37 protein-coding genes are annotated in these 43,189 nt (G+C 66.2%); 24 read left to right on the forward strand and 13 right to left on the reverse strand.

Going from position 1 to position 43,189, the window contains the following annotated elements; translation table 11 throughout:
* Positions 1-1,196: acyl-CoA dehydrogenase (locus tag IQ24_RS19595; protein ID WP_145399125.1), on the forward strand; the 1,196-nt coding region annotated here is incomplete at its 5' end.
* A 179-nt stretch (positions 1,197-1,375) separates the two neighbouring features.
* Here the strand turns inward: IQ24_RS19595 and IQ24_RS19600 are convergent.
* Positions 1,376-1,792: a hypothetical protein gene (locus IQ24_RS19600; RefSeq protein ID WP_145400068.1), complete on the reverse strand. Its 417-nt coding sequence runs from the start codon at positions 1,790-1,792 to the stop codon at positions 1,376-1,378.
* Positions 1,793-2,563: 771 nt separating this feature from the next.
* Here IQ24_RS19600 and nadA point away from each other — a divergent pair.
* The 5 genes from nadA to panC are packed head-to-tail and all read left to right on the forward strand — an operon-like array spanning position 2,564 to position 7,749.
* On the forward strand, positions 2,564-3,616 hold the full coding sequence (gene nadA / locus IQ24_RS19605; protein ID WP_145400069.1) for a quinolinate synthase NadA: 1,053 nt from the start codon (positions 2,564-2,566) through the stop codon (positions 3,614-3,616).
* Between the two features lie 4 nt (positions 3,617-3,620).
* Entirely contained in the window at positions 3,621-5,183 is a 1,563-nt protein-coding gene (locus IQ24_RS19610) for an L-aspartate oxidase (protein WP_145400070.1), read from the forward strand.
* The gene (gene nadC / locus IQ24_RS19615; protein WP_145400071.1) at positions 5,183-6,034 is read left to right on the forward strand and encodes a carboxylating nicotinate-nucleotide diphosphorylase; all 852 of its coding nucleotides are present in this window, start codon (positions 5,183-5,185) and stop codon (positions 6,032-6,034) included. Before IQ24_RS19610 ends, nadC begins: the two co-directional genes overlap by 1 nt.
* A gap of 30 nt (positions 6,035-6,064) precedes the next feature.
* Complete coding sequence (panB, locus tag IQ24_RS19620; protein WP_145400072.1) at positions 6,065-6,910, forward strand: 3-methyl-2-oxobutanoate hydroxymethyltransferase; 846 nt, start codon at positions 6,065-6,067, stop codon at positions 6,908-6,910.
* Complete coding sequence (gene panC, locus IQ24_RS19625) at positions 6,907-7,749, forward strand: pantoate--beta-alanine ligase (RefSeq protein WP_145400073.1); 843 nt, start codon at positions 6,907-6,909, stop codon at positions 7,747-7,749. The genes panB and panC overlap by 4 nt, the downstream gene beginning before the upstream one ends.
* Positions 7,750-7,762: 13 nt before the next feature.
* Here the strand turns inward: panC and IQ24_RS19630 are convergent, their stop codons facing one another.
* Positions 7,763-8,365, reverse strand: coding sequence for a TetR family transcriptional regulator (locus IQ24_RS19630; protein WP_158637588.1), 603 nt, complete (start codon positions 8,363-8,365; stop codon positions 7,763-7,765).
* Between the two features lie 250 nt (positions 8,366-8,615).
* On the opposite strand from IQ24_RS19630, the gene IQ24_RS19635 reads away from it, so the two are divergent.
* From IQ24_RS19635 to IQ24_RS19650, 4 genes are all read left to right on the forward strand, one after another.
* On the forward strand, positions 8,616-9,701 hold the full coding sequence (locus IQ24_RS19635) for an efflux RND transporter periplasmic adaptor subunit (RefSeq protein ID WP_242008364.1): 1,086 nt from the start codon (positions 8,616-8,618) through the stop codon (positions 9,699-9,701).
* 9 nt (positions 9,702-9,710) lie between these two features.
* Complete coding sequence (locus IQ24_RS19640; RefSeq protein ID WP_145400076.1) at positions 9,711-12,866, forward strand: efflux RND transporter permease subunit; 3,156 nt, start codon at positions 9,711-9,713, stop codon at positions 12,864-12,866.
* Between the two features lie 91 nt (positions 12,867-12,957).
* Positions 12,958-14,364, forward strand: a complete 1,407-nt coding sequence (locus tag IQ24_RS19645) for an efflux transporter outer membrane subunit (protein ID WP_145400077.1) — start codon at positions 12,958-12,960, stop codon at positions 14,362-14,364.
* A 134-nt stretch (positions 14,365-14,498) separates the two neighbouring features.
* A complete protein-coding gene (locus IQ24_RS19650; protein ID WP_145400078.1) occupies positions 14,499-16,835 on the forward strand; it encodes a penicillin acylase family protein in 2,337 nt (778 codons plus the stop codon).
* A gap of 6 nt (positions 16,836-16,841) precedes the next feature.
* Here the strand turns inward: IQ24_RS19650 and IQ24_RS19655 are convergent, their stop codons facing one another.
* From IQ24_RS19655 to kynA, 4 genes are read right to left on the reverse strand one after another with little or no spacing between them, the layout of a single operon-like run.
* A complete protein-coding gene (locus IQ24_RS19655) occupies positions 16,842-17,216 on the reverse strand; it encodes a type II toxin-antitoxin system VapC family toxin (RefSeq protein ID WP_145400079.1) in 375 nt (124 codons plus the stop codon).
* Positions 17,213-17,455, reverse strand: coding sequence for a type II toxin-antitoxin system Phd/YefM family antitoxin (locus tag IQ24_RS19660; protein ID WP_145400080.1), 243 nt, complete (start codon positions 17,453-17,455; stop codon positions 17,213-17,215). Before IQ24_RS19660 ends, IQ24_RS19655 begins: the two co-directional genes overlap by 4 nt.
* A 43-nt stretch (positions 17,456-17,498) precedes the next feature.
* Positions 17,499-18,320: an alpha/beta hydrolase gene (locus IQ24_RS19665; protein ID WP_145400081.1), complete on the reverse strand. Its 822-nt coding sequence runs from the start codon at positions 18,318-18,320 to the stop codon at positions 17,499-17,501.
* An 8-nt stretch (positions 18,321-18,328) separates the two neighbouring features.
* A complete protein-coding gene (kynA, locus tag IQ24_RS19670; RefSeq protein WP_145400082.1) occupies positions 18,329-19,162 on the reverse strand; it encodes a tryptophan 2,3-dioxygenase in 834 nt (277 codons plus the stop codon).
* A gap of 430 nt (positions 19,163-19,592) precedes the next feature.
* Between kynA and IQ24_RS19675 the strand changes: the two genes are divergently transcribed.
* Genes IQ24_RS19675 through lpdA form a run of 4 tightly spaced genes read left to right on the forward strand, consistent with a single transcriptional unit; the run spans position 19,593 to position 24,523 of the window.
* Positions 19,593-20,843 (forward strand): 3-methyl-2-oxobutanoate dehydrogenase (2-methylpropanoyl-transferring) subunit alpha, encoded by a 1,251-nt coding sequence (locus IQ24_RS19675; protein ID WP_145400083.1) that lies wholly within the window; start codon positions 19,593-19,595, stop codon positions 20,841-20,843.
* Between the two features lies 1 nt (position 20,844).
* Positions 20,845-21,858: an alpha-ketoacid dehydrogenase subunit beta gene (locus IQ24_RS19680; protein ID WP_145400084.1), complete on the forward strand. Its 1,014-nt coding sequence runs from the start codon at positions 20,845-20,847 to the stop codon at positions 21,856-21,858.
* Between the two features lies 1 nt (position 21,859).
* The gene (locus tag IQ24_RS19685) at positions 21,860-23,131 is read left to right on the forward strand and encodes a dihydrolipoamide acetyltransferase family protein (RefSeq protein ID WP_145400085.1); all 1,272 of its coding nucleotides are present in this window, start codon (positions 21,860-21,862) and stop codon (positions 23,129-23,131) included.
* 3 nt (positions 23,132-23,134) lie between these two features.
* Positions 23,135-24,523, forward strand: coding sequence for a dihydrolipoyl dehydrogenase (gene lpdA / locus IQ24_RS19690; protein ID WP_145400086.1), 1,389 nt, complete (start codon positions 23,135-23,137; stop codon positions 24,521-24,523).
* A gap of 44 nt (positions 24,524-24,567) precedes the next feature.
* Here the strand turns inward: lpdA and IQ24_RS19695 are convergent, their stop codons facing one another.
* Complete coding sequence (locus IQ24_RS19695) at positions 24,568-25,242, reverse strand: DnaA N-terminal domain-containing protein (protein WP_145400087.1); 675 nt, start codon at positions 25,240-25,242, stop codon at positions 24,568-24,570.
* Positions 25,243-25,700: 458 nt separating this feature from the next.
* On the opposite strand from IQ24_RS19695, the gene IQ24_RS19700 reads away from it, so the two are divergent.
* Together IQ24_RS19700 and IQ24_RS19705 are read left to right on the forward strand one after the other, a co-directional pair.
* Positions 25,701-27,005, forward strand: coding sequence for an AAA family ATPase (locus IQ24_RS19700; RefSeq protein WP_145400088.1), 1,305 nt, complete (start codon positions 25,701-25,703; stop codon positions 27,003-27,005).
* Complete coding sequence (locus IQ24_RS19705) at positions 27,002-28,087, forward strand: ParB/RepB/Spo0J family partition protein (RefSeq protein ID WP_145400089.1); 1,086 nt, start codon at positions 27,002-27,004, stop codon at positions 28,085-28,087. The genes IQ24_RS19700 and IQ24_RS19705 overlap by 4 nt, the downstream gene beginning before the upstream one ends.
* 368 nt (positions 28,088-28,455) lie before the next feature.
* Here IQ24_RS19705 and IQ24_RS19710 read toward each other — a convergent pair whose 3' ends face one another.
* The 4 genes from IQ24_RS19710 to IQ24_RS19725 form a co-directional block, all read right to left on the reverse strand.
* Positions 28,456-29,139, reverse strand: coding sequence for a DUF1353 domain-containing protein (locus IQ24_RS19710; protein ID WP_145400090.1), 684 nt, complete (start codon positions 29,137-29,139; stop codon positions 28,456-28,458).
* A 191-nt stretch (positions 29,140-29,330) separates the two neighbouring features.
* Positions 29,331-29,801, reverse strand: a complete 471-nt coding sequence (locus IQ24_RS19715) for a hypothetical protein (RefSeq protein WP_145400091.1) — start codon at positions 29,799-29,801, stop codon at positions 29,331-29,333.
* A gap of 8 nt (positions 29,802-29,809) precedes the next feature.
* Positions 29,810-32,689 carry a LysM peptidoglycan-binding domain-containing protein gene (locus tag IQ24_RS19720; RefSeq protein ID WP_145400092.1) on the reverse strand — a complete coding sequence of 960 codons (2,880 nt, stop codon included), beginning with the start codon at positions 32,687-32,689 and terminating at the stop codon, positions 29,810-29,812.
* A 292-nt stretch (positions 32,690-32,981) separates the two neighbouring features.
* Complete coding sequence (locus tag IQ24_RS19725) at positions 32,982-34,532, reverse strand: phospholipase D family protein (protein WP_145400093.1); 1,551 nt, start codon at positions 34,530-34,532, stop codon at positions 32,982-32,984.
* A gap of 517 nt (positions 34,533-35,049) precedes the next feature.
* Between IQ24_RS19725 and IQ24_RS19730 the strand changes: the two genes are divergently transcribed.
* The 5 genes from IQ24_RS19730 (at position 35,050) to IQ24_RS19750 (ending at position 39,232) form a co-directional block, all read left to right on the forward strand.
* On the forward strand, positions 35,050-36,522 hold the full coding sequence (locus tag IQ24_RS19730) for a nucleobase:cation symporter-2 family protein (protein ID WP_145400094.1): 1,473 nt from the start codon (positions 35,050-35,052) through the stop codon (positions 36,520-36,522).
* A 70-nt stretch (positions 36,523-36,592) separates the two neighbouring features.
* On the forward strand, positions 36,593-37,198 hold the full coding sequence (locus IQ24_RS19735) for a tRNA-specific adenosine deaminase (protein ID WP_145400095.1): 606 nt from the start codon (positions 36,593-36,595) through the stop codon (positions 37,196-37,198).
* A 141-nt stretch (positions 37,199-37,339) separates the two neighbouring features.
* A complete protein-coding gene (locus IQ24_RS19740) occupies positions 37,340-38,065 on the forward strand; it encodes an energy-coupling factor ABC transporter ATP-binding protein (RefSeq protein WP_242008367.1) in 726 nt (241 codons plus the stop codon).
* Positions 38,040-38,660 carry a CbiQ family ECF transporter T component gene (locus tag IQ24_RS19745; RefSeq protein WP_145400097.1) on the forward strand — a complete coding sequence of 207 codons (621 nt, stop codon included), beginning with the start codon at positions 38,040-38,042 and terminating at the stop codon, positions 38,658-38,660. The genes IQ24_RS19740 and IQ24_RS19745 overlap by 26 nt, the downstream gene beginning before the upstream one ends.
* 2 nt (positions 38,661-38,662) lie before the next feature.
* Complete coding sequence (locus tag IQ24_RS19750; RefSeq protein WP_145400098.1) at positions 38,663-39,232, forward strand: biotin transporter BioY; 570 nt, start codon at positions 38,663-38,665, stop codon at positions 39,230-39,232.
* Positions 39,233-39,298: 66 nt separating this feature from the next.
* Here the strand turns inward: IQ24_RS19750 and IQ24_RS19755 are convergent, their stop codons facing one another.
* Positions 39,299-40,969, reverse strand: coding sequence for a formate--tetrahydrofolate ligase (locus IQ24_RS19755; protein ID WP_145400099.1), 1,671 nt, complete (start codon positions 40,967-40,969; stop codon positions 39,299-39,301).
* On the opposite strand from IQ24_RS19755, the gene IQ24_RS19760 reads away from it, so the two are divergent.
* Genes IQ24_RS19760 through IQ24_RS19770 form a run of 3 tightly spaced genes read left to right on the forward strand, consistent with a single transcriptional unit; the run spans position 40,956 to position 41,894 of the window.
* On the forward strand, positions 40,956-41,258 hold the full coding sequence (locus tag IQ24_RS19760; protein ID WP_145400100.1) for a hypothetical protein: 303 nt from the start codon (positions 40,956-40,958) through the stop codon (positions 41,256-41,258). The two genes, IQ24_RS19755 and IQ24_RS19760, sit on opposite strands and share 14 nt — an antisense overlap.
* Positions 41,259-41,286: 28 nt before the next feature.
* Complete coding sequence (locus tag IQ24_RS19765; RefSeq protein WP_145400101.1) at positions 41,287-41,511, forward strand: type II toxin-antitoxin system PrlF family antitoxin; 225 nt, start codon at positions 41,287-41,289, stop codon at positions 41,509-41,511.
* Entirely contained in the window at positions 41,508-41,894 is a 387-nt protein-coding gene (locus IQ24_RS19770; RefSeq protein ID WP_145400102.1) for a PIN domain-containing protein, read from the forward strand. The genes IQ24_RS19765 and IQ24_RS19770 overlap by 4 nt, the downstream gene beginning before the upstream one ends.
* Before the next feature lie 29 nt (positions 41,895-41,923).
* Here the strand turns inward: IQ24_RS19770 and IQ24_RS19775 are convergent.
* Positions 41,924-43,189: NAD-dependent succinate-semialdehyde dehydrogenase (locus IQ24_RS19775; RefSeq protein ID WP_145400103.1), on the reverse strand; the 1,266-nt coding region annotated here is incomplete at its 5' end.

Raw genomic sequence — 43,189 nt, forward strand, 5'->3', positions numbered from 1 at the left:
CGAAAGACGCCCCTGATCTTGGCCGCTTTGACTGGGAGGACCCTTTCCGGCTTTCGGATCAGCTGAGCGAGGAAGAGCGGATGCTGCGGGACGCGGCGCGGTCTTACGCGCAGGACCGGCTGCAGCCGCGCATCATCGACGCCTATCGCGAGGAGCTGACCGACCCGGAAATCTTCCGCGAGATGGGTGCGATGGGCCTGCTGGGCGTCACCGTGCCTGAGGAATACGGCGGCATCGGCGCCTCTTACGTCGCCTACGGCCTGATCGCGCGCGAGGTCGAGCGCGTCGATTCGGGCTATCGCAGCATGATGTCGGTGCAATCCTCGCTGGTGATGTACCCGATCTATGCCTATGGCAGCGAGGAACAGCGGCAGAAATACCTGCCGAAACTGGCCTCGGGCGAGTTCATCGGCTGTTTCGGCCTGACCGAGCCGGACGCGGGCTCGGACCCCGCCGGCATGAAGACCGTGGCGAAGAAGACCGCCGGGGGCTATGTGCTGAACGGCTCGAAGATGTGGATCTCGAACGCGCCGATCGCGGATGTCTTCGTGGTCTGGGCCAAGTCCGAGGCGCATGGCGGCAAGATCCGCGGCTTCGTGCTGGAGAAGGGGCTGAAGGGGCTTTCGGCGCCGAAGATCGGCGGCAAGCTGAGCCTGCGCGCCTCGATCACCGGCGAGATCGTGCTGCAGGATGTCGAGGTTGGCGAGGACGCGCTGCTGCCCGGCGTCGAGGGGCTGAAGGGCCCGTTCGGCTGTCTGAACCGGGCGCGCTACGGCATCAGCTGGGGCGTGCTGGGGGCGGCCGAGTTCTGCCTGCATGCCGCGCGCCAATATGGGCTGGACCGGCACCAGTTCGGGCGGCCGCTGGCCAATACGCAGCTGTTCCAGCTGAAGCTGGCGAATATGGCGACCGAGATCGCGCTTGGCCTTCAGGCCAGCCTGCGGGTGGGTCGGCTTCTGGATGCGGCGGAGGCGGCGCCCGAGATGATCTCGATCATCAAGCGCAACAACTGCGGCAAGGCGCTGGAGATCGCGCGGGTGGCGCGGGACATGCATGGCGGCAACGGGATCTCGGAGGAGTTCCAGGTGATGCGGCATGCGGCGAACCTCGAGACGGTGAACACCTATGAGGGCACGCATGACGTCCATGCGCTGATCCTGGGACGCGCCATCACCGGGCTGCAGGCGTTCTTCTGAGGGAAGGGGCGGGGTCAGAGGTTCCTGGCTCATAGGCCAAAGTATAGCTGCGCCAGACGGCCTTTTCCGTCTGGCACTTCATCCACAAACTTTGGGCAAAACTGACCCATTGTGCCGGATAACGGATCAATGCCCGCTTTGCGGGACATTGCGGCCGTTATGAGGTGCGATCTTAGATTTTAGCGCGCTGCACAGAAAGATCCGTTTGCCAAAGTAGTCTTTCTATTGTCCAAGCAAGCCAGATCAAAAACGATTTCCACCCATGTTTCATAGGCAACACTGTTTTCCGGTTCCAGCTTCATGACGGCAAATAGCTGCGCGACATGGGGTTGACGAAGCACCTCAGGAAACAAAAACTGTTTGCCTTTCGCTGCGGCGATCAACGCATATCGGAAATCCTCCCTCGCGGCTTCTATTTGTCCCAAATCTGAATGGATCTTGCCGCGCGCTAGGAAGAGTGTGGCCCGCCGTGAATTCTCCAAAGACGAGACAGAGAAAACAGCACTAGTGGTGATTGATATGTTACAGTAAAATAGCCTGTCCTGCGCGGTTTTCCGAGTATCCCGACAGGGGCCGTTGGTGAAAGACGTAGTCATACCCATTGTCCACACGGTCATGAAGAGTATGACCCAACAGGTGAAAAACCACCTTTTGTACTTCAAAAACAACGCATAGCCAGCCAGGATAGCCCTGACTTGTATTGGAGGCGGTGTGGAAGGTTGAGCAATCATCTGGCAGGGCTATGTGATGAACTCAACGTCCGCAATGGGCTCTTCGCGTCAATGACGGAACTACCGTAGAAGCGCAATTCGGGTCAGAAATCGGGCAGAAAGTCAGATACGTCAGATACGCGACAAGGGCACAATACGGATGTTCCCGAATCGTGCCGTGTTTCCAACAAATTGGCGAAGGTCGCGTCGGGCGGCCGGACACAACCTCACCGCCGGGTGACCTGACCGCTCCGGCGGGCTTGTCCATCCGACGTCTCAAAATACATCATTGAATTTACACAAAATTCTAGCGACAGCCTCGCAATTTACCACGAACCCTCCAAATCCGGAAAACAACCTGCGATTTAGACAGGTTCACCAATCCTGTACCTGAACCTAGTATGGCCTCAGGTAACCAGTAACCTGTCCTGTGCAACGACGTCCGATCGGAGACACGGTACAACTCCGGTCGGACGCCACGGCGCCCCCCCCCCTTCCAGATTGCATATCGTTCGACTTTCGGTCGCCCTGCGTATTATTATTGCTCTACCGACCCGGTTTCGATAGGGATGCGCGACGCAACGTCACTATGCCGCATCGCAGCACCGCCCTGCGGCCCATGATCGGCGCCCACGCAGACGGACCGGAGGAGCCCAAATGCTGGATCTGACGAACATCCGCGAAGAGCTTCGCGCGCATTACGACCTGTCGCCCTCGATGGAACTGGCCGAAGAGATGTCGGACATCCATGCCCGCATGGACCGCGTCATGCCGATGATCGACTGGGCCATCCATGCGCCCTATGTCCGCGCCATCAACCAGTTGAAGAAACAGCGCAATGCCGTCGTGCTGGCGCATAACTACATGACGCCGCAGATCTATCACGGCATCTCGGATGTGGTGGGCGACAGCCTGCATCTGGCGATCAAGGCGACCGAGGTCGAGGCCGATGTGATCGTGCAATGTGGCGTGCATTTCATGGCCGAGACCTCGAAGATCCTGAACCCCGCCAAGACCGTGCTGATGCCGGATATGGAGGCGGGCTGCTCGCTGGCCGAAAGCATCACGGCAGACGGCATTGCCGAAATGCGCGCCATGTACCCCGGCGCGCCGGTCGTCAGCTACGTCAACACCACCGCCGAGGTGAAGGCCGCGTCCGACATCTGCTGCACCAGCGCCAATGCCGCACAGATCGTCGCGGCGATGGAGGGCGACACCGTCATCATGACGCCCGACAAATGGCTGGCGCAGAACGTCGCCAAGCAGGTGCCGCAAAAGCGCATCGTCTGGTGGGACGGGGCCTGCATCGTGCACGAACAGTTCACCGCTCAGGATCTGCGCGATTTCCGCGACTGGAATCCGGGTCTCAAGATCATTGCGCACCCCGAATGCCCCCCCGATGTGGTGGCCGAGGCGGATTACGCGGGCTCGACCGCGAATATTCAGGATTGGGTCACGCGCGAACATCCCAAGCAGGTGATGCTGGTCACCGAATGCTCGATGGCCGCGAATATCTCGGACGCGAATCCGGGCGTCGAGTTTCTGGGGCCCTGCAACATGTGCCCCTATATGCAGAAGATCACGCTGGAAAAGGTGCTGTGGTCGCTGCATTCGATGACCGGCGCGGTCGAGGTCGACCCGGCCGTGGCCGAACGCGCGCGCCTTGCGGTGCAGCGCATGATCGACCTGTCGCGCCGACTGGCTGCCTGACGCGATGGACGAAGTCTCGACCGGACGCGTCGTCATTCTGGGCGCGGGGCTGGCGGCGCTGACGGCGGCCTTGCGGCTGGCGCCCCGGCCGGTGGTGATGATCTCGCCCGATCCCCTGGGCGCCGGGGCCAGTTCGGCCTGGGCGCAGGGCGGCATCGCGGCGGCCATGGACCCCGCCGATCACCCCGCAAACCACGCCGAGGATACCGTGCGCGCAGGAGCGGGCGTCGTCGACCCCACCGTCGCCGATTTCGTCACCGCCGAGGCCCCCGGCCATATCCACGACCTGACCGGCATCGGCGCACCCTTCGACCGCAGGCCCGACGGCAGCTATGTGCTGTCGCGCGAGGCCGCGCATGGCTTTGCCCGCGTCGTCCGCGTCAAGGGCGATCAGGCCGGGGCCGAGATCACCCGCACCCTGATCGAGGCCGTGCGCCGCACCCCCTCGGTTCAGGTGCTGGACGGGCTGCTGGCCGTGGGTCTGGCGGTCGAGGACGGCCGCGTCACCGGCGTGCGGCTGATGCGATCGGGCCCCGAAGGATCGTCGGTTTTCCTACTGCGCGCGCCTGCAGTGCTGCTGGCGGGCGGCGGCTCGGGCGGGCTTTTCGCGCTGACCACCAACCCGCCCCGCATCCGGGGACAGGCGCTTGGGCTGGCCGCGCGTGCAGGCGCAGAAGTCGCCGACGCCGAATTCGTGCAGTTCCACCCGACCGCGCTGGATTGCGGCGAAGACCCCGCCCCTTTGGTGACCGAGGCGCTGCGGGGCGAAGGCGCGCAACTGGTGAACCGCAACGGCGAGCGTTTCATGCAGGCCATCCACCCCGATGCCGAACTGGCCCCCCGCGACATCGTCGCGCGCGAGATCTATGCCCAGACGCAGGCGGGGCTGCGGCCCATGCTTGATACCCGCGCCTGCCTTGGCGCTCGTATTCTGACCGAATTTCCCGCCGTCGCCGGGGCCTGCGCGCGCAATGGCATCGACCCGGTGGCCCAGCCGATCCCGGTCGCCGCTGCGGCGCATTATCACATGGGCGGGGTCGCGACGGATGCGCAGGGCCGGTCCTCGCTGCCCGGGCTTTGGGTCGCGGGTGAGACCGCCTCGACCGGGCTGCATGGCGCGAACCGTCTGGCCTCGAACGGACTGCTGGAGGCGGTGGTTTTCGGCGCGCGCGCTGCGGGCTCGATCAACGCCGCTTTGACGCGGCCCTGCGATGACGCGCCGGTCGTGCCTCCCGCCCTGCCCTCCGGCGGCAACACCCCCGATCCGCAACTGGTCGCCCGCCTGCGCCGCGCGATGACGGCGGGCGCAGGCGTGATCCGCAACGCCGACGGCCTTGCCGCCTGCCTGCGCGAGATCTCGGATATCGAGGCGCTGCAGCCCGAATGCGAGGCGCTTTTGAACATGACCGCCACCGCCACGCTGATCGCCGCCGCCGCGCTGATGCGGCAGGAAAGCCGGGGCGCGCATTTCCGCAGCGATTTCCCGCAGACTGCCGCCACCGGCCTGCGCAGCCGCCTGACATTGGCGCAGGCCATGCACCTGCGCCCGAACGCATCGAGGACCTGATGACTGCCCAGCCGCCGCTTCCCGACATGATCCTTGAACCTCTGGTCCGCGCCACGCTGGCCGAGGATCTGGGCACCTATGGCGACATCACCACGCGCACGGTGATCCCCTCGGGCACGCGCTATCTGGCGCGCATCGTCGCGCGAGAGGCGGGCGTCGCCTCGGGCATGCAGGTCGCGGCCATCGCCTTCCGGCTGGTCGACCCGGCCCTGACCCTGCGCGTGCTGGTGCCCGATGGCGCCAGCTTTGACGCAGGCGCCGTGCTGGCCGAGGTCGAGGGCGAGGCCGCCTCGATCCTGACGGCGGAACGTGTCGCGCTGAATTTCGCGGGCCGCCTCTCGGGCATCGCCACGCTGACCGCCGCCCATGTGGCGCAGGCGGCGGGCACCCGCGCCCGCATCACCTGCACGCGCAAGACCACGCCCGGGTTGCGCATCGTCGAAAAACAGGCGGTGCTGCATGGCGGCGGCTTCAACCACCGCTTCAGCCTGTCGGACGCGATCCTGATCAAGGACAACCACATCGCGGCGGCAGGCGGCATCCGCGCCGTGCTGAAGCGCGTCAAGGCGCAGGCCTCGCATATGCTGCGCACGGAAATCGAGGTTGACCGGCTGGACCAGCTGGCCGAGGTGCTGGACGAAGGCGGGGCCGATGTGGTGCTGCTGGACAATATGGACACGGCCACGCTGCGCGAAGCGGTGGCGATGAACGCGGGCCGTCTGGTGCTGGAAGCCTCGGGCAATATGCGCCTGCCGCGCATCGCCGAGGTGGCCGCGACCGGCGTCGACTATATCTCGGTCGGCGCGCTGACCCATTCGGCCCGCACGCTGGACCTTGGGCTTGATTTCTGAACCGCATTTCCGACCCCGCAGGAGGATGACATGAGCGCCACCCCTGACCGCAAACCCCGCCTCTCACCCGGCGAGATCCGCGCCCGCAAGGGGGCCGAGCCCGTCGTCGTGCTGACCGCCTATACCACGCCCATGGCGCAGCTGGTCGACGCCTCCTGCGACGTCGTGCTGGTGGGCGACAGCGTCGGCATGGTGCTGCACGGCCTGCCCTCGACCCTGGGCGTGACCATGGAGATGATGATCATGCACGGCCAGGCGGTCGCCCGCGGGCTGGAGCGCGCCTGTCTGGTCATCGACATGCCCTTCGGCAGCTATGAGGAAAGCCCTCAGCAGGCCTTCCGCAATGCCGCGCGGCTGATGGTCGAAACCGGCGCGCAGGCGGTGAAGCTGGAGGGCGGGCAGCACATGGCCGAGACCGTGCGCTTTCTGGTCCAGCGCGGCATTCCGGTCATGGGCCATGTCGGCCTGACGCCGCAATCCGTCAATACGCTGGGCGGCTACAAGGTGCAGGGGCGCGGCGCGGATGGTGAACGGGTGCTGAAGGATGCCGTGGCGGTGGCCGAGGCCGGGGCCTTCTCGGTCGTGCTGGAAAAGCTGCCTGCCGATCTGGGGGCCCGCATCACGCGCGAGATTGCCGTTCCCACCATCGGCATCGGCGCGGGGCTTGATTGCGACGGTCAGGTGCTGGTCATCGACGACGTGCTGGGCATCTTCACCGGCTTTCGCCCGAAATTCGTCAAGCGTTACGCGGAACTGGGCCAGATCTCGGCCGAGGCCATCGCCGCCTATGCCGATGACGTGCGCGCCCGCCGCTTCCCCGGACCCGAGCATCTTTTCGCCTCGGAACTAGCCCCGAAGCCCGAGGGCAAGGCATGAGCGCGCCCATCATCCGCTCACTGGCCGAGCTGCGGGCGCTGACGCGTGCCTGGCGGCAGGCGGGCGAGAGCATCGGCGTCGTGCCGACCATGGGCGCGCTGCATGAGGGGCATCTGAGCCTCGTGCGGGCGGCGAAACAGGGCTGCGACCGGGTGATCGTGACCCTGTTCGTGAACCCGCGCCAGTTCAACAACCCCGAGGATTTCGCCAAATATCCCCGCACCGAGCTGGCCGACGCTGCCATCCTTGGCCCCCTGGCGGTGGATGCGCTTTTCGTCCCCGATGCCGCCGAGGTCTATCCGGCGGGTCACAGCACGGTCGTCTCGGTCGGCGATGTCAGCCAGCCGCTGGAGGGCGCGCACCGGCCCGGCCATTTCGACGGCGTGGCGACGGTGGTAACGCTGCTTTTCAACATGACGCAGGCCGACCGCGCCTATTTCGGCGAAAAGGACTGGCAGCAGTTGCAGGTCGTCAAGCGGCTGGTCGCGGATCTGAACATGCCCATCGAGATCGTGCCCTGCCCCTCGGTCCGTGATGCGGACGGGCTGGCGCTGTCATCGCGCAACCAGCGGCTGTCGCGCAAGGCGCGCGCGCAGGCGGCGGCCCTGCCGAATGCGCTGTTCGACGCGGCCACGGCGATGGCCGAGGGCGCCTATGAGCCCGAGGTACTGGCCGCCGCGCGCGACACGCTGGCCGCCGCAGGCTTTGGCGAGGTGGAATATCTGGCGCGCTGCGACAGCGAAAGCCTTGGCCCGCCGATCCCCGGCAAGCCCTCGCGCCTGCTGGCGGCGGTCTGGCTGGACGGCGTGCGGCTGATCGACAATGTCGCGGTAGGCTGATCGCCGCAGGGCGCTACAGCCCTTCGCGGTCCATCAGCCCGTCGACGAAGGCGCGCAGCCGCTCAAGCGAGGGCTCGCGCTGCGTCACCTGCCGCAGCACATCCAGCCCGAAGGCCGAGACCAGCAGGCGCATCCCCACCGTCTCGACATCCAGATCGGCGGGGAATTCGCCGCTGTCGACGCCGAATTGCAGCGCCTTATTCAGCGAGTTGCGCCAGCGCTCCAGCCCCTCGACGATGGCCTTGTGGGTGTGTTCGGGCGTGGGCGTGACCAGCGCGTCACGCCAGAAGCGTTCGGTGATCAGCGTCAGCATCTCGATGGATTCGCGCACCTCGATGTTCGAGCAGCCCGACAGCAGCACATGCAGCTTTTCGCGCGCGGGCAGCCCCTCCATCGCCTGTTCGATGCAGGGTTCAAGGCGGCGATAGACCTCGCGCACGGCCTCGGCGCGCAGTTCATCGGCAGAATGGAAATGGTGGTGGATCTGGCCGGGTGAGCACTCCATCCGGGCCGCAATGCGGCGCACCGTTGTGGCGTGCAGCCCCTCTTTCAGGACAAGGTCGATGGTCGCGTCAATGATCTGCGCGCGCCGTTCTTCCTTGGACATATAGCTCATACCGACCTCCAGCGAGTGCCCATGGCCCCCCATGTAACACTTGTTTGATCAAAAAGAAATTGGACACCCATCCAACTTGGACATATGACCAGAAGCAAGCTAGTGATATAGGAATATCCTCCCCATGCCGTCCAAAGTGGTCCGCGCGCTGCTGCTTGGTGCAGCCGTTCAAATTTCTTTTCCTTTTGTTATCAATAGCGTCGCACTGGCACAGGAGGGGCAGGAGCAACCGCCCAGTCAGGTCGGCGTGGTGCTGATCGAACCCGAGAATCTGCCCGTCCTGTCCGAGCTTCCGGGCCGAATCACCCCCACCCGCATTGCCGAGGTCCGCCCCCGCGTCAGCGGCATCGTTGAGCGTCGGGTCTTTGATCAGGGCAGCACGGTGAAGGCCGGGGACGTGCTTTTCGAACTGGACAAGGCCGCCTATTCGGTCGCCGTCGAGGCCGCGCGCGCGGGTGTCGCCCGCGCCGAGGCAGGTCTGGTCGAGGCCACCCAGAACGAGGCGCGGCTCTCGACGCTCAGCGACCGCAACATCACCTCGCGCGCGCAATATGACTCGGCCCTGGCCGGGAAACTGCAGGCCGAGGCCGCGCTGGCCGAGGCCAAGGCGCAACTCCGCGCGGCCGAGATCAATCTGGGCTATGCCGATATCACCGCCCCCATCGACGGCCGTGTGGGTGCCGCCCGCGTGACCGAGGGTGCGCTGGTCGATGCGCAGGGCGCGGTGATGACCACCATCCAGAACCTCGATTCCGTCTATGCCGACATCCAGCAGCCGGTGTCCGAGCTTCTGCGCCTGCGCAACGCGCTGGATTCCGGCGCGATCGAGCAGGTCGAGCCCGATGCCGCGAAGGTCACGCTCTATCTGGATGACGGCACCGCCTATGACCAGTCGGGCAAGCTGCTGTTCGCCGAAACCACGGTCGAACGCACCAGCGGGCAGGTCACCCTGCGCGCCGAATTCCCGAACCCGCGCGGCCTTCTGCTGCCCGGCATGTATGTCCGCGTCACCGTCGAACAGGCGACCGAACAGGACGTGCTGGCCATCCCCGATCAGGCGGTGCAGCGCAGCGGCGGCGGCACGACCTCGGTCTATGTCGTCGATGCGGAGAACAAGGCCGAGCTGCGCCCGGTCAAGCTGGGCCGCACCATGGGGCCGCGCGTGACCGTGCATGACGGGCTGAAGCCCGGCGACATGGTGGTCACCGACGGCTTCCAGAAGATCGCCCCCGGCGCGCCGGTCCAGCCCGTCTGCTGGCACCCCGTGACCGAGGACGCCCCGCCCGCCGTCTGCACGCAAAAACTGGGCGAGCCCCAACCCGTCCAGGAAGGCTAAGGCTTACACATGGCACGTTTCTTTATCGACAACCCGGTTCTGGCCTGGGTCATCGCGATTTTCATCACCCTTGCCGGGGTCCTGTCGCTGCCGAACCTTCCGGTCGCGCAATATCCGAACGTCGCGCCCCCGCAGGTGACGGTTTCGACCGTCTTCCCGGGTGCCTCACCCGAGGATCTTTACCAGCAGGTGACCCAGCCCATCGAGGAAGAGCTGAACGGCATTCCGGGGCTTCTCTACTTCGAATCCACATCGGATGCGACGGGGGCGGTGGGCATCACCGTGACCTTCGAATCCGGCACCGATGTGGCGCAGGCCGTGGTCGACACGCAGAACCGTCTGCGCCGGGTCGAGGCCTCGCTGCCCCAGCAGGTCCGCCAGCAGGGCGTGCTTGTGGAAGAGGCGGGCTCGAACTTCCTGATGATGGTCTCGCTGACCGCCGAGGATGGTTCGGGCATCAACCAGGTGGGTCTGGGCGACTATATCTCGCGCAACATCCTCAATGAGGTGCGGCGCGTGCCGGGCGTCGGCAAGGCGCAGCTGTTCGCCACGCAGCGCGCGCTGCGCGTCTGGGTCGACCCGGCGAAGCTCGTCGGGCTTGACCTGTCGATGACCGACATCACCGGCGCCATCGCCGAGCAGAACGCGCAGGTCGCGGCCGGTTCGGTCGGGGCCGATCCCAGCCCGAACGCGCAGCAGACGCAATCGACGCTGCTGGTCACCGGCCAGCTGTCAACGCCCGAGGAATTCGGCCAGATCGTCCTGCGGGCCGAGGACAGCGGCGCGCTGGTGCGCCTGTCGGACGTCGCCCGGATCGAGGTGGACGCCGAATCCTACGCCTTCAGCGCCTATCTGAACGGCAAGCCCACCGCCGCCATCGGCGTGCAGCTGTCGCCGACCGGCAACGCGATGGAGACCGCACAGGGCGTCCGCGACACCATGGAGCGTCTGGCCCCCCTGATGCCGCAGGGTCTGGAATACCAGATCCCCTATGACACCACGCCCTTCGTCTCGGCCTCGATCGAGAAGGTGCTGCACACGCTGGTCGAAGCCGTGGCCCTGGTCTTTGTCGTGATGTTCGTCTTCCTGCAGAACTTCCGCTATACGGTCATCCCGACGCTGGTCGTGCCGATTGCACTGGCGGGCACGCTGGCGGTGATGCTGGCGGCGGGCTTCTCAATCAACGTGTTGACGATGTTTGCGATGATCCTCGCCATCGGCATTCTGGTCGATGACGCCATCGTCGTCGTCGAGAACGTCGAGCGGATCATGTCCGAAGAGGGGCTTTCGCCCTATGCCGCGTCGAAAAAGGCGATGGGGCAGATCTCGGGCGCGATCATCGGCATTACGCTGGCGCTGATGGCGGTGTTCATTCCGCTGGCGTTCTTCCCGGGCGCGGTGGGCGTGATCTATCAGCAGTTCTCGCTGACCATGGTGGTCTCGATCGGCTTCTCGGCGTTTCTGGCGCTGTCGCTGACGCCGGCGCTGTGTGCGACGTTCCTCAAGCCCGTGCCCAAGGGGCACAGCCATGAAAAGCGCGGCTTCTTCGGTTGGTTCAACCGCAAGTTCGACAGCGCGACCCGTGGCTATTCGGGTCTGGTCGGCGGGCTGGTGAAGCGCGCCGGGCGGATGATGGTCATCTATCTGGCGCTGATCGTGGGTCTGGGCTGGTTCTATATCCAAATCCCGTCGGACTTCGTCCCGCAAGAGGATCAGGGCTATCTGATCGCCAACGTGCAGGCGCCTCCGGGCGCGACCTCGCACCGTCTGCGCGAAGTCATGTCGCAGGTGGAACAGGACGCTCTGTCCATTCCGGGCGTCGACAGCATCGTCGCGGTGCAGGGCTTCTCGTTCTCGGGTCAGGGGCCGAACTCGGGTCTGGCCTTCATCACCCTGAAGGACTGGAGCGAGCGCAAGGATCCCTCGCAAAGCGCCGATGCCATCGCAGGCCAGCTTTCGGGCAAGCTTGCGCAGATCCGCGATGCGACCGCCTTTGCGCTGTCGCCGCCGCCGATCTCGGGCATGGGCAACAGCGCGGGCTTCGACTTCCGCCTGCAGGACCGTGCGAACCAGGGCAGCACCGCGCTTCAGGCCGCTGCCGGGCAGATCATGGGCGGGGCCATGCAGGGCGGGAAGATCGCCATGGTCTATCCCAACGGCATGCCCCCCGGCCCGCAGCTGAGCCTGAAGGTCGACCGCGAAAAGGCCAATGCCTTCGGCGTGGGCTTTGGAGAGATCAACCGCACCATCTCGGCCGCTCTTGGGTCCAGCTACATCAACGACTTCCCGAATGAGGGGAAAATGCAGCGCGTCATCGTGCAGGCCGAGGCGGACTCGCGCATGACCGTCGATGAGGTGCTGAAGCTGAACGTGCGCAACGTGGCGGGCGGCATGGTGCCCCTGTCGTCCTTCGCGACCGCCGAATGGGGCTTCGGCCCGACGCAGCTGATTGGCTATAACGGCTATCCGGCGGTGCGTCTCAGCGGCTCGGCCGCGCCCGGCTTCTCCTCGGGCGATGCCATCGCGGAAATGGAGCGGCTGGCGGGCGAACTGCCCCCGGGCTATTCCTTCGAATGGACCGGGCAGTCGTTGCAGGAAATCCAGTCGGGCTCGACCGCGCCCATGCTGATCGGCCTCTCGATCCTCTTCGTCTTCCTGTGCCTTGCCGGGCTTTACGGAAGCTGGGCGATCCCGCTGTCGGTCATGCTGATCGTGCCCATGGGCGCCATCGGGGCGGTTGCAGCGGTGCTGCTGACGGGGCTGACGAACAACGTGTTCTTCACCGTGGGCCTCATCACCATCGTGGGTCTCTCGGCCAAGAACGCCATCCTGATCGTCGAGGTCGCCAAGGACCTCATCGCCGAAGGCCAGGGCCTGATCGAAGCCACGATCACCGCCTGCCGCCTGCGGTTCCGGCCGATCCTGATGACCTCGATGGCCTTCATCATGGGCGTGGTGCCCATGGCGATCGCCACCGGGGCCAGCGCGGCCAGCCAGAACGCCATCGGCATCACCGTGGTTGGCGGCATGCTGTCGGCGACCATTCTGGGGACGATCTTCGTGCCGATCTTCTTCGTCTTCGTGATGAAGCTGACCGGAGCGCACAAACGCCTGGGCCGCCGCCCGGACGACGACCTCCCCAACCAGCCCGTGCCGGCTGAATAGTGAAGGTAGGGTGGGGGCGGCTCATGCCCCCGCCTGCCTTTCCCCACATGTCATGCGGCAGATCTCTGCCGCGCAAGGGACAGAAGTGAACATGACCTCGAACACCCTTTCCGCCCGCGCCCGTCGCGCCGGGCCCCTCACCCCGAATCGCCGCAGCCTGCTGCTTGGCGTGCCCGCGCTTCTGCTGCTGGCCGCCTGTGGCCAGACCAGCTACACCGCGCCCGATGCCGACATCGCGCCCAAATTCGATGCCGCCGCGCCTGCCCGCAGCCAGACCGCCCCGGTCTGGTGGAGCGCCTTCCGCGACAGCCGCCTTGACGGGCTGATCCAGCAGGGCCTGTCGCGCAACCTCTCGATTGCCGAGGCCGCCGCTGTCATCGACGAGGCCGAGGCCGGTGCCCGTCTGGCGCGCGCCGCCGACCTGCCGAATGTCTCGGTTCAAGGCAGCGCCTCGCGCGGGAACCCGGAAGGCGCGCGGGTCGTCGAATCCAGCGCAGGCTCGCTCTCGACCTCGTGGATGATCGACCTTTTCGGCGGCAATCAGGCCGCCCGCGCCGCCGCGATTGCCGAACTGGATGCCGCGCGTCTGTCAGCCGATGCCGCGAAGCTTTCGGTCACCAGCGCCATTGCGCTGGCCTATATCGACCTGCGTTACTATCAGGAAAGCATCTCGCTGACCCGGCGCAGCATCGAAAGCCGCCGCCAGACCCTGTCGATGACCCGCACCATGGTCGAGGCCGGACAGGCCGGACGGCTGGAGGTGCTGCAGGCCGAACAGGCCGTGGCCCAGGCCGAAGCCGGGCTGCCCGCGCTGGAGGTGGGCTTCGATCAGGCGATCAACCGGCTGGCGACGCTGACCGCCTCGCGCAGCGGCACGCTGCGTCCGAACCTGACCAAGGGCGGCGGCCAGCCGCATGCGCGCTTCCGCCCGAATGTGGGCGTCCCCGCCGATGTGATCCGCGCCCGCCCCGATGTCCGCATGGCCGAGCGTCGCTTCGCCGCCGCGACCGCCCGCGTGGGCGTGGCCGAGGCCGCCTTCTACCCCTCGATCCAGCTGACCGGGAACATCACGCCGACGAACCTCCGGCGCGGCGGCAATGTCACCACCTGGGGGTTCGGCCCGCAGATCAACCTGCCGATCTTTTCGGGCGGGGCCAATCAGGCCAATCTGAAGGGCGCCGAGGCCCGCGCCGCGCAGGCGCATGTGCAATGGCGCGCCTCGGTCCTGAATGCGGTCGAAGAGGTCGAGAACGGCCTTGTCTCCTACAACCGGGGCAGCGTGAACGTCGCCGCCCAGCAGCGCCTTGTCGACAGCACCAACCAGACCCTGTCGCTGTCGCGCACCTCCTATGAGGCGGGCGAGGTCGACCTCTTCCGCATCCTCGACGCCGAGCGTGACCTGTTGTCCGCGCGTCAGGCGCTGGCCACCGCGAACCGCACGCTGGCCAGCGATTTCGTCCGCCTCAGCATCGCGGCCGCTGCCAATCCCGGCGGCTGAACCATCGCCGCGCACAGTTGCTCCGCCGAACGGCCCCGGATTTCCGGGGCCGTTTTGGTCTGGCCAAGCTTGCCAATCCCCGGATTTTGCGTTTGTGATTCAACGGTTCGAAGCACAAGGCAGGGGCAGGCAAGATGGCACAGGAACAGGTAACCTTCCGGCTGGAGGGGCTGACCCATCCGGTCGAGATCGTGATCGACCAGCAGGGCGTCGCCCATATTCGTGCTGAAACCGCCGATGACCTGTTCTTTGCCCAAGGCTGGAACGCCGCCCGCGACCGGCTGTGGCAGATCGACCTGTGGCGCAAGCGCGGGCTGGGCCTGCTCTCGGCCGATTTCGGCCCCGGCTATCTGGAGCAGGACCGCGCCGCGCGGCTGTTCCTGTACCATGGCGACATGCAGCCCGAATGGGACGCCTATGGCCCGGACGCGCAGGCGATTTGCCTGGCCTTCACCCGTGGCATCAACGCCCGCATCGACCAGATCCGCGCGGGCGACGCGCCGCTGCCGCCGGAATTCGGCCTGATGGACACGCAGCCCGCGCATTGGCAACCCGCCGATGTGGTCCGCATCCGCAGCCATTGCCTGACCCGCAATGCGCTGTCCGAGGTGATCCGCGCCCGCGTCATGGCCGCAGGCGGCGAACGGCTGGATGCGCTGCGCAAACAACTCGAACCGCCCGTCACACCGACGCAGATCGAGGGGCTGGATCTGGCCTCGATCCCGCTCGCCGTGCTGGACAGCTTCATGCTGGCGACCGCGCCCGTGACCTTCGACCGCGAGCGGCTGGAGGCCTCCATCGCCGATGCCCCGCGCTGGCGCCGCGTCACCCCCTTGGGCGATGTGGTCCGGGCGGGGGAATCCGAGGGCTCGAACAACTGGGTGATCTCGCCCCGGCTGACGACCACCGGGCGGCCGATCATGGCCAGCGACCCGCATCGCACCCATTCGCTGCCCGCGCTGCGCTATATGGTGCATCTGACCATGCCCGGTCTGGACGTCATCGGCATGGGCGAGCCCTGCGTGCCCGGCGTCTCGCTGGGGCACAACCAGCACATCGCCTATGCGCTGACGATCTTCGGCGGCGATCAGGAAGACGTCATGGTCCATGACACCGACCCGACGAACCCGCTGCGCTATCGCTATCGTGACGGCTGGGAGGACATCCGCGAACAGGTCGAGACCTTCGCGGTGCGCGGCCATGACCCCGTTCAGATGCCGCTGCATTTCTCTCGGCTCGGGCCGATCCTGCATCGCGACCCGCAGATGAACCGCGCCTATGCCCTGCGCACCTGCTGGAGCGACCCCGGCATGGCCCCCTATATGGCCAGCCTGAAGGTGATGCGCGCGACCAATCACGCCGAATATGTCGCGGCGCTGGAAAGCTGGGGCACGCCCTCGGTCAACCATATCTTCGCCGATACGCAGGGCAATATCGCCTGGCATCCCTCGGGGGCGACGCCGATCCGGCCGAACTGGAACGGGCTTCTGCCGGTGCCGGGCGACGGACGTTTCGAATGGGCGGGCTATGTTCCGGCCAGCCGGATGCCGCGCAGCGTGAACCCCGACAAGGGCTTCATCGCCACCGCCAATGAGATGAACCTGCCCGAGGGCTGGGAGCAGACCGGCGATCCCATCGGTTACGAATGGCTGGACCGCAGCCGCTCGCAGCGCATCCATGCGGTGCTGGGCGCCAGCGGCGGGCATGATCTGGCGGGCCAGTGCCGGTTGCAGAACGACACCCACAGCCAGATCGGCGCGCGCATCGCCCGCGTGCTGGCGGGCCTGCCGCCGCTGGCGGGCAAGGCGCAGGCCATGCTGGCCGCATGGGACGGAAACGCCACGCGGGACAGCGCCCCCGCCGCGCTTTTTGAGCTGTGGCTGACGCGCCATCTGCAACCCGCGCTGGCCGAGGCGCTTGGCGCGGATGCGACCCTGCGCCCGCTGCTCGCCCCCTATGACCACCAGACCGTCGCCGCCATGCTGGAGACGCCCGGCGACTGGTTCCACGGCGATGCGGCCACGCAGCGCGACGCGCTGATCACCCGCACGCTGACCGCGGCCTATGAGGAAACCGCCGCGCTTCTGGGTCCGGACCCCGCCGCCTGGCAATGGGGCGATCTGCACGGGCTGACGCTGACCCATGCGCTGGCGCGGATCTGCCCGGATCAGGCGGATCGGCTGGTGCTGCCGCGCCTCTCGGTCGGCGGAAGCGCCTCCAGCCCGAATTACGGCCCCTATCGGGCCAGCGATTTCGGCATCATCACCGGCCCCTCGCTGCGGCTAGTGATGGATGTGGGCGATTGGGACAACAGCCTGTTCATCGCGCTGGCCGGTCAGTCGGGCGACCCGGATTCGCCCCATTTCGGCGATATGGCGCAGGATTGGCGCGACGGGCGTTATCACCCCTTGCGCTATTCCCGCACGGCGGTGGATGCCGGGGCCGAGCAAATCCTGCGGCTGACGCCTTAAGGCGCGTCAGCCCGCCAGCAGCGGCACGTCATAGCCCCGCACCATCCGGTCGACCGAGACCAGCGTCAGACCCTCGCAGATCGCCTGCGCGATCAGCAGCCGGTCGAACGGGTCGGCATGATGCGGCGGCAGGTCCTGCACGGCGCGGGCATGCTCCCATGTGATCGGCAGGGGCTGCGCGCCCGCCGCCAGCGCCCGGCTGAACAGATCGCGCGGCACCTCGAGCTTGCCAAGGCCCGCCTTGATCGACACCTCCCAGACCGAGACGGAACTGATATACAGCGCCTCGGCCCCGGTGATCGCCTCGCGCAGCGGGGCAGGCAGGCGCGGATCATCCAGCAGCGCCCACAGCACGATATGCGTGTCCAGCAGCAGCTTCATTCCGGCAGCAGCCGGCTGTCCTCGAACAGCGCCGCGATCTGATCATCGGGCTGATCGAGCCCCTCGGGCAGGGAAAACTGGCCCTTCATGCAGCCCACCAGCCGGTTGGCCTGCTGGGGCATGGCCATCAGCCGCGCCACCGGGCGGCCATAGCGGGTCAGCTCGACCTCTTCGCCCGCTTCGACGCGGCGGATCAGCTCGGCAAACTGGGCCTTGGCTTCGGCAATGGCGATCTGCATGGGGGACCTCCTGAGTTATGACCTACATTTAGGTCATCATGGCTCAGATTTCAACCCCGCCCTTCTGATCCAGCAGCGCCCGCACCAGCGCCGAGTTGGGGTCCTTCAGCCCGTCCAGAACCGAGAAATGATGCAGCCCCGGCTCGATCACCATGTCGACCTGCGCCTCTCCGGCCCAGATCTCGGCCATCAGGCGGGTCTGGCGCAGAAACTCGGGCCGCTCATCGCCGCCGGTCCAGAAGGTCACCGGAGCGCCCGGCTGCGGCAGATGCAGCGCCGGGCTTTCCGCCGCCGCCTCTTCTCCGGTCAGGCGCAGCGTCGCGTTCATCCGCGCCAGCCGCAGCGGGCGCAGATCATGCAGCCCGCCAATCGAGACGGTGCGCCGGATCCGCCCCAGCACCTCGGGCGCAAGCGGGCTGTCGTCGCAGATCATCCGCAGCGCCAGGTGCCCCCCGGCGGAATGCCCGACCAGCCGGATCGGCCCCGGCACCCGTTCGGCGGCCCGCGTCACGGCCTGCGCAATCTGGGCGGTGATCTGGCTGATCCGCGCCTCGGGCGCCTGCGTGTAGCCCGGCATGACCACCGTCCAGCCGTTCGCCCGCGCGCCCTCGGCCAGATCGGTCCAGTCGGTCCGGTCGGTGCGCATCCAGAAACCGCCATGCACCAGCACGACCAGCCCGCGCGAGGGCCCGTCGGGATGAATCACCTCCATCCGTTCGCGCGCGCCCGTGCCGTATGGCACATCCGCGTCGATCCGCACGCCCGAGGCGCGATAGGCCGCCGCCCGGCGCGTCCATTCCGCAGGCAGCACCTCCGAACCCGGAATATAGGCCGAGACCGCGAATTCATCATCCCAATCACGCATGAAATCCCTCACAAGACCGTCCTGACCCGCCAGAGTTCGGGGAAAAGCTCCACCTCCAGCATGCGGCGCAGATAGGAAATCCCCGCCGTGCCGCCAGTGCCGCGCTTGAAGCCGATCACACGCTCGACCGTGGTCACATGGTTGAAGCGCCAGCGGCGGAAGTAATCCTCAAAATCGACAAGCTTTTCGGCGATGTCATAGGCCTCCCAGTAATGGGCCGGGTCGCGATAGACCTGCGCCCAGACTTCCATCACCGCCTCATCTTCCTGCCATGTCTGGCGCAGGTCGCGTTCCAGCACCGCCTGCGGCACCGGCAGGCCAAGCCGCGCCAGCCGCCGCAGCACCTCATCGTAAAGCGAGGGGCGGGCGAGTTCCGCCTCCAGCAGCGCCATCAGGTCGGGGCGATGCGCATGCGGCTTCAGCATCGCCAGATTGCGGTTGCCCACGGCATATTCGATCAGCCGGTACTGCCAGGACTGAAACCCCGAGGACGCGCCCAGATCATCGCGGAATCGGGTGTATTCCCAGGGCGTCATGGTGCGCAGCACATCCCATGCGGAATTCAGCTGCTCAAAGATGCGGGCGATGCGGGTCAACATCTTCAGCGCCTCGCCGGTGCGGTCGGCGGCAAGCATCCGGCGCGCGCCGTCCAGCTCGTAAAGCGCGAGCTTCATCCACAGTTCCGAGGTCTGGTGCTGGATGATGAACAGCATCTCATCATGGGCGGGCGACAGCGGCTTCTGCGCCGACAGCAGGCGGTCGATCTGCAAATAGTCGCCATAGGACATGTCCGCGCTGAAATCGGTCTGCGCGCCGTCCTTCGAGGGGTCATATGTGGTCATGGGGCTTTCTTCGCGTGGATGGGAAGGGATCAGGCAGAACGGCCCCCTTGCCCATCCGTGACCGCGCATTGCCCGATGCGCCGCCACAGCGCGACCCAGCCCGCCGGGCGGCAGACGCAGGGCAGCGCACGACCCCCCGGGGCGGGGCGATGCAAGCTGCGGGCGATCAGATGGCGGGCGGCCAAAGCGTCCCCTCCTCAAGGCATGACCCCCTGATCTAATGCCCTGCCGGGGAAAAAAGCAACGGCGCGTCAAGGCCGGTCACAACACTGGCGCGAAGGATTTTTCTGCGGCATGCTGCGACCATAGTAGCAGATCGCGGGGCCTCGTCCGGCCCCCGATGCACCCGATCCTTGCCGCCGGGGCCCCGCGCCCCGGCCAAGAGACCCTGACAACGGCCGGGCCCCGCCCGACCCCCGAGGAGGCCCGGATGGACAAGAACACCGACGACCTGCCCCCCCTGCACCTGACCGTGCCCGAACCCGAGGTGCGCCCCGGCGGTCAGCCCGATTTCAGCCATGTGCAGATCCCGCCCGCAGGCTCGGTCCGCCGTCCTCCGGTCGATGCCGACCCCGAATCCATGCGCGATCTGGCCTTCAGCATCATCCGCGTGCTGAACCGCGACGGCGAGGCCGTGGGCCCATGGGCCGAGGGGCTGGACCTCAGCGAGGATCAGCTGCGCGACGGGCTGCGCCACATGATGACTCTGCGCGCCTATGACGCCCGCATGCTGATGGCGCAGCGCCAGCAGAAGACCAGCTTCTACATGCAGCATCTGGGCGAAGAGGCGGTGTCCTGCGCCTTCCGCAAGGCGCTCAATCCCGGCGACATGAACTTTCCGACCTATCGTCAGGCGGGGCTGCTGATCGCGGGCGACTATCCCCTGCTGACGATGATGAACCAGATCTATTCGAACGCCCATGACCCTTTGCGCGGGCGGCAGTTGCCGGTGATGTATTCGTCAAAGGAGCACGGGTTCTTCACCATCTCGGGCAACCTTGCGACGCAGTACATTCAGGCGGTGGGCTGGGCCATGGCCTCGGCCATCTCGGGTGATCGCAAGATCGCCGCCGCATGGATCGGCGACGGCTCGACGGCGGAAAGCGATTTCCACGCGGCGCTGGTCTTTGCCTCGACCTACAAGGCGCCGGTGGTGCTGAACATCGTGAACAACCAATGGGCCATTTCCACCTTTCAGGGCATCGCACGCGGTGGCTCGGGGACCTTCGCGGCGCGCGGTCTGGGCTTCGGCATCCCGGCGCTGCGGGTCGATGGCAATGACTATCTGGCGGTGCTGGCCGTCGGCAAATGGGCGGCCGAGCGCGCGCGCCTGAACCTTGGCCCGACGGTCATCGAATATGTGACCTACCGCGTCGGCGGGCATTCGACCTCGGACGACCCTTCCGCCTATCGCCCGGCCGAGGAAAGCAACGCCTGGCCTTTGGGTGACCCGATCCTGCGCATGAAGAACCACCTGATCGCGCTTGGCATCTGGTCCGAGGACCGCCACGTTCAGGCCGAGGCGCAGATCATGGCCGAAGTCACCGCCGTGCAGAAAGAGGCCGAGGCCGTCGGCACGCTGCACCACGGCCAGCGGCCCAGCCCCTCGGACATGTTCGAGGATGTCTATGCCGAAATGCCGCCGCATCTTCAGCGGCAGCGTCAGGAAGCGGGGTTCTGACATGGCGCGAATGACCATGATCGAGGCGATCCGCGATGCGCTGGACACCGCCATGGGCGCGGATGAGCGCGTCGTCGTCTTTGGCGAGGATGTCGGCTATTTCGGCGGCGTCTTCCGCTGCACGGCGGGCCTGCAAAAGAAATACGGGCCGACCCGCTGCTTTGATGCACCGATCAACGAATCCGGCATCGTCGGCGCGGGCATCGGCATGGCGGCCTATGGGCTCAAACCCGTGGTCGAGATCCAGTTCGCCGACTATGTCTACCCGGCCTATGACCAGATCGTGTCCGAGGCCGCGCGGCTGCGCTATCGCTCGGCCGGAGAGTTCACCTGCCCGATGGTCGTGCGCATGCCGACCGGCGGTGGCATCTTCGGCGGCCAGACCCACAGCCAGTCGCCCGAGGCGCTGTTCACCCATGTGACCGGGCTCAAGGTCGTCGTGCCCTCGAACCCGCATGACGCCAAGGGCCTCTTGATGTCGGCGATCGAGGACCCCGATCCGGTGATCTTCCTTGAGCCGAAGCGGCTTTATAACGGCCCCTTCGACGGCCATCACGACCGCCCCGTTTCCGCCTGGAAATCGCATGATCTGGGCGAGGTGCCGGAGGGGCATTTCACCATTCCGCTGGGTCAGGCGATCACCCGCCGCCCCGGTCGCGCGGTCACCGTCCTGACCTATGGCACCATGGTCCATGTGGCGCTGGCCGCCGCCGAGGAAACCGGCATCGACGCCGAGGTCATCGACCTGCGCACGCTGATGCCGCTGGATCTTGAGGCGATCACCGCCTCGGTGCGCAAGACCGGGCGCTGTCTGGTCCTGCATGAGGCGACGCTGACCTCGGGCTTCGGGGCGGAACTGGCGGCACTGGTGCAGCAGGAATGCTTCTGGACGCTTGAGGCGCCGGTGCGCCGCGTCGCGGGTTGGGACACGCCCTATCCGCATGTCCATGAATGGAGCTATTTCCCCGGCCCCGCCCGTGTGGGCGATGCCCTGCGCGAATTGATGGAGGTGTAACATGGGTATCCATTCAATCCGCATGCCCGACATCGGCGAAGGCATTGCCGAGGCCGAGATCGCCGAATGGCTGGTCCAGCCCGACCAGCTGGTGCGCGAGGATGAGCCTCTGGTTGCGGTGATGACCGACAAGGCCACCGTCGAGATCCCCTCGCCCGTCTCGGGCAAGGTCATCTGGCGCGCCGGAGAGGCGGGCGACATGCTGGCCGTCGGCGCCGAGCTGATCCGGCTGGAGGTCGAGGGTCCAGGCAACATGGCCGAGGGCGCGGCACCCCCCGCCGCCCCGGCGGAAAAACCTGCGGCCCCCGAACCTGCGAAGGCCGGGCCTGCGAAGGCCGAACCCGCCGCCAAACCGGCAGCAGCCGCCCCCCCGCGCACCCCGGCCCCGGCCACTACGCTGCGCCCCGAAGGCGAACGACCCGTCGCCGCACCTTCGGTCCGGCTGCGCGCCCGGGACGCGGGCGTCGATCTGCGGCAGGTGCGCGGCAGCGGCCCCTCGGGCCGGATCAGCCATGACGATCTGGCGGCCTTCATCGCCACCGGCGGCGTCACCACGACCAGCTCGGGTCCGCGCGCCGACAGCACGGTCGAGGACATCAAGGTCATCGGCCTGCGTCGCCGCATCTCGGAGAATATGGCACGGGCCAATCAGGTCCCGCATATCACCATTGTCGAGGAAATCGACGCCTCCGCGCTGGAGGATCTGCGCGCGCGCGTGAATGCCGAGGGCAAGGGCCCGAAGCTGACGTTCCTTCCGTTTCTGGCCCGCGCCATGGTGCGCGCGCTGCGCGAACAGCCGCTGCTGAACGCGCATTATCTGGCCGATGAGGGGCTGATCCGCCGCTTCGGGGCCATCAACATCGGCATCGCCGCGCAGACGCCGACCGGCCTTATGGTCCCGGTCCTGCGCCATGCCGAGGCGCTTGGCCTGCGCGAGATGGCGACCGAGATCGCCCGGCTGGCCCAGGCCGCCCGCGACGGCTCGGCCCGGCGCGAGGAGCTGTCGGGCTCGACCATCACCATCACCTCTCTGGGGCCATTGGGGGCCATCGCCACGACCCCCATCCTGAACGTCCCCGAGGTCGCCATCGTCGGCGTCAACCGACTGGCCGTGCGCCCGTTCTGGAACGGCACCGCCTTCGAGCCGCGCAAGATGATGAACATTTCCTGCAGCTTCGACCATCGCGTCATCGACGGCTGGGATGCGGCGGTGTTCGTCCAGCGGCTCAAGAACCTGCTGGAAGCCCCGGCGATGATCTTTGTGGAGGCCTGACCCATGCGCGAGATGACATGCAAACTGCTGGTGATCGGCGCGGGACCCGGGGGCTATGTCTGCGCGATCCGCGCGGGCCAGCTGGGCATCGACACGGTCGTCGTCGACCCCGCACCGCCCGGCGGCACCTGCCTCAACGTCGGCTGCATCCCGTCGAAGGCGCTGATCCATGCGGCGGATGAATTCCACCGCATCAGCGCGCTCACCTCGCAAGCGGCGATGGGCATTTCGGCGCATGGGGCGGATCTGGACATCGCCGCCACCGTCGCCTGGAAAGACGGCATCGTCACCCGCCTGACCGGCGGCGTCTCGGGCCTTTTGCGCAAGGCCAAGGTGCGGCTGGTGACCGGCGAGGCGCGGCTGCGCGACGGCAAGACCGCCGTCGTCGACACGCCCGAGGGGCCGGTGATGATCCATGCCGAGGCGCTGGTCATCGCCACCGGCTCGGCCCCGGTGGAGCTGCCCACCCTGCCCTTCGGCGGCAAGGTGATCTCTTCGACCGATGCGCTGTCGCTCAGCGAACTGCCCGCCAGCCTCGCCGTCGTCGGCGGCGGCTATATCGGGCTGGAACTGGGCATTGCGTTTGCGAAATTCGGCACCAAGGTCACGGTGATCGAGGCCGCCCCGCGCATCCTGCCGCAATATGATGCCGAGCTGACGAAACCCGTCAGCGCCCGCCTCTCGGCCCTTGGCATCACCGTCCTGAACCGCGCCCGCGCGGGTGGCCTTGGCGAGGATGGCGCGCTGCGCGTGGCCTTTGACGACGCCGCCGAGGACATCGCCGCCGACCGCATTCTGGTCACCGTGGGCCGCCTGCCCCGCAGCGATGCGGCGGGCATCCCCGGCCTGCATCTGGAGATGGACGGCCGCTTCATCCGCATCGATGACCGCTGCCGCACCTCGATGCGCGGCGTCTATGCCATCGGCGACGTCACCGGAGAGCCAATGCTGGCCCATCGCGCCATGGCGCAAGGTGAAATGGTGGCCGAGATCATCGCAGGCCGCAACCGCGCCTGGGACAAGCGCGCCATCCCCGCCGTCTGCTTCACCGACCCAGAGATCGTCAGCGTCGGCCTTTCCCCCGATGAGGCGGGCACGCAGGGCCATGAGATCATTACCGGCCTCTTCCCCTTCGCCGCCAATGGCCGCGCCATGACGGCGCTGGATGAGGACGGCTTCATCCGCGTGACCGCCCGCAAGGACAATCACGAGGTGCTGGGCATTCAGGCCGTCGGTGCGGGCATCTCGGAACTCGCCGCAGGCTTTGCTCTGGCCGTCGAGATGGGCTGCCGGATCGAGGACATCACCGGCACCATCCACGCCCACCCGACGCGCGGCGAGGCGCTGCATGAGGCCTGTCTGCGCGCGCTCGGCCACGCGCTGCATATCTGACGGGAACTCATTTCGCGTGCTGGGGTGCGGAACCGTTTCGCGCCTCAGACCGCCGTCACCTGCACATCGCGGATCGAGGGATCGGCGCGGCGCGCGGCCATCCGCAGCCGCTCGCCGAAATGGGTCATCACATAGGCCGCGTGAAAGCGCGTCGGGGCCAGCAGTTCCAGCCGCCCCTGCGCCACCCCGATCTCGGTCAGCGGCGCGAACCAGGCCCCGAAGGTCGGCGGGTCCTCGGTCGAAAGCTGCATCTGCGCCCTGCCCCACAGCCCCTCGGGCGTGAAGCTCTGCGGGCGTTGGAAGGGCACGACGGTGCTTTCGGGCGCGGCAGGCGTGCCGGACAGGCGTTCCACGAAATCCGGGCCAATCAGCGCCCATTCGGGCCTTGTGTCCAGCAGCAGCCGGTCGATGCCCAGCGAATAGGTCGCCACCCTGCCCCGCGCGCCTGCGTGCTTCTGATCCAGCCAGCCCAAGCCCCGCAGCTTCGCCATCTCGCGCTTGACGGTCCGCTCATCGACGGACCAGAGCCTCGCGATTTCTCTCTGCCCGATCGACAGCTCATCCCGAGCCCAGTTGTAGCGTGTGGTGATCAGCGCCATCAGCCGCAGAACCAGCCGCTGGCGATGTTTGTCACCCGCCAACGCATGTGCCATCATCGCCGAAAGAAGATCGTATTTCTTCGATGCGGCCTCACGGCCGACCGGCTTCAGGATCTGCATGGTATCTGCCCGCTCTTGTCTGACCGGATATTCTTGTTGCGCTGGCAGCTCTGCGGCTGGTCTCAACGCTTTTCCGATCTTGTTGCCAATTTGCGTCCAGAATTCCGATTCTGTCAAGCATGTTGCGGATTGGCGGGTTTGACCGTTCTCAGATCAGATTGAAAATCGGTTATCATTGGTTATGCGGGACACCCTGTATGTCCCCATATCGCGCCCGAATGTCCCCCTATTCGCCCTTTCCCGGACCGTCCTGTCCCCGAAACAGGCGCGCGCTGCAGTCGCCTCTCTCGCAACAGCCGCGCTGACCGATTCGCCCAAGCGGGCCTGGATTCGCGAAGCCGACCCCCGATTTGGAACGCAAATCCCGGCAAAAGGCAAATCAGGCGTAAATCAGAAGTTGCCGGAAATTTACGATCTGCTAAATCTGGATCATCAATAATAAGCAGTACAGGCACAACATGTTCACGCATTCCGATCTGGCGCGGTTGCAGGCGCAGTCCCTGAAGATGCAGGGCTGGATCCGCCGGCAGACCTTCAGCCCCTCGAATGAAAAGACCCTGCGGCGCTTCTCTTCCTGGGAGGTGGCCGAGCTGATCTTCAACATGAACCAGTCGACCTTCCGCGGGAAGCTGGCGGCCGAGCCAAACCTTCCCGGCGGGGAAGTTGAAGAGGACGGGCGGCAGCGCTGGTTCTCGCTCGATGAGATCAATGAGCTGCGCCGCCGCATCAAGGTCAACCGCAAGTCGCTGATGCCGCCCCGCCCCGATGGCAAGCGCGCCATTCGTGCGGCCATCGCGAACTTCAAGGGCGGCGCGGGCAAGTCGACCGTGGCGCTGCATTTCGCCCATGCGGCGGCGCTGGACGGCTACCGCGTGCTGGTCGTCGACTTCGATCCGCAGGCGACGCTGAGCCATTCCATGGGCCTCTCGGATGTGGGTGAGGATCACACCGTCTGGGGCATCATGGCCCGCGACCTCGAGCGTGAAACCGACCGGATGAACGCCGCCGTCACCGGCGCGGAAAGCGGCACCACCCTGCCCCGGCGCAAGCTGCCCGCCTCGATCCGCGACATGGGGCTGGGCCAGCTTCGGACCTCGGACTTCATCAAGACCACCGCCTGGTCGACCATCGACATCATCCCCAGCTGCGCCAACGCCGCCTTCGTCGAGTTCGCCAGCGCCCAGTACCGGCACCTGAACCCGGAATGGACCTTCTTCGGTGCGGTCTCGCGCTTCCTCGACGCGCTGCCGGATGACGCCTATGACGTCATCATCTTCGACTGCCCGCCCGCCATCGGCTACCAGTCGATGAACGCGGTCTTTGCGGCGGACGTCCTTTATATCCCCTCGGGCCCCGGCTATTGGGAATACGACTCGACCACCAGCTTCATCGGCCAGCTGGCCGAGGCTCTGGGCGATCTCTCGGACGGGTTCGAAAACTTCCCCACGGGGAAGATCGTCCTGCCGAAGGCCTTCGCCGATGTCCGCTTCCTGATGACCCGGTTCGAGCCCTCGAATGAGCTGCACACCGCCATGCTGGGCGCGTTCCGGCAGGTCTTCGGCGACCGCATGGCCGAGCACCCGATCGAGCTGACCCGCGCGGTCGAGCAGTCGGGCCGCTTCCTGTCCTCGGTCTATGAGATCGACTATCGCGAGATGACGCGCGGCACCTGGCGGCGGGCGCGCGGCACTTTCGACCGCGCCTATGAAGAGTTCCGCACTCATCTGGTCGCCGCCTGGGACAAGCTGGAGGATGAGGCATGACCCGCAAGCGCCGCATTTTCGACATCGACATGCCGGAAGAGGACGCGCCGGAAACCTTCCCCGCGGGGAAGACCGCCCCGGCGCGACGTGGCCCCATGGCCGCCGCGATCACCGAGACGGCGGAAAGCACGCGCCATCGGGCCGAGCTTGAGGCTGATATCCGGGCCGAGAACGACGCGCTGGCGCAGGAGCATGTGCGGCTGAAGAAAGCCGGGCTGATCACCGATTTGATCGATCTGGACGACATCGTCACCGAAAAGCTGGTGCGCGACCGCAACCCCGGCGTCGATCCCGAGTTGGGTGAGCTGGTTGCCTCGATCCGCGATCTGGGCCTGTCGAACCCGATCCAGGTCGAGCCGCGCGAGGATGGCCGCTATGAGCTGATCCAGGGATGGCGGCGGCTCTCGGCCTATAAGCAGCTGCTGGCCGAGACCGGGGACCGGGACGCCTGGGGGCAGATTCCGGCGGGCATCGCGGCGCGAGGCGAGGCGCTGGAGGCGCTGTATCGCCGCATGGTCGATGAGAACCTGGTGCGCAAGGACATCTCTTTCGCCGAGATGGCGCAGCTGGCGCTGCATTATGCCATGGACCCGCTGACGGGTGAGAACGACCCCGAGAAGGCGGTGGCGCTGCTGTTCCGCTCGGCCGGGTATCAGAAGCGCAGCTATATCCGCAGCTTCATCAAGCTGGTCGAGGTGCTGGGTGCCGATCTGGATTACCCGCATGAGATCCCGCGCGCGCTTGGCCTGTCGCTGGTCGCGCGGATGGAGGAGGTCGACGGGTTGCCAGCGGCGATCCGGGCCGAACTGGCGGGCTGGGACAACCGCTCGGTCAAGGATGAGCTGGATGTGCTGCGCCGCTTTGCCGGTGGGGCAGGGCCCGTGAAGCCCAAGGCCGAACCGCTGGCGCCCGCGCCGACCGGCAAGGCCAAGACGACCTTTCAGGTCCAGCGGCCGCAGGGGATGGCGAAATGCACGGCCGCAAACGGGCGGCTGGAGATCCGGCTGGATCGCGACTTCTCGGCCATCGACCGGCGCAAGCTGGAGGCGGCGGTGCGCAACCTGTTGCAACAGATTGACTGACCTTCCCCACGGGGAAGGTTGTGGAACGGGCGGGGCAGGGTGTCCCGCCCTTTTTCACTGAGGCGGCAGGCTATGCTGCAGTGCAGCATTTGGGCGGTGCGGACGGGCAGGCGCGGCGTCAGGCGGGCAGGGCGTGCACGGCATCCACACAGCGAAACGCCTGAAAACCCGCGAAAAATGGCAATGTCTAAGTAATCATCATTTGGGGCATTAACTGATGATATGAGCCGCCCGGACTCGCGCCCGTCAGAGGCGGATTTTCCGTCGCAGAAGGTCGATTTCGGACCCCAAAGCCCCCGGGAGATAAAAAAGGACATGATCTGACCGGGCACAGCCGACGCCCGGCCAGATCATCCAAACCCGCCAGCCTAGAAGCTGAACTGACCGACAACGGTGGCGGGGCGGACACCGCCGCGCCTCAGCGCGGTGGAGGAGCCGGGAATGCCGGCCTCGGCCGCCTGCCGGTCCTTTTCGAGGATGCGCAGGCCCGCGCAGGCGCCTGCCTCATTCCATTTGTTGCGCGCAATCGGCCCGGCGACCGCGCTCGAGATGACCTGCGGGGCAAAGTCGTCTTCCTTGACGCGCCGCGTGTCGATCAGCGTCTTGATGGCCGAGGCGAGAATGACCGCCGATTGCTCGAAGGTGATATCGGCCACCTTCTGTTCGGAGGGGGTGGGCGTGCCGTCCCTCAGGCAATGGCGCGCGGTGTAAAGCCAGTCATGGACCATATAGGCGGGCGCGTAGCCCCAGGGGCCGAACCCGTTGAAGACCTGCCCGATCTTCGGGATCGAGCCGCCGTCGGTGTACATCATGTCGGGCTGGATGGTGTGGATCTTGCCGTTTTCATCGGGCCAGTCGAAGCTCAGGCGGTTGTCGGGGTCGGGGACGAACAAAAACGCGCCGTCCCCGGAGGAGCCGCCTTCGCCCAGCCACATGACGAAAAGGCTGCCCTGAAACTCGCCGGGCTTGGTCCCGTTGTAATCGACCTGACCGCAAGAGGAGAGGGCCAGAGCGGCCAGAATTGCCGCGCGGAAGGATGTGAAAATTTGCAAGATGCGCCTCGCTTTCAAAATCACGCTGTGAACAGGACAAACAATCGCAGGGCCGTATCACAGACAGGAAAGCACGTTCCGGCGCGCGGCGGAAACGCCAAGACGCAGCGGCGACCTGATTTTTTGGCAAGGCTTTGGCGGGCGCCGCGGGGGCCATGGTCAGATCGCGGCGACCCGGAAGGGCAGGGGGGCTATTCCAGCGTCAGATGGGCATAGCTGCCGGGGCCGGGGGAGGTCACAACCAGCGCGGCCTCGCGCCCATGCGGGACGGGGTCCGCGCCCATGATCCAGATCGGCGGCGCGATCACCGGGGCGGCGACGACCCGGTCCTGATCCATGAAGACCAGCATGACGGATTCGTCGCTGACGGCCTGCCCACGTTCGGTCGTCAGCCAGTCGCTGCTGCCGGTCAGCTTGGCGTAAAGCTCCAGCGGGGCAGAGCTTTGCACCGGGATCACCTTGTCCCAGGGGAAATCGGTCAGCGAGGCGAGCTCTAGCCGCGCGCCGGTCTGGGCGGTCTGGCCGAAGCTCTCGATCTTGGTGCGAAGCGGTGCGTCATGTGCGACGCCATAGTCAGCGGTCATCTTCTGTTCGTCCCCGATGGCGGTCTGGGTAAGGGTTGCGGCAAGGCCGATGGTAATGGCAAGGGCGCGAAGGGTCATGCCGGGCCTCATGAGGATTTGCTGTAATCGGGCGGCGTCTTGTCGCCGGGCAGGACGTCGGGCTTCGCATCGCCGGTCTGGCCGACCCCGACCTGATCGGACCAGGTCAGATTGCCGTCGGCACCGATCACCACCATCTCGCCATTCGTCACGGCCTCGGCCACCTTGTCGGCCAGTTCGCTGTCGCTGGCGTCGGGGTTCTCGCGCGCGATGCGGCGTCCGACCTCATTGTTGTAAAGGTCCATCGCCTCACGCGCGCCGGGGTTGCCGGGCACGCCTTCATGGGCGGTGCCCATGGCGCTGGCGAAATCCTCGCCGAAGCGGTCGGTCATCAGCGCGTTCCAATAGGCGTGGCGGAAGGCGTCGTTATGGCCGTCCTCGCCGCCCTTGACCGGGTTGCCATCGCCATCGAGCAGGGGGAACTTCTCATTCGCGGTGGCATAGGCCTTGCCGGGGTCCTTGGGGTCGTTCGAGCTGATCGACTGGAATTCCCGGAGCCCATTCAGCCCGCGACCGTCGCCGAGTTCGTCCAGAATATCGGCCTCGGTCCGGGTCATCTTCTTGCTGCCCACGAAGGGGATGTCGATGGGAATGAAGCCGAGATCCGGCGTGTAATCCGTCATCTCGTCTTCCTTGACCTGATAGTCGGTCAGGATCTGGTTCAGATCGGGGCGACCGGGGGGCGGCGTGGTCGGGGCAGGGGGCTGTTGGTCGCCGGGTTCGGGCTCGGGTGCGCTGCCGGTCGGGCGATCCGGGGCGGGGCCAGAGGTAGACGGGCCAGAGGTCGCGGGGTCGTCCGGCTTGGGCGGGGCAGGGACCTCGACCACCTCGGGTTTGGGGCCGCGCGCGGTGCCCGGCAGATAGACCGTGTCGCCCTTGAAGATCAGCGAGGGGTTGCGCAGATGCGCGTTGTTGAGCGCAATCACCTGCTGCGGGTCCAGCCCGTGCTGCTGCGCGATGTTCCACAGGTTGTCGTCGGTCTGAACCGTCAGCGCGTCATGGCGCTGGTATTCCAGCGTCGGATTGGTCCGGCCCGAGGCGTCCATGGCCCCGGTTGCGCTGCTGTGGGCCGTGACCAGATCGGCGCGGACCCAGCCCTTGACCGGCTGGTCTTGCTGATCGGTGCCGCTGACCTCGATCCAGTTCTGGCCCGCGGCATCGGTCTGACGTCCGCCCTGATCGCGCAGGAAGGTGCCGTTTTGGACGATGCCGACGGGGGTGCCGTCGGGGCCGTCACGCAGGCGCGCGCCCTCGGTCGGAAGGACGGCGAGGGTCTGGCCGTCATCTTCCGGGGCAGGGGGGATGCGGGTCTGCGTCCGGGTGGGCGGATCGGTGGGTTCCGGATCGGCGGGGGCGGCAGGCGTGCCCAGCTTCAGGCTGCGGGTGGTGGTGACGTCGTCCAGACCCGCCTCGAAGGTCAGCGAGACCTCGGCCTCGGCCACGCCGCCTTTCAGCTTCAGCCCGCCTTGCGTCGTGTTGCCGCTGCGGTTGATGTCTTGCGCTTCCAGTTCTACCTGCGTGCCCGCCGTGCGCGCGGCCCCCTGAAAATCGCCGTCGAAGAACTGGCCCGCTGCCGCGCCGATCTTGTCGGGGTCGTTGAAGGTGACGGTGGCGGTGCGGCGCTGCATATCGGCGCGCGAGGGGTCGGCCAGGCTCTGGTCGCGCCAGTCGACCTGCGTGCGAAGCGAGACCGAGTCGAGCTGCATATTCCCGGTGCCGGACAGCGACTGCGCCTCGGGGATCGGTCGCCCGCCCGCCGAGGTGGTGACGTCCTGCCCCTTCGGCAGGCGGTAGCGCAGGCTGATCTCGCCCGTGGTGCCGGCCAGATCGAAGCGGTTCGCCAGCTTCGGCTCGACCGGCAGGCCGTTGATGTTGAAGCCCTGCTGCATGTTCTCGCGCCCGGTGGCGCGCAGCCCGCCCTGCAGGCGATAGGTGACGCTGCCATCCTTGTCATCGGTCGGCATCTCGACCCGGCGGGTGATGCGCTGCGTGCCTTCAAGCCGCCCCTCGCCCGAGAGGGTCAGGTATTTCATGTCGCTTTTGATGTCGGCGGCCAGACTGGCGCGAGAGCCGATGGTCGTCTCATAGGCGCTGACGTGATCGCGCAGGAAGGACATGTCGGCGTCGCTGACACCCGCCAGCCGCTGCGAGATGCGGCCCGGCGCGCCGTCCTTGTTCATCGGGTTCGCCAGCGGGTTGTCGCCCCCGCCCGACAGCGTGTCCTTGGCGATCTTCAAGGGCAGCCCGGTTGGCCCGAGGCTGGCGATGGCCATATCGGCGCTGTCGCTGGCGGCATCGGCCAGATGCAGGCGTTGCAGGGTTTCGGCGGCGCGGGTCGCCTCTTCCTTGCTGTTGAAAGTCATCTCGATGGCGTCGAAGGTCTGCACGCCCGCATCGGCCTTCAGCGTCGCCTCGGGGCCGCCGCGCCCGGCGGCACCCTTCCCGCCCTTGCCCAGCGTTTCCGACCCGGCCTCGGCCGAAAGCGCGGCCAGCGCCTGTTTGTCATAGCGCACGGTATAGGTGGCGTCCGCGCCTTCGCCGTTCTGGGTCACGCGCAGATCCGCGCCAAGCTGGCCCTTGCCGCCGACCATCAGCCCGCGCCAGTTCCCCTGCGCCGAAACTTCGGGGGTGATGCGCAGATAGGCCGAGTCGCCCGCGCCGTTCAGCTTCTGGATGCCGTCCTTGATGACCAGCCCGTCGCGGATGCCGGTGACGGTTTCGCCAAGGCCCGAGCCGCTGCCACGGTCGGGGTCCGAGGGCGCGCTGCCGGTCGAGCCGCCTGAGGAGCTGCCCGAACTGCTGCCGGTGGGCGCGCGGGGGACGGGCGGCACGGTGACCGGAGGCTCGGGCGGGCGGGGACGGGCGGAGGTGGTTCCGTCAAGAAGCATGGCGGCGGTCCTGTCGTTACGCGTGGCCGGTGGGGCACGGCGGAGGGGGCACAAGCACCGGCCTTGCCAGCGGTCGGAACGCTGCGGACAGGGCGAAGGGCTGCAGCCAGATAAGCAAGAGTTTGCGACGGATTCCTGTCAGCGGAAGCGTGAAGACGCCGAGGCCCAGCCTTCGGCGAAAATTCGCGCAAATAGCTGATCGGACAGGCAAAATTCCACCGTCAGGCGGCCTTGGACGTGTGCGGAAATGGCGTGCCGCACGCAAGGATTGCGGGTGGTGGCGGGGCTGGCGCTAAAGCAGCCACTCGACCGGCAGAAGGCCGATCAGGACGATGGCGAATTGCTTGTACCAGCTGGCCCCGGGTTCCTGCTGATAGATGCCGAGCTTGCCGTCGGGCAGCGCCTCGGTCCAGGCCATCTGGCCGTCGAGCGTCAGCACCGGCTGATAGGAGGCCGAGTTCAGCGGCCCGTCGAACCCTTCCGAGACGCGGCGCGCCATGCTGGGGCTGTCGATGATGAACCCCATCTCGCAGTTGAGAAAGATCGAGCGCGGATCGAAGTTGAACGAGCCGATGAAGACGCGGCTGTCATCGACCGAGAAGGTCTTGGCATGCAGCGCGGCGCCCGAAAGCCCCAGCGGGCGCAGCTCTTCCCGGCCCGGAGGCTCTTGCGCGCGCAGCTTCAATTCGTAAAGCGAGACGCCGGATTTCAGCAGGTCGCGGCGGTATTTGGTATAGCCCGCGTGCACGACCAGCACGTCGGTGGTGTTCATCGCATTGGTCAGGATGCGCACGCGCTTTCCTGCCCGCGCCAGATCGCCGAACATCTGCGTGCCGCGCGGACCCGGCACGAAATAGGCCGAGACCACATCGACGCCGCTTTGGATATTGCCCAGAATCGCGGAGAGCTGGGTGATCATCAGCTGGTCAGGCGTGGCCTTGCCCAGCCCCTTGACCGGATCGTCGGCGATCACCTCGACGCGGGTGAATTCGGGGCGGACGGCGCCATTGTGAAAGCGGGTGGCGCTGGATTCCAGCTGGCCCAGCAGGGTTTTCGCGGTCTCGCTGGCTTCGGTTTCGGCGACATCGGCCAGAAATGCCTTGAGATCGCCCTGACCGGGAATGATCTGATCGACCGCAAAGACCGAGGCGCTGTTCCAATAGGCGTCGAAGATGGTCGCGGTCTTGCCCACCACATCGCCGATCGCCAGCACATCCATGTCGAGGTAATAGTTGGCATCGCCCACGCGGAAATATTCGTCCCCGATGTTGCGCCCGCCGATGATCGCCGCCTGACCGTCGACGATGAAGGATTTGTTGTGCATGCGCCGGTTCATCCGCATGAAATCCAGCGCATAGCCCGCCAGCTTCGGCTTGCGGATGGTCGAGGGGTTGAAGAGCCGGATCTCGAAATTCTCTTGCGCGTTCAGCGCGGCCATGACCGAGTCGAGCCCCGGCACGCCGTTGTCGTCCAGAAGCAGCCGCACCCGGACCCCGCGCGCGGCGGCATCGTAAAGCGCCTTCAGCAGCAGCCGCCCCGAGGTGTCGTCGTGCCAGATGTAATATTGCGCGTCGATCGAGCGGTCGGCGGTCGCGGCCAGCGCAAGGCGGCTGCCAAGCGCGTCATGGCCTCCGGCCAGCGGGATGACGCCGCTTTGCCCCTCATGCCCTTCCAGATCGGGCACGACGCGCTGGCCCAGCCGGGTCGCGGGATCGGCGGGCAGCGCGGCCTGCGGCGGACGGCCCGAGATGTCGGGCAGCGGAAACAGCCAGCGCCCGATCAGGATTGCCAGCGCCACCACCAGCACAAGGCCCAGAAGGAAAATCGCGATCCGCTTCAACATCTCAACCTCTTGTCCGACTTGCTGGCACAGACATCTTCGACTAACCGGGTGGCAGACAAGGTCGGGCGGTTCGCCTGTGACCGGGCGATGCTACTTCGATCCTTCGATGTTGCCTAGAAGCCCCTGCCGTGCCTATCCTGAAGGCAAAGGCACCTTGTCCCCAGCAGGCAGAACAGCGCCGGAAAGGCAAGGTCCGACCACCGGCCCGCATGCGAGTTCACCTTTGCGGATTTATTGAAAAAGAATTCCAGAATTCTTTGTTAATGGGGAGGCGGTATCCGAAGTTGGAGGTCAGGATCCATCTTATCGCCTGCTCATATGGCCAAAACCTGTCTGGTTCCTCTGTGGATTGTTTCCCGACGCGCGGGGTCTTTCGGCCGCGCGTGCGCCAGATGCGAAGGCCGCCCGCTGTGACAGGCGCCAACACAGCCGCGCGCACGACCCCGCCCCACCCGTTCCGTCGAACCCCGGCGATCTTCCAAGGCGGTGCGCGAAATTCTGAGGAGGAGAGTTCAGTTTGGCAGACGCAGTGACGCAAACACCCGCCAGCGGTCGTCCCGAGGACGAGATGCTGGGCCTTTGGGCCAACATGGCCTACGGACTTCAACACGTTCTGACCATGTACGGTGGCATCGTCGCCGTGCCGCTGATCGTCGGGCAGGCCGCCGGCCTCAGCACCTCCGACATCGGCCTTTTGATCACGGCATCGCTGTTTGCGGGCGGCATGGCCACCCTTCTTCAGACGCTGGGCCTGCCGTTCTTTGGCTGCAAACTGCCGCTGGTGCAGGGCGTGTCCTTCGCCGGCGTCGCGACGATGATCGCGATCTCGGGCAATGGCGGGATCGAGGCCGTGCTGGGCGCAGTCATGGCGGCCTCGCTGATCGGGTTGATCATCACGCCGATCTTTTCGCGCGTCACACGCTATTTCCCGCCGCTGGTCACCGGCATCGTCATCACCACCATCGGCCTGACGCTGATGCCCGTGGCGGCCATGTGGGCGATGGGCGGCAACAGCAAGGCCCCGGATTTCGGCAGCGTGCCGAATGTCCTGCTGGCTGGTCTGACGCTGGCCATCGTGCTGCTGCTGAGCAAGCTGGGCAACGCCGCCATCTCGCGCCTGTCGATCCTGCTCGCGTTGGTGATCGGCACGCTGATCGCCTATGCCGCCGGGATGACCGACTTTTCGCAGGTGCCGAACGGTCCGATGTTCTCGCTGCCGCAGATCTTCCACTTCGGCTATCCGACCTTCCAGCTGGCCGCCATCATCTCGATGTTCATCGTGATCATCGTGACGCTGGTCGAGACCTCGGCCGATATCCTGGCCGTGGGCGAGATCGTCGAGACCAAGGTCGACTCGCGCCGTCTGGGTGACGGTCTGCGCGCCGACATGATCTCCAGCGTGCTGGCGCCGATCTTCGGCTCGTTCACGCAAAGCGCGTTCGCCCAGAACGTCGGTCTGGTCGCGATCACCGGCATCAAAAGCCGCTTCGTGGTGGCCACCGGCGGTCTGTTCCTGATCGCGCTTGGCCTGCTGCCGGTCATGGGCCGCGTCATCGCCGCCGTGCCCAGCCCGGTTCTGGGTGGTGCTGGCATCGTGCTGTTCGGCACGGTCGCGGCCAGCGGCATCCGCACGCTCTCGAAGGTCGATTACGCCAACAACATGAACCTGATCATCGTGGCGACCTCGATCGGCTTCGGGATGATCCCGATTGCCGCGCCGAAGTTCTACGATCACTTCCCGTCCTGGGTCGAGACCATCTTCCATTCGGGCATCAGCTCGTCTGCGCTGATGGCGATTGTGCTGAACCTGCTGTTCAACCACTTCCGGGCGGGCAACTCGGACCAGCAATCGGTGTTTGCCGAAGCGGCGGAACGCACGATCAGGTATCAGGACATCTCGAACCTTGAAGAGGGCGACTTCTTCCTGAACGGCAAGCTTTACAACTCGAAGGGTGAGGAAGTGCCGATGGTGATGCCCGCGCATCACTAAGCCAGCCACCCTGTCCGGTCCCGTCTGGCTGTGGCCCACGGGGCCGGGGCCAACCTTCAAGGATACCAACATGACCTCTCAAACTGATGATGCGCGTCTGCTGGACGCCCTGCTGACCACCATGGAAACCGGGGTCATCCCCAAGACCGAGGCGGGCGTGGCCGGTGGAAGCAAGATCTTCGGCGCGGCCTTGCTGCGCAAATCGGACCTGACCCCGGTTCTGGTCGAGACCAACAACGAGATCGAGAACCCGCTGTGGCATGGCGAAGTGCACACGCTGAAGCGCTTCTATGAAATGCCCGCCGAGGGCCGCCCGGACACCCGCGATCTGGTGTTTCTGTCGACGCATGAGCCCTGCTCGATGTGCCTGTCGGCGATCACCTGGTCGGGCTTTGACAACTTCTATTACTTCTTCAGCCATGAGGATTCGCGCGACGCTTTCGCCATTCCGCATGACCTGAAGATCCTGAAAGAGGTCTTCACGCTGGAGCCCGGCGGCTACAACCGCAAGAACGCCTTCTGGACCGGCCGCTCGATCCACGCGATGATCGACGCCCAGCCCGAGCCGCAGCGCAGCGCCTTCAAGGACCGCGCCGCCGCCATCAGCCGCAAATATGATGAGCTTTCGGCGACCTATCAGGCGACCAAGCAGGACAATGCCATTCCGCTGAACTAAGGCGGGGCGTCCAAAGGATTGGCGGGACCGGCGTCGAAGGATTCCGGTCCCGCTGGCATTTTCCCCCAACCGTTGAGCATGGGCCGCTCTCTCGTCTATAAGCGGCGGCGCTGCGGGCGTGTGGCCGAGGGGGAGACGAATTTGGCAGAGGATCCGGTCCGGCTGGATGGGCTTGGCTATGAGGCGGGGGGTCAGGCGATCCTCAGCGGGATCACGCTGCATTCGGGCGCGCAGAAAATCGGGGTCGTGGGCCGCAACGGCTCGGGCAAAAGCACGCTGTCGCGGCTGATGGCGGGGCTGTTGAAACCGGCCTCGGGGACGGTGCGGATCGAGGGCGTCGATGTTTATGCCGACCGCCGCGCCGCCTTGCGCACCGTGGGTATCCTGTTCCAGAACCCCGAGCATCAGATCATTTTCCCGACCGTCGGCGAAGAGATTGCCTTCGGCCTGCGCCAGCTGGGCGCAACGGCGGCTGAGGCGCAGGAGCAGACCCGCGCGACGCTGTTGCGATTCGACCGCGCGCATTGGCTGGACGCGCCGGTTTCGGCCCTGTCGCAGGGGCAGAAACATCTGGTCTGCATGATGGCCGTTCTGGCGATGCAGCCGCGCCTGCTGATTCTGGACGAGCCTTTTGCGGGCCTCGACATTCCGACCAAGCGGCAACTCGCGCGGCATCTGGACCGCTCGGGCGCGCGGCTGTTTCACATCTCGCATGACCCGGCCGATCTGGCGGGCTATGACCAGCTTTACTGGCTGGAGCAGGGGCGCATCATCGCCGAAGGCCCGCCCGCCGTGCTGCTGCCCGAATTCACCGCCGAGATGATGCGATTGGGGGATCAGGATGATCTCGCTGACATCTCCGCATAGGACCCGCGCCCATGACTGGCCTGCCGGGCTGAAGCTTGCGGGGCTGTGTCTGGCCTCGACGGCGGTGTTTCTGACCGATGATCCATGGGTCATGGCCGGGCTGCTGGCGGCGCTGGCTCTGGCCTATGCCCTGCCGGGGCGGGCGTTTCTGCGCGCGGGCGCACGGGCGCTGCGGCTGGTCCTGCCCTTCGTCGTCCTCATGCTGGTCTGGCATCTGTTCACGCGGGATCTGCGGATGGGGCTGATGATCTCGATGCGGATGGTTCTGCTGGTGGGGCTGGCCAATCTGGTGACCATGACGACCTCGCTTCAGGGGATGATGGGGGTGATGCGCTGGCTGCTGACGCCGTTCCGGCGGCTGGGCCTGCCGACGCATCTGCTGGAGACCGCGATTCCCCTGACCATCCGCTTCACCCCGGTGCTGATCGCGCGGGCTGATGCGCTGGCGCTGGCCTGGCGCGCGCGGGCCGCGCGCAGGCCCGGCTGGCGGCTGGTGCTGCCCCTGATGATGCAGGCACTGGACGACGCCGACCATGTAGGAGAGGCTTTGCGCGCGCGCGGCGGCCCCCTGAAACCCGCCGAACAGGAGGATTAGACTTGGAACGAAAACTGGCCCATGTGGCGCTTTTTGCCGCGATGATCGCGGCGCTGGCCTATGTCCCGCAGATCACGCTGGGCTTTGGTGTGCCGATCACCGCGCAGACGCTGGGCGTCATGCTGGCGGGTGCGGTTCTGGGCGCGCGGCAGGGCGCGGCAGCGGCGGCGCTGGTGCTGCTGCTGGTGGCACTTGGCCTGCCGCTGCTGTCGGGCGGTCGCGGGGGCCTTGGTGTCTTCGCCGGGCCGACCACGGGCTTTGCGCTTGGCTGGCCGCTGGGCGCCTATGTGACCGGGCTGATCGTCGAGAAGCTGCCTTTGCGCCCGGCCGGGCTGCTGGCCGCGCTCGCCTCGGTCGTCGGCGGCATTCTGGTGATCTATGCCACGGGCATCCTTGGATTTTCGCTGGTCACCGGCAAGGGGCTGATGGAATCGGCGGCGCTGATGATGGTCTTTATCCCGGGCGATCTGCTGAAGGCGGCGATCACCGGCATGCTGGTGCAGGGGCTGGTGCGCGCGCGCCCGCAGACGCTCAGCTGGTACCGGCCCGCCACGGCAGGCCGCCGCCTGTAATGGGCGAAACGCCGCGCTGTCGGGCGCGGCGTTTCCATAAGCTATTGAAAAAAAAATTTTTTCTGGTCAGAACAGCCCGTCGAGTTCGCCCTCGGGGGTCAGGCCGATGCGTTCGGCCGTGGGGCGGCGCGGCAGGCCGGGCATGGTCATGATGTCGCCGCAGATGGCGACCACGAAGCCCGCCCCGGCGGCCAGCCGAACCTCTCGCACCGGGATCACATGGCCCGAGGGCGCGCCCAGCATCGCCGGATCGGCGGAAAAGCTGTACTGGGTCTTGGCCATGCAGATCGGCATGGCGCCATGCCCCGCCTCTTCCCAACGCTTCAGTTGATTGAGCACCGCCGGCGGGGCATCGGCATGCGACGCGCCATAGATCTTGCGCGAGATCGTCTGGATCTTTTCCCACAAGGGCTGGTTGTCGCCGTAAAGCAGGTGCAGATCGGCCTCGCCCTTGTCGGCCAGCGCGACGACGGCGCGGGCCAGATCCTCGGCCCCGGCCCCGCCATCGGCCCAATGGGTACAGCGGATCGCCTCGACCCCCAGATCGGCGCAAAGGCTGCGCACCGTCTCGACCTCGGCATCGGTGTCACTGACGAAATGGTTGATCGCCACCACGACCGGCAGGCCGAATTTCTGCATGTTCGAGATATGGCGCGCCAGATTGACCCCGCCGCGTTTCAGCGCCGCGACATCCTCGCGGTCAAGATCGGTCTTCTCGACCCCGCCGTTCATCTTCAGCGCGCGGATGGTGGCGACGATGACCACCGCCTCGGGCGCCAGATCGGCCAGACGGCACTTGATGTCGAGGAACTTCTCGGCCCCCAGATCGGCCCCGAAACCGGCCTCGGTCACGGTATATTCGCCAAGGGCCAGCGCGGTGCGCGTGGCGCTGACGCTGTTGCAGCCATGGGCGATATTGGCGAAGGGGCCGCCATGGACCAGCACCGGGTTGTTCTCGATCGTCTGGACAAGGTTCGGCTGGAACGCGTCGCGCAGCAGGGCCGTCATTGCCCCGTCGGCCTTCAGATCGGCGGCGGTGATCGGCTGTTTGTTGCGGTCATAGCCGATGACAATGCGGGCAATCCGCGCCTGCAGATCGGCGAGGCTCGTCGCCAGGCAGAAGATCGCCATGACCTCGGAGGCGACCGAGATGTCAAAGCCCGTCTCGCGCGGGAGGCCGTTCGAGGGGCCGCCCAGCGACACAACCATGTCGCGCAGCGCCCGGTCATTCATGTCCATGACCCGACGCCAGGTGATCCGGCGGGTGTCGATGCCCAACTCATTGCCCCAGTAGATGTGGTTGTCGATCATCGCCGACAGCAGGTTGTGCGCGCTGGTGATGGCGTGGAAATCGCCGGTGAAATGCAGGTTCAGGTCCTCCATCGGAATGACCTGCGCGTAGCCGCCCCCCGCCGCGCCGCCCTTCATGCCGAAATTCGGCCCGAGGCTCGGTTCGCGCAGACAGATCACCGTGCGCTTGCCGATGCGGTTCAGCGCATCGCCCAGACCGACGGTGGTGGTGGTCTTGCCCTCACCCGCAGGGGTCGGGTTGATCGAGGTCACCAGGATCAGCCGCCCCTTCGGCGCATCAGCCAGGCGGCTGACGGCGGCATGGGTGATCTTCGCCTTGTCATGGCCATAGGGCAGGATGTCATCCGGCCCCAGCCCCAGCTTGGCCGCCACCTCGGTGATCGGGCGCTTCTTGGCAGTACGGGCGATTTCGATGTCTGAAAGCATCTTCTGGCTACCTCCGGGCTCCGATGGCTGTCCCGATCAGCTAACACCAGATTTTATCGCCCCATTCGCAGTTTTTATTTCTGCCAGAGGAAAGTGTGAGGCCGGGAGATGCCTTTTTCGCGCCATCGGGTATTTACGAAGAGCATATGAAAAACAGGGGGATCTGCCGATTCTCAAGCAATTTCAAAGAAAATGGAAAGATTTTCCTGACTTCCGGTTGGCGGAAATCCGCAACATGGAAAATGGTAATGCAAAACTTGAAAACGCATTGTTTTATGGCACAGTGTAATGCGAAACGGCAAATTGCAGGGGGATGCATGCCCGAATCCACGATCACCGCGAAGGGTCAGACGACGCTGCCTCGGGCGGTGCGGCAGGCGTTGCAACTGGGGCCGGGCGACCGGCTGCGCTATGTCGTGATGGAGGACGGGCAGGTGCGGCTGATGCGCGTGCGCCCGGTCTCGGAACTGGCGGGGATGCTGCGCCGCGATGGCCGCCCGCCGCTGTCGATCGAGGCGTTGAAGCGCGATCCCGGCCGATGATCGCGCTGGATACCAATGTCGTGCTGCGGTTTCTGGTGCAGGACGATCCGCCGCAATCGGCCCGGGCGGTCGCCTTCTTCGCCTCGCTGAGCGTTGAACAGCCCGCCTATCTGTGCCGCGAGGTCATCGTCGATCTGGTGCAGGTGCTCGAGCGCAACTATCGCCTGTCGCGGGCCGAGATTGCGGCGGCCATCGACGGGCTTCTGGCCGCGCGCGAGCTGGTCGTCGAATCGCGCGAGATGGTGGGGCAGGCGGTCGAGCATTATCGGCAGGGCGGCCCCGGCTTTCTGGATCAGATGATCGTCGTGGGTGCGCGCCGGGCCGGATGCCGCTCGGTTGTGACCTTTGACCGTCAGGCGGGCATGACGCCGCATTCGGGCTAGGCCCCGCCTTGTAGCGGGGCCCTCGCGTCTTACGCGACCCCGCCCAGACAGACGTATTTCAACTCGATGAAGTCATCCATGCCGAAATGCGAGCCCTCGCGGCCAAGGCCCGACAGCTTCACGCCGCCGAACGGCGCCTCGGCGGTCGAGATCAGACCGGTGTTCACGCCCACCATCCCGTATTCCAGCGCCTCCGAGACGCGGAAGACCCGCGCCAGATCACGGGCGTAGAAATAGGACGCCAGCCCGAACTCGGTGTCATTGGCCTGAGCGATCACCTCCGCCTCATCGGTGAAGCGGAAGAGGGGCGCGATGGGGCCGAAGGTTTCCTCGCGCGCGACGGCCATCTCGGGCGTGACGCCGGTCAGCACGGTCGCCTGAAAGAAGGTCCCGCCCAGCTCATGCGGCTGGCCGCCGAGTGCCACTTTCGCGCCTTTCGAGACCGCGTCGGCCACGTGCTCTTTCACCTTCTCGACCGCCGCCTGATCGATCAGCGGGCCAAGGTTCACGCCTGCCGCAAAGCCGTCGCCGGTCTTCAGCTTCGCCACCGCCGCCGTCAGCTTTTCAGCGAAGGCGTCATAGACCCCGTCCTGCACATAGATGCGGTTCGCGCAGACGCAGGTCTGGCCGTTGTTGCGGAATTTGGCGATCAGCGCGCCCTCGACCGCCGCGTCCAGATCGGCGTCGTCGAAGACGATGAACGGGGCGTTGCCGCCCAGTTCCAGCCCCAGTTTCTTGATGGTCTTGGCGCTTTGGGCGTAAAGCTGAACGCCGATCTCGGTCGAGCCGGTGAAGGTCAGCTTGCGGACCACGGGGTTCGCGGTCATCTCGGCCCCGATCTGGGCGGCCGAGCCGGTGATGACGCTGAAAAGCCCCGCAGGCAGGCCCGCACGCTCGGCCAGCACCGCCAGCGCAATCGCCGAAAACGGCGTCTGCGAGGCCGGTTTCAGCACCATGGCGCAGCCGGCGGCAAAGGCCGGTCCGGCCTTGCGGGTGATCATTGCATTCGGGAAGTTCCAGGGCGTGATGGCGGCCACGACGCCGATCGGCTGCTTCATCACCAGAATGCGCTTGTCGGGCTGGTGGCCGGGGATGGTCTCGCCATAGATGCGGCGGGCCTCTTCGGCGAACCATTCGATGAAGCTGGCGCCATAGGCGATCTCGCCCACGGCCTCGGGCAGGGGCTTGCCCTGCTCGGCGGTGAGGATGCGGCCAAGGTCGTCCTTGTGCTGGATCATCAGGTTGAACCAGGCGCGCAGGATCTCGGCGCGGTCCTTGGCGGTGCGCTTGGACCA

The organism is Paracoccus sulfuroxidans (assembly GCF_007830335.1).
Taxonomy (GTDB): domain Bacteria; phylum Pseudomonadota; class Alphaproteobacteria; order Rhodobacterales; family Rhodobacteraceae; genus Paracoccus; species Paracoccus sulfuroxidans.

What these genes read in the sequence shown, in the direction of transcription:
- IQ24_RS19600 (WP_145400068.1), bottom strand. Translation starts at nt 1,792, where the DNA reads ATGACTACGTCTTTCACCAACGGCCCCTGTCGGGATACTCGGAAAACC.
- nadA (WP_145400069.1), top strand. Translation starts at nt 2,564, where the DNA reads ATGCTGGATCTGACGAACATCCGCGAAGAGCTTCGCGCGCATTACGAC.
- IQ24_RS19610 (WP_145400070.1), top strand. Translation starts at nt 3,621, where the DNA reads ATGGACGAAGTCTCGACCGGACGCGTCGTCATTCTGGGCGCGGGGCTG.
- nadC (WP_145400071.1), top strand. Translation starts at nt 5,183, where the DNA reads ATGACTGCCCAGCCGCCGCTTCCCGACATGATCCTTGAACCTCTGGTC.
- panB (WP_145400072.1), top strand. Translation starts at nt 6,065, where the DNA reads ATGAGCGCCACCCCTGACCGCAAACCCCGCCTCTCACCCGGCGAGATC.
- panC (WP_145400073.1), top strand. Translation starts at nt 6,907, where the DNA reads ATGAGCGCGCCCATCATCCGCTCACTGGCCGAGCTGCGGGCGCTGACG.
- IQ24_RS19630 (WP_158637588.1), bottom strand. Translation starts at nt 8,365, where the DNA reads ATGAGCTATATGTCCAAGGAAGAACGGCGCGCGCAGATCATTGACGCG.
- IQ24_RS19640 (WP_145400076.1), top strand. Translation starts at nt 9,711, where the DNA reads ATGGCACGTTTCTTTATCGACAACCCGGTTCTGGCCTGGGTCATCGCG.
- IQ24_RS19645 (WP_145400077.1), top strand. Translation starts at nt 12,958, where the DNA reads ATGACCTCGAACACCCTTTCCGCCCGCGCCCGTCGCGCCGGGCCCCTC.
- IQ24_RS19650 (WP_145400078.1), top strand. Translation starts at nt 14,499, where the DNA reads ATGGCACAGGAACAGGTAACCTTCCGGCTGGAGGGGCTGACCCATCCG.
- IQ24_RS19655 (WP_145400079.1), bottom strand. Translation starts at nt 17,216, where the DNA reads ATGAAGCTGCTGCTGGACACGCATATCGTGCTGTGGGCGCTGCTGGAT.
- IQ24_RS19660 (WP_145400080.1), bottom strand. Translation starts at nt 17,455, where the DNA reads ATGCAGATCGCCATTGCCGAAGCCAAGGCCCAGTTTGCCGAGCTGATC.
- IQ24_RS19665 (WP_145400081.1), bottom strand. Translation starts at nt 18,320, where the DNA reads ATGCGTGATTGGGATGATGAATTCGCGGTCTCGGCCTATATTCCGGGT.
- kynA (WP_145400082.1), bottom strand. Translation starts at nt 19,162, where the DNA reads ATGACCACATATGACCCCTCGAAGGACGGCGCGCAGACCGATTTCAGC.
- IQ24_RS19675 (WP_145400083.1), top strand. Translation starts at nt 19,593, where the DNA reads ATGGACAAGAACACCGACGACCTGCCCCCCCTGCACCTGACCGTGCCC.
- IQ24_RS19680 (WP_145400084.1), top strand. Translation starts at nt 20,845, where the DNA reads ATGGCGCGAATGACCATGATCGAGGCGATCCGCGATGCGCTGGACACC.
- IQ24_RS19685 (WP_145400085.1), top strand. Translation starts at nt 21,860, where the DNA reads ATGGGTATCCATTCAATCCGCATGCCCGACATCGGCGAAGGCATTGCC.
- lpdA (WP_145400086.1), top strand. Translation starts at nt 23,135, where the DNA reads ATGCGCGAGATGACATGCAAACTGCTGGTGATCGGCGCGGGACCCGGG.
- IQ24_RS19695 (WP_145400087.1), bottom strand. Translation starts at nt 25,242, where the DNA reads ATGCAGATCCTGAAGCCGGTCGGCCGTGAGGCCGCATCGAAGAAATAC.
- IQ24_RS19700 (WP_145400088.1), top strand. Translation starts at nt 25,701, where the DNA reads ATGTTCACGCATTCCGATCTGGCGCGGTTGCAGGCGCAGTCCCTGAAG.
- IQ24_RS19705 (WP_145400089.1), top strand. Translation starts at nt 27,002, where the DNA reads ATGACCCGCAAGCGCCGCATTTTCGACATCGACATGCCGGAAGAGGAC.
- IQ24_RS19715 (WP_145400091.1), bottom strand. Translation starts at nt 29,801, where the DNA reads ATGACCCTTCGCGCCCTTGCCATTACCATCGGCCTTGCCGCAACCCTT.
- IQ24_RS19720 (WP_145400092.1), bottom strand. Translation starts at nt 32,689, where the DNA reads ATGCTTCTTGACGGAACCACCTCCGCCCGTCCCCGCCCGCCCGAGCCT.
- IQ24_RS19725 (WP_145400093.1), bottom strand. Translation starts at nt 34,532, where the DNA reads ATGTTGAAGCGGATCGCGATTTTCCTTCTGGGCCTTGTGCTGGTGGTG.
- IQ24_RS19735 (WP_145400095.1), top strand. Translation starts at nt 36,593, where the DNA reads ATGACCTCTCAAACTGATGATGCGCGTCTGCTGGACGCCCTGCTGACC.
- IQ24_RS19745 (WP_145400097.1), top strand. Translation starts at nt 38,040, where the DNA reads ATGATCTCGCTGACATCTCCGCATAGGACCCGCGCCCATGACTGGCCT.
- IQ24_RS19760 (WP_145400100.1), top strand. Translation starts at nt 40,956, where the DNA reads ATGTCTGAAAGCATCTTCTGGCTACCTCCGGGCTCCGATGGCTGTCCC.
- IQ24_RS19755 (WP_145400099.1), bottom strand. Translation starts at nt 40,969, where the DNA reads ATGCTTTCAGACATCGAAATCGCCCGTACTGCCAAGAAGCGCCCGATC.
- IQ24_RS19765 (WP_145400101.1), top strand. Translation starts at nt 41,287, where the DNA reads ATGCCCGAATCCACGATCACCGCGAAGGGTCAGACGACGCTGCCTCGG.
- IQ24_RS19770 (WP_145400102.1), top strand. Translation starts at nt 41,508, where the DNA reads ATGATCGCGCTGGATACCAATGTCGTGCTGCGGTTTCTGGTGCAGGAC.